Annotated in this window: 47 protein-coding genes and 1 pseudogene; 25 read left to right on the top strand and 23 right to left on the bottom strand. The window is 64.5% G+C overall.

Going from position 1 to position 47210, the window contains the following annotated elements:
* Nucleotides 1-109 precede the first annotated feature (109 nt).
* Entirely contained in the window at nucleotides 110-370 is a 261-nt protein-coding gene (locus LB526_RS28495) for a hypothetical protein (protein WP_224547113.1), read from the bottom strand.
* 130 nt (nucleotides 371-500) lie between these two features.
* On the opposite strand from LB526_RS28495, the gene gcvA reads away from it, so the two are divergent.
* Nucleotides 501-1421, top strand: coding sequence for a transcriptional regulator GcvA (gene gcvA / locus LB526_RS28490; protein ID WP_095769576.1), 921 nt, complete (start codon nucleotides 501-503; stop codon nucleotides 1419-1421).
* A gap of 105 nt (nucleotides 1422-1526) precedes the next feature.
* On the opposite strand, the gene LB526_RS28485 is transcribed toward gcvA, so the two are convergent.
* From LB526_RS28485 to tsaD, 6 genes are all read right to left on the bottom strand, one after another.
* Nucleotides 1527-1952, bottom strand: coding sequence for a DUF1761 domain-containing protein (locus LB526_RS28485; protein WP_224547115.1), 426 nt, complete (start codon nucleotides 1950-1952; stop codon nucleotides 1527-1529).
* Between the two features lie 51 nt (nucleotides 1953-2003).
* On the bottom strand, nucleotides 2004-2702 hold the full coding sequence (locus LB526_RS28480) for a class I SAM-dependent methyltransferase (protein WP_224547117.1): 699 nt from the start codon (nucleotides 2700-2702) through the stop codon (nucleotides 2004-2006).
* Entirely contained in the window at nucleotides 2657-3082 is a 426-nt protein-coding gene (locus LB526_RS28475; RefSeq protein WP_095769579.1) for an EVE domain-containing protein, read from the bottom strand. Before LB526_RS28475 ends, LB526_RS28480 begins: the two co-directional genes overlap by 46 nt.
* 90 nt (nucleotides 3083-3172) lie before the next feature.
* Nucleotides 3173-3469 carry a YciI-like protein gene (locus LB526_RS28470; protein ID WP_040996441.1) on the bottom strand — a complete coding sequence of 99 codons (297 nt, stop codon included), beginning with the start codon at nucleotides 3467-3469 and terminating at the stop codon, nucleotides 3173-3175.
* A 15-nt stretch (nucleotides 3470-3484) separates the two neighbouring features.
* Nucleotides 3485-4486: an NAD(P)H-dependent glycerol-3-phosphate dehydrogenase gene (locus tag LB526_RS28465; protein WP_224630532.1), complete on the bottom strand. Its 1002-nt coding sequence runs from the start codon at nucleotides 4484-4486 to the stop codon at nucleotides 3485-3487.
* Nucleotides 4483-5568 carry a tRNA (adenosine(37)-N6)-threonylcarbamoyltransferase complex transferase subunit TsaD gene (gene tsaD / locus LB526_RS28460; RefSeq protein ID WP_224630534.1) on the bottom strand — a complete coding sequence of 362 codons (1086 nt, stop codon included), beginning with the start codon at nucleotides 5566-5568 and terminating at the stop codon, nucleotides 4483-4485. Before tsaD ends, LB526_RS28465 begins: the two co-directional genes overlap by 4 nt.
* A 103-nt stretch (nucleotides 5569-5671) precedes the next feature.
* Here tsaD and hemC point away from each other — a divergent pair, with 103 nt between their 5' ends.
* The 11 genes and pseudogenes from hemC (at nucleotide 5672) to LB526_RS28405 (ending at nucleotide 15570) form a co-directional block, all read left to right on the top strand.
* The gene (gene hemC / locus LB526_RS28455) at nucleotides 5672-6595 is read left to right on the top strand and encodes a hydroxymethylbilane synthase (RefSeq protein ID WP_224630531.1); all 924 of its coding nucleotides are present in this window, start codon (nucleotides 5672-5674) and stop codon (nucleotides 6593-6595) included.
* A gap of 1 nt (nucleotide 6596) precedes the next feature.
* Nucleotides 6597-7310, top strand: a complete 714-nt coding sequence (locus tag LB526_RS28450; RefSeq protein ID WP_224630530.1) for a uroporphyrinogen-III synthase — start codon at nucleotides 6597-6599, stop codon at nucleotides 7308-7310.
* Between the two features lie 100 nt (nucleotides 7311-7410).
* Nucleotides 7411-8889 (top strand): COG4223 family protein, encoded by a 1479-nt coding sequence (locus LB526_RS28445; protein ID WP_224630529.1) that lies wholly within the window; start codon nucleotides 7411-7413, stop codon nucleotides 8887-8889.
* Nucleotides 8890-8898: 9 nt separating this feature from the next.
* Nucleotides 8899-10476: a heme biosynthesis protein HemY gene (locus tag LB526_RS28440; RefSeq protein WP_224630528.1), complete on the top strand. Its 1578-nt coding sequence runs from the start codon at nucleotides 8899-8901 to the stop codon at nucleotides 10474-10476.
* A gap of 45 nt (nucleotides 10477-10521) precedes the next feature.
* On the top strand, nucleotides 10522-11001 hold the full coding sequence (locus tag LB526_RS28435) for a TerB family tellurite resistance protein (protein ID WP_224630527.1): 480 nt from the start codon (nucleotides 10522-10524) through the stop codon (nucleotides 10999-11001).
* 18 nt (nucleotides 11002-11019) lie between these two features.
* Entirely contained in the window at nucleotides 11020-11736 is a 717-nt protein-coding gene (locus LB526_RS28430) for a glutamine amidotransferase (protein ID WP_224630526.1), read from the top strand.
* Between the two features lie 139 nt (nucleotides 11737-11875).
* The gene (locus LB526_RS28425) at nucleotides 11876-12106 is read left to right on the top strand and encodes a hypothetical protein (protein WP_224630525.1); all 231 of its coding nucleotides are present in this window, start codon (nucleotides 11876-11878) and stop codon (nucleotides 12104-12106) included.
* Nucleotides 12107-12140: 34 nt separating this feature from the next.
* Nucleotides 12141-12297 (top strand): annotated as a pseudogene (locus LB526_RS28420) (GMP synthase); the annotation flags it as partial.
* A gap of 293 nt (nucleotides 12298-12590) precedes the next feature.
* Entirely contained in the window at nucleotides 12591-13535 is a 945-nt protein-coding gene (locus LB526_RS28415; protein WP_224630524.1) for an ABC-three component system protein, read from the top strand.
* The gene (locus tag LB526_RS28410) at nucleotides 13532-13780 is read left to right on the top strand and encodes an ABC-three component system middle component 6 (protein ID WP_224630523.1); all 249 of its coding nucleotides are present in this window, start codon (nucleotides 13532-13534) and stop codon (nucleotides 13778-13780) included. The genes LB526_RS28415 and LB526_RS28410 overlap by 4 nt, the downstream gene beginning before the upstream one ends.
* Nucleotides 13777-15570 (top strand): ABC-three component system protein, encoded by a 1794-nt coding sequence (locus LB526_RS28405; protein WP_224630522.1) that lies wholly within the window; start codon nucleotides 13777-13779, stop codon nucleotides 15568-15570. Before LB526_RS28410 ends, LB526_RS28405 begins: the two co-directional genes overlap by 4 nt.
* Nucleotides 15571-15756: 186 nt before the next feature.
* Here the strand turns inward: LB526_RS28405 and LB526_RS28400 are convergent, their stop codons facing one another.
* The 7 genes from LB526_RS28400 to LB526_RS28370 form a co-directional block, all read right to left on the bottom strand.
* Nucleotides 15757-16995 (bottom strand): MFS transporter, encoded by a 1239-nt coding sequence (locus LB526_RS28400; RefSeq protein WP_224630521.1) that lies wholly within the window; start codon nucleotides 16993-16995, stop codon nucleotides 15757-15759.
* Between the two features lie 156 nt (nucleotides 16996-17151).
* Nucleotides 17152-18252 carry an aminotransferase class I/II-fold pyridoxal phosphate-dependent enzyme gene (locus tag LB526_RS28395; RefSeq protein ID WP_224630520.1) on the bottom strand — a complete coding sequence of 367 codons (1101 nt, stop codon included), beginning with the start codon at nucleotides 18250-18252 and terminating at the stop codon, nucleotides 17152-17154.
* Between the two features lie 178 nt (nucleotides 18253-18430).
* A complete protein-coding gene (locus LB526_RS28390) occupies nucleotides 18431-18892 on the bottom strand; it encodes a MucR family transcriptional regulator (protein ID WP_224630519.1) in 462 nt (153 codons plus the stop codon).
* Nucleotides 18893-19097: 205 nt separating this feature from the next.
* Nucleotides 19098-19802: an ROK family protein gene (locus LB526_RS28385; RefSeq protein WP_224630518.1), complete on the bottom strand. Its 705-nt coding sequence runs from the start codon at nucleotides 19800-19802 to the stop codon at nucleotides 19098-19100.
* A 17-nt stretch (nucleotides 19803-19819) separates the two neighbouring features.
* Complete coding sequence (gene zwf / locus LB526_RS28380) at nucleotides 19820-21196, bottom strand: glucose-6-phosphate dehydrogenase (protein WP_140846440.1); 1377 nt, start codon at nucleotides 21194-21196, stop codon at nucleotides 19820-19822.
* A 13-nt stretch (nucleotides 21197-21209) separates the two neighbouring features.
* On the bottom strand, nucleotides 21210-22223 hold the full coding sequence (gene gnd / locus LB526_RS28375; protein ID WP_224630517.1) for a phosphogluconate dehydrogenase (NAD(+)-dependent, decarboxylating): 1014 nt from the start codon (nucleotides 22221-22223) through the stop codon (nucleotides 21210-21212).
* Between the two features lie 50 nt (nucleotides 22224-22273).
* Nucleotides 22274-24685 (bottom strand): glucan 1,4-alpha-glucosidase, encoded by a 2412-nt coding sequence (locus LB526_RS28370; RefSeq protein WP_224630516.1) that lies wholly within the window; start codon nucleotides 24683-24685, stop codon nucleotides 22274-22276.
* Nucleotides 24686-24868: 183 nt separating this feature from the next.
* Between LB526_RS28370 and LB526_RS28365 the strand changes: the two genes are divergently transcribed.
* From LB526_RS28365 to LB526_RS28350, 4 genes are read left to right on the top strand one after another with little or no spacing between them, the layout of a single operon-like run.
* The gene (locus LB526_RS28365; RefSeq protein ID WP_224630515.1) at nucleotides 24869-25885 is read left to right on the top strand and encodes an ABC transporter substrate-binding protein; all 1017 of its coding nucleotides are present in this window, start codon (nucleotides 24869-24871) and stop codon (nucleotides 25883-25885) included.
* A gap of 46 nt (nucleotides 25886-25931) precedes the next feature.
* The gene (locus tag LB526_RS28360; RefSeq protein ID WP_224547163.1) at nucleotides 25932-27395 is read left to right on the top strand and encodes a sugar ABC transporter ATP-binding protein; all 1464 of its coding nucleotides are present in this window, start codon (nucleotides 25932-25934) and stop codon (nucleotides 27393-27395) included.
* A 1-nt stretch (nucleotide 27396) separates the two neighbouring features.
* Nucleotides 27397-28374 (top strand): ABC transporter permease, encoded by a 978-nt coding sequence (locus LB526_RS28355; protein WP_224630514.1) that lies wholly within the window; start codon nucleotides 27397-27399, stop codon nucleotides 28372-28374.
* Between the two features lie 3 nt (nucleotides 28375-28377).
* Nucleotides 28378-29325 (top strand): ABC transporter permease, encoded by a 948-nt coding sequence (locus LB526_RS28350; protein ID WP_224630513.1) that lies wholly within the window; start codon nucleotides 28378-28380, stop codon nucleotides 29323-29325.
* Between the two features lie 2 nt (nucleotides 29326-29327).
* Here LB526_RS28350 and ppa read toward each other — a convergent pair whose 3' ends face one another.
* The 5 genes from ppa to LB526_RS28325 all read right to left on the bottom strand — a co-directional run bounded on the left by ppa (nucleotide 29328) and on the right by LB526_RS28325 (nucleotide 33231).
* Nucleotides 29328-29861: an inorganic diphosphatase gene (gene ppa, locus LB526_RS28345; RefSeq protein ID WP_095769600.1), complete on the bottom strand. Its 534-nt coding sequence runs from the start codon at nucleotides 29859-29861 to the stop codon at nucleotides 29328-29330.
* A 122-nt stretch (nucleotides 29862-29983) separates the two neighbouring features.
* Complete coding sequence (locus LB526_RS28340) at nucleotides 29984-30493, bottom strand: GNAT family N-acetyltransferase (protein WP_040991512.1); 510 nt, start codon at nucleotides 30491-30493, stop codon at nucleotides 29984-29986.
* Between the two features lie 425 nt (nucleotides 30494-30918).
* Nucleotides 30919-31557: a TPM domain-containing protein gene (locus LB526_RS28335; protein WP_224630512.1), complete on the bottom strand. Its 639-nt coding sequence runs from the start codon at nucleotides 31555-31557 to the stop codon at nucleotides 30919-30921.
* A 6-nt stretch (nucleotides 31558-31563) separates the two neighbouring features.
* Nucleotides 31564-32424, bottom strand: a complete 861-nt coding sequence (locus LB526_RS28330) for a TPM domain-containing protein (protein WP_263483499.1) — start codon at nucleotides 32422-32424, stop codon at nucleotides 31564-31566.
* Nucleotides 32425-32586: 162 nt separating this feature from the next.
* Nucleotides 32587-33231 carry a LemA family protein gene (locus LB526_RS28325; protein WP_224630511.1) on the bottom strand — a complete coding sequence of 215 codons (645 nt, stop codon included), beginning with the start codon at nucleotides 33229-33231 and terminating at the stop codon, nucleotides 32587-32589.
* A 242-nt stretch (nucleotides 33232-33473) separates the two neighbouring features.
* On the opposite strand from LB526_RS28325, the gene LB526_RS28320 reads away from it, so the two are divergent.
* From LB526_RS28320 to LB526_RS28295, 6 genes are all read left to right on the top strand, one after another.
* Nucleotides 33474-33725, top strand: coding sequence for a hypothetical protein (locus tag LB526_RS28320; RefSeq protein ID WP_224531933.1), 252 nt, complete (start codon nucleotides 33474-33476; stop codon nucleotides 33723-33725).
* 12 nt (nucleotides 33726-33737) lie between these two features.
* A complete protein-coding gene (gene pdxY / locus LB526_RS28315; protein ID WP_224601967.1) occupies nucleotides 33738-34622 on the top strand; it encodes a pyridoxal kinase PdxY in 885 nt (294 codons plus the stop codon).
* Entirely contained in the window at nucleotides 34619-35371 is a 753-nt protein-coding gene (locus tag LB526_RS28310; protein WP_224630510.1) for a DUF429 domain-containing protein, read from the top strand. Before pdxY ends, LB526_RS28310 begins: the two co-directional genes overlap by 4 nt.
* A gap of 164 nt (nucleotides 35372-35535) precedes the next feature.
* Complete coding sequence (locus LB526_RS28305) at nucleotides 35536-36177, top strand: carbonic anhydrase (protein ID WP_224547199.1); 642 nt, start codon at nucleotides 35536-35538, stop codon at nucleotides 36175-36177.
* Nucleotides 36178-36232: 55 nt separating this feature from the next.
* Nucleotides 36233-36604 carry a nuclear transport factor 2 family protein gene (locus tag LB526_RS28300; protein WP_224630509.1) on the top strand — a complete coding sequence of 124 codons (372 nt, stop codon included), beginning with the start codon at nucleotides 36233-36235 and terminating at the stop codon, nucleotides 36602-36604.
* A gap of 421 nt (nucleotides 36605-37025) precedes the next feature.
* Nucleotides 37026-39080, top strand: a complete 2055-nt coding sequence (locus LB526_RS28295) for a M3 family metallopeptidase (protein ID WP_224630508.1) — start codon at nucleotides 37026-37028, stop codon at nucleotides 39078-39080.
* 108 nt (nucleotides 39081-39188) lie between these two features.
* On the opposite strand, the gene LB526_RS28290 is transcribed toward LB526_RS28295, so the two are convergent.
* The 4 genes from LB526_RS28290 to LB526_RS28275 form a co-directional block, all read right to left on the bottom strand.
* Nucleotides 39189-40709, bottom strand: coding sequence for a M81 family metallopeptidase (locus tag LB526_RS28290; RefSeq protein ID WP_224630507.1), 1521 nt, complete (start codon nucleotides 40707-40709; stop codon nucleotides 39189-39191).
* Between the two features lie 81 nt (nucleotides 40710-40790).
* Nucleotides 40791-41615, bottom strand: a complete 825-nt coding sequence (locus LB526_RS28285; protein ID WP_224630506.1) for a carbohydrate ABC transporter permease — start codon at nucleotides 41613-41615, stop codon at nucleotides 40791-40793.
* Nucleotides 41612-42481, bottom strand: coding sequence for a carbohydrate ABC transporter permease (locus tag LB526_RS28280; protein WP_095770041.1), 870 nt, complete (start codon nucleotides 42479-42481; stop codon nucleotides 41612-41614). The genes LB526_RS28285 and LB526_RS28280 overlap by 4 nt, the downstream gene beginning before the upstream one ends.
* 423 nt (nucleotides 42482-42904) lie before the next feature.
* On the bottom strand, nucleotides 42905-44137 hold the full coding sequence (locus LB526_RS28275) for an ABC transporter substrate-binding protein (RefSeq protein ID WP_224630505.1): 1233 nt from the start codon (nucleotides 44135-44137) through the stop codon (nucleotides 42905-42907).
* A gap of 171 nt (nucleotides 44138-44308) precedes the next feature.
* Here LB526_RS28275 and LB526_RS28270 point away from each other — a divergent pair, with 171 nt between their 5' ends.
* The 3 genes from LB526_RS28270 to LB526_RS28260 are packed head-to-tail and all read left to right on the top strand — an operon-like array spanning nucleotide 44309 to nucleotide 47040.
* On the top strand, nucleotides 44309-45079 hold the full coding sequence (locus tag LB526_RS28270; protein WP_224630504.1) for an SDR family NAD(P)-dependent oxidoreductase: 771 nt from the start codon (nucleotides 44309-44311) through the stop codon (nucleotides 45077-45079).
* A 2-nt stretch (nucleotides 45080-45081) separates the two neighbouring features.
* Nucleotides 45082-46149, top strand: coding sequence for an ABC transporter ATP-binding protein (locus LB526_RS28265; protein WP_224630503.1), 1068 nt, complete (start codon nucleotides 45082-45084; stop codon nucleotides 46147-46149).
* Nucleotides 46150-46158: 9 nt separating this feature from the next.
* The gene (locus LB526_RS28260; protein WP_224630502.1) at nucleotides 46159-47040 is read left to right on the top strand and encodes a MurR/RpiR family transcriptional regulator; all 882 of its coding nucleotides are present in this window, start codon (nucleotides 46159-46161) and stop codon (nucleotides 47038-47040) included.
* Nucleotides 47041-47210 lie beyond the last annotated feature (170 nt).

Raw genomic sequence — 47210 nt, 5'->3', positions numbered from 1 at the left:
AGTAGGCAGTAGGCAGTAGGCAGTAGGCAGTAGGCAGTAGGCAGTAGGCAGTAGGCAGTAGGCAGTAGGCAGTAGGTGTCTCCTTCCCTATTGCCTATTTGCCTAATCTTTACTGCCTCTTTCCCGGTTTCTGCCAGCCCGTGCCGAGCAGCCCGATCTCACGAAGCTCCCTGTCCATCGTCTTCGCGATGTCGCGGCATCCGGCGCCGATGTCGCGCAACTGGCTATCGGAGAGGTCTTCGATCGGATCATGGGACATCCGGGCGGCGACGCGAGCCTGGCGCAGCCAATCGCGTGCCGAACGCAGCCAAAGGGCGAAGCCGGAAGGGGATTCCAGGGTGGTGCAGGGCTTCAGGGCGATCTCAGACATGGCTCTATCCGTGTTCTCCGGATATCAAATCCGGTTTTATGGTGTTGCGATGAAGCCATGATGCCGGATTGAAAAACAAACGGGAAACGAGTAGTTCTTTTCCGATCGTCAAGTTTTATTTGGAGATCGCATGTCCAAGCTGCTGCCGGGAACGCGTGCGCTGCGGACGTTCGAAGCGGCAGCCAGGCATCTCAACTTCACCCGCGCGGCCGACGAGCTCGGCCTGACGCCAGCGGCGGTCAGCCACCAGATCAAGGAAATCGAGGATCAGCTCGGGCTAGTGCTGTTCACGCGCACCAGCCGCACCATCCGGCTGACGGAGGAAGGCAATGTGCTGCTGGAGGCCTCGGTCGATGCGCTTGACCTGCTGAACCGCGCCGTCAGCCGCGCCCGCAAGATGACTCGCGGCACGGCGCTGCTGAAGGTAACGCTCGACGCGCAGTTCGCGACGAAATGGCTGATGCGCCGCGTCGACGACTTCCGCAAGCAAAAGCCGGGCATCGAGCTGCGCTTCGACATCACCTACGATGTCCGGGATTTCGACCTCGACGACGTCGATGTCGGCATCCGCTTCGGCGCCGGCAAATATCCGGGGCTCTGCGCGCATCGGCTGTTCGAGAACATCATCATCCCGGTGTGCAGCCCGGCGCTGCTGGCGTCAGGTCCGCCGCTGAAGGAGCCGCGCGACCTGTTCAACCACACGCTCGCGCATATCGAATGGTCGCGGCAGGGCGTGACCTGGCCGAACTGGAGCATGTGGATGCACGCGGCCGGCGTCGACGATTTCGACGACAGCCGCACGCTGGTCTTCGGGTCGTCGACCGACGCCACCCAGGCGGCGCTCGACGGCAACGCGGTGGCGCTCGCCGACTTCGCCATGGTCGCCAACGATCTTTCGCAAGGACGTCTGGTGCGGCCTTTCGAGCTCGGCATCAAGGTCGCGCCGGAATTCGCCTATTTCCTGGTCTATCCGGAGGCGGCGAAGGACGACGCGCGCGTCGTCGCCTTTCGCGAATGGCTTACCGAGGAGGCGGCGAAGACGCCGACATGACGGCTGGCTTAGAGCGGTTCAGCGTTTCTCTGAATCGTCGAACCGCTCTAAATACTTGTTTCCGCGCAATTCCGGACGGAAAACCGCTACTTTCCTGGAATTGCTTTAGCCAGCCGCGGCGGCCGGCGCGCCGAACCAGCCGATGATGGCGCCGATGATCAGCATCACGCCCAGCCAGTGGCCGGCATCGATCAGCGTCAGGGCCCAGCCGAAGCCTTCATAGCGGTGGTTGACGGCAAGCGTGGTGGCAATGAAGCCCAGCCAAAGCACGAAGCCGAACAGCAATCCCGCGATCGGGTTCGGCTCGCCGCCGGTTATGGCGCCCACCACCAGCGTCAGCACGAGCGCCATGATCAGCTCGGCGATGAAGCTGACGATGAACGGAGCGACCGAGCGCTGCATGGTGGCCGAGTCGAGCTTGGCGGCCTTCAGCCAAGGCTTGCTCAGGCTCATATACCAGGCGGCGCCGAACAGCCACGCGACGACGGCGGCGGCGATCACCGCCAGCCAGTTCACGACCGAAAAATCCATGCTTTTCCCCTCCAAGTTGAAAGGCGATGGAACGCTTGTTCGGCGATCGCGTCAAGCAAGGCGCCAGACGGTGGTGCGCTTGACCTCGGCATCTTCCAGCACGCGCGTCACCGGAACCTGGTAGACGGCAAGCGATCGCAGCCCTGTCTTGGGGAGGTAGGCGCGGCCGGGATCGCCGACGAGGATCTCGGCGCCGCGCTCCCTCAGAGATCCGAACCAAGGCAGCAGCCGGTCGGAGAAAGCCTTGTCATAGAAGACGTCACCGGCGAGCACGACGTCCCAGCCGTCGTCGGTGCCGACGCAATCCGTGCCGCGGAATTGCGCTTCAACGCCGTTGGCGTCGAGGTTGATGGCGATCGCCGTCTCGCAGAACGGGTCGATGTCGGCGGCGATCACTTGGCTAGCGCCGGCTTTCATCGCTGCGATCGCGACGAGGCCGGAACCGGAGGCGAAATCGAGCACCCGTTTGCCGCGTACGGTCCCCGGATTATCGAGCACATAGCGGGCGAGGCCTTGGCCGCCGGCCCAGGCGAAGGCCCAGAAGGGCGGCGGCAGGCCGATCTCGGCCAGCTCCTCCTCGGTGCGCAGCCATAGATCATGCGCCTCGTCGGCGAGGTGCAGCAGCACTTCCGGCACATGCGGCGGCGCCATCAGCGCCGTATTGTCGAGGATGAACTTTTTCGCGCTCTTTGGCGTAAGCCGGGTCACGGCGCCGGGTTGAGCTCGGCCATGCGGCAGACCTCTTTCCATTCAGCCGGCGTCACCGGCTGCACGGAAAGCCGGCCGAGCCGGACCAGCGCCATCTCGGCGAGCTTCGGGTTGGCCTTGACCTCTTCAAGCGTCACCGGCTTCGGCACGTCCTTATAGGCGCGGATGTCGACGCATTCCCAGCGCGGATCGTCGGTCGTGGTGTCGGGATGGGCCAGCGCGCAGACCTCGGCGATGCCGACGATGTCGAGGCCCTCATTGGAATGGTAGAAGAAACCGAGATCGCCGATCTGCATCGCCTTCATGTTGTTGCGGGCGGCGTAGTTGCGCACGCCATCCCATTGCGTGCCGGCCTTGCCTTTGGCCTTCAGCGCCTCGAAGGAAAAGACCGAGGGTTCGGACTTGAACAGCCAGTAGTTCATATCGTTTGTCCCATCGCTTTGTCGCACCGCCACGCATGGCGTTCCCGTCTATGCTTACTCTCTCGCCGTCGATGCGGCGAGAGCAGCCAATCATGCGCCGGCGGGCTTCTGGAAGACCCAGTTCCACGGACGGATCTGGACGCTTTCGAACAGGCCGGCCTTGGCGTAGGGATCGGCCGCGGCCAAAGCTTGGGCAGCAGCCATGTCCGGCGCTTCGATCATCACCAGGCTGCCGTCCGGCTTGCCGTCGGCGTCGAGGAAGGGACCTGCAAAGGCAAGCTTGCCCTCGGCGATCAGACCTTCCAGGAACGCAGCATGCGCCGGCCGCGTGTCGACGCGCAGCTGCAGGCTGCCGGGCTTGTCCTTGCAAATCAACGCAAACAGCATTTTCAACTCCGATGGTCAAATGTCGGTTTCGGTTTTGAGCGGCCTCGTCATCAGCGCGGTCACGGCCTGGCCGATCGTCACCTTGCCGTCGAGGATGGCGGCGACGGCCGAGATGATAGGCGCCTCGATGCCGCGCTCGGCGGCGATGCGGGCGGCAATCCCCGCCGTCGGCACGCCTTCGGCCAGCGGCAGGCCGTCAAGCGGCTTGCCCTGGCCGAGCGCCAAGCCATAGGCGAAATTGCGCGACTGGGCCGAGGAACAGGTGAGCAAGAGGTCGCCGAGGCCGGAAAGCCCCATCAGCGTTTCCGGCCGGGCGTCGAAGGCGGCGCCGATGCGGCGCAATTCGACGAAGCCGCGCGTCACCATGGCGGCCTGGGCGCTGGCGCCAAGCCCTGCGCCGGTGACGGCGCCGGCGGCAATGGCAAAGACGTTCTTCAGCGCGCCGCCGATCTCGACGCCAATCAGGTCGTCGCTCGAATAGCAGCGCAGGTTCTCCGCTGAGAAGCGCGCGGCAAGCTCGGCCGCCAATTCCGCATCGCGGGCGGCAACCACCACGGCGGTCGGCAGGCCGCGCGCGACGTCGCTGGCGAAGCTCGGGCCGGAAAGCGCCGCGACCGGATTGCCCGGCAGGCTTTCCTCGACGATCGCCGAGAGCAGCGCGCCGGTATCGCGCTCGATGCCCTTGGCGCAGAGCACCAGCGGCGCTCCCTGGGGCACATGGTTGCGGGCGTTGGCCAGGATGGCGCGCAGCGACTGCGCCGGCGTCACGGCGAGCACGCAGTCGGCGCCGTCAAGCGACGCGGCAATGTCGCTGGAGGCCATGATGCCGGGCTCGATCCTGATGCCGGGCAGGTAGCGCGGGTTCTCGCCGCGGGCGATGGCGGCGACGGTTTCGGCGTCGCGGGCATAGAGCCGGACATCATGGCCGGCGCGCAACATGGCCAGCGCCAGCGCCGTGCCCCAGGCGCCGCCTCCCAGCACCGCAACGCGCCAGCCGCTGGTGCTTTTCTTGGTCATGCCTTGGCACCACGCCGGCCCGAGCCGACCAGGGGCGCGGAAACACTGTCGAGCGGCCAGCGCGAGCGCGGCACGAAATCGGCGGCATTTTCGTCGGCGATGCCGGCGCGCAGCCGCTCTATGCCGGCCCAGGCGATCATCGCCGCATTGTCGGTGCAAAGCTTCTGCGGCGGCGCGACGAACGCGAAGCCGGCCTCGGAACACAGTGCTTCGAGCGTCGCCTTGATCGTGCGGTTGGCGGCGACGCCGCCGGCCACGACCAGCGCCGGCTTCGCTTGGCCAGGAAATTCCTGGCGGAAGCGGGCAAGGGCGCGGCCGACGCGATCGCCCAGCGCGTCGGCCACCGCGGCCTGGAAAGAGGCGCAGATATCGGCGACGTCCTGGTCGCTCAGCGGCGCGATCGCCGTCGCCGCCTGGCGCACCGCCGTCTTCAGGCCGGAGAAGGAGAAATCGGGCTGTGCCGAGCCCTTCATCGGGCGCGGGAAGGCAAAGCGGCCTGCATCGCCGCTGACGGCCGCCTTCTCGACATTCGGGCCGCCGGGATAGGGCAGGCCAAGCATCTTGGCGGTCTTGTCGAAGGCTTCGCCCAGCGCATCATCTATGGTGGTCGCCCAGCGCTGGTAATCGCCGACGCCGCGCACCGCGACGATCTGGGTGTGGCCGCCGGAAACGAGCAGGAGAAGGTAAGGAAAATCGAGACCATCGGTCAGCCGCGCCGTCAGCGCGTGGCCTTCGAGGTGGTTGATGGCGATCAGCGGCTTGTTGGCGGCGGCGGCGATTGCCTTGGCGGTCATCAAGCCGACGATCAATCCGCCGACCAGGCCGGGACCGGCAGTGGCGGCGATGGCGTCGATCTCATCGAGCGATACCGCCGAATCGGCGAGCGCCGCCTCGACGATGCCGTCCAGCGCCTCGACATGGGCGCGCGCGGCGATCTCGGGCACGACGCCGCCAAAGGCCGCGTGCTCCTCGATCTGGCTGAGCACCACGTTGGACAGGATTTCGGGCGCGGCGACGCCGTCCAGCGCCACAACGCTGGCCGCCGTCTCGTCGCAGCTCGTCTCAATGCCCAGAACGCGGATCAATTGGTCGCTGGCCTCTATGATTGTATCACCGGCCAATCCCAATTAGGAAAAGGCCCGGCAGACCTCAAGCTGCCCCGGGGGTTATCACGGACCGCGCGCCATGCAAACTTTGAAAATCGGAACACGCGGCAGCCCGCTGGCATTGGCCCAGGCGCATGAGACGCGGGCGCGGCTGATGCAGGCGCATGGCCTGCCCGAAGAGGCGTTCGAAGTGGTGCCGATCTCGACCAGCGGCGACCGCATCCAGGACCGGCCGCTGTCGGAAGCCGGCGGCAAGGGGCTGTTCACCAAGGAAATCGAGGAGGCGCTGCTCGAGCGCCGCATCGATATCGCCGTGCATTCGTCGAAGGACATGCCGACGGTGCTGCCCGTCGGGCTGGAGCTTGTCACTTTCCTGCCGCGCGAGGACGCGCGCGACGCCTTCATCGGCAAGACGGCGAAGCGGATCGCCGACCTGCCGCATGGCGCCGCGGTCGGATCGTCATCGCTGCGCCGTCAAGCGCTGATCCGCCGCATGCGGCCGGATCTCGACGTGGTGATCTTCCGCGGCAATGTGCAGACCAGGCTGCGCAAGCTGGACGAAGGCGTCGCCGAGGGCACCATCCTGGCCTATGCCGGATTGAAGCGCCTCGGACTTGAGCATGTCGTCACCGACCTGATACCGCTGGAAGCTTTTCCGCCGGCGCCGGGACAAGGCGCGATCGGCATCGAAACCCGCATCGGCGACCACGACGCCGAAAAGATGCTGGCGGCGATCCATCACGTGCCGACCGGCCAGGCGCTTACCTGCGAGCGCGCCTTCCTCGCCGCGCTCGACGGCTCCTGCCGCACGCCGATCGCCGGCCATGCGACGGTGTCGGGCGAAAAACTGTCCTTCGCCGGGCTGATCATCTCGCCCGACGGCACGGAATCGCATGAAGTCCGGCTGGAAGGCGAAGCTGCCGACGCGGCGGAGATCGGCCTGGACGCGGCGCGCACGGTTCGCGCCAGGGCTGGTGCGACATTCTTCGACGGCTGGGCCTGACATGGTCCGCGTCTTGGTGACGAGGCCGGAGCCTGGCGCGTCGCGCACGGCACGACGCCTCGAAGCCCTGGGATTCCAACCTGTCTTGCTGCCGCTGACCGAGACGAGCGCATTGCCGGTCGAGGCGAGCATCGGCACCGATGGCGTCGCGGTCGTCGTCACCAGCGCCAATGCGGTGCGGCATGCGCCGAAGGCGCTGATCGCGGCATTTGCGCGCCTACCTTGCCACGCAGTTGGCAAACGGACGGCGGAAGCCTGCCGCGCGGCGGGATTCCTCTCCGTCACGGAAGGTCCGGGCGGCGCCGAGGCGCTGACCGATGCCATCGCCGGCGGCCTTGCCGGCAAGGCAATCGTCTATCTGTGCGGCCGCGTCCGCTTGCCTGCGTTCGAGCAGCGGTTGGCGGCGGCTGGCGTGCATGTCCAGGCGATCGAGACCTACGACACGACAAGCATCGACTATGGCGATGCCGATGTAGTCGCCCGCCTGTCGGGCCGGCCGACCGACGCGGCGCTGCTTTATTCGGCCAAGGCCAGCGCCGCGCTGGCCAGCCTGATTGCGCGGCCGGCCTTGCGGCATCTCTTTGAAAGAACGGAATTCCTGGCGCTCTCGGCCCGTGTCGCCGAGCCGCTGGACGGGGTTGCCGGTGACAGGGTCCGCATCGCGTCCAAGCCCGAGGAAGAGCAGCTGCTGGCGCTTTTGTCGCTGCCCGGCTGAGCCGCGTCATCACACCGCCCCTTTTCACCGCTTGGTGATGTGCTAGAGCATCCCCTGGACCCTTTGAACCATCCTCAAGCCAGTTCGCGGAGCCCAAAGCATGGTCAAGACGCCGAAGATGCGACATTCGAAGACCCGGCGCGAGCCGGTGACCATCGAACTCGAGCCCGGCGCCGTCTCGCGAATCACTGACGAGGATGCCGCCAAGGCCTCGGCCAGTGCCGCGCAGACCGACGAGGCGAAGGCAGAAGAGGCCGCCGCTGCTTCGCAGCCGGAGCCGCCGGAAGAGCCGATCCATGCCGAGCAGGCCGATATCGAGCCGTGGGAGCATAGCGACGCCGCGCAGGCAACTGCCGATAAATCAGAGGCCGGCAAGGGCGAGCCGGAGGCGCCGTATCCCGGCGCGTCCGATGCGCCGAAGAGCCAGCCCAAGGGCTTCGATTACAATTTCGAGGACGCATCCGCGCCTGGCGCCCGCGCCTCGGCATCGAAGGCAAGCGAGACACGAAGTGAGACATGGGGCGAGGATGGCGTGCCGCAGCCCCCGCGCAGAACCGGCGTCAACGCCATCGCTGCGGGCGTCGTCGGCGGCGTGATCGCGCTTGCCGGCGCCGGCCTGCTGCAGGCGGTCGGGCTGATTGGCGCGCCGGGATCGAACGGAGGATCGCTCGATGGCGTCAATGGCGAGATCGCTTCGCTGAAAACCGAGATCGCGGCGCTGAAGGAAAGCGGCGGCACCGGGGCGGCCTCGGCCAAGGTCGAGGGCCTGTCCTCGGCGCTCGATCAGGTCAAGGCCGATGTGGCGGCGCTGAAATCGTCGGCCGGCCAGGGCGGCGACGGCGCTACGCTCAAGGCGCTCGGCGACAAGGTCGGCCAGATCGAGACAACCGTCGCCGAGCTGCAGAAGAACGGCAATGCGGCACCCGCCGATCTCGGTCCGCTCAACGAGAAGATCGCCGGGCTCGACGCGCTGGTGAAATCGGCGGGCGATGCGGCCAAGGCCGAGGACGACCGGGTCGCGGCGCTGGAGCAGTCCGTATCGCAGCTTTCCGGCAAGGTCGAGGCGCAGGCCTCGCAACCCAAGATCGCGCTGGCGATCGCCGCCTCGGCGCTGAAGTCGGCGCTCGATCGCGGCGCGCCGTTCGCGACCGAGCTCGACACCTTCGCGGCGATCGCGCCGGACGCGCCCGAGCTCGCGGCGCTGCGCTCCTATGCCGAAAAGGGCGTGCCGACCCGCGCCACCATCGCTGCGGAGGCCGATGCCGCCGCCAACGCCATGGTCAATGCGGCAAAGCCGGTCGACCAGAATGCCGGCTTCTTCCAGAGCCTGGTGTCGAGCGCTGAATCGCTGGTCAAGGTGCGGCCGGTCGGCGCGGTCGAGGGCAAGGGCGTGCCGGAAACCGTCGCGCGCATGGAAGTGGCGGTCAACCAGGGCGATTACGCTAAGGCGCTCAGCGAATATGACGCGCTGCCGGACGCGGCAAAGGCGGCCGGCGCCGATTTTGCCGGCAAACTGAAGGCACGGCTGGAGGTCGAAAAGCAGCTCGAAGCGCTGATTGCCGGCGCGACGAAGGCTTAAGGAGACAAGATGATCCGCATCCTCGTCTTCCTCGCCGTCGTCTTCGCGCTCGGGCTCGGCTTTGCCTGGCTGGCAGACCGCCCGGGCGAGATGCTCGTCACCTTCAACGGCTACCAGTACCAGGTCACGCTGATGGTGGCGGCGGTGGCGATCGTCGCTGTTGTGGCGGCGGTGATGATCGTCTGGTGGCTGATCAAGTCGCTGTGGAACAGCCCCTACACGATCTCGCGCTATTTTAGGGTGCGCCGCCGCGACCGCGGATACCAGGCATTGTCGACGGGCATGATCGCCGCCGGCGCCGGCGACGGCGCGCTGGCGCGCAAGAAGACCAAGGAGGCGGCCAAGCTGATCAGCTCCGACCAGGAGCCGCTGATCAACCTGCTCGACGCGCAGGCCTCGCTGCTCGAAGGCGACCATAAAGGCGCGCGGGAGAAATTCGAGCGCATGCTCGACGATCCCGAGATGCGGCTGCTCGGCCTGCGCGGGCTTTATCTGGAGGCCGAGCGCCTCGGCGACCGCAATGCCGCGCGCCACTATGCCGGCCGCGCGGCGGCGGTGGCGCCGCAGCTTGCCTGGGCGGCGGAATCGACGCTGGAAGAACTTACCGAACGCGGCGATTGGGACGGCGCGCTGAAGCTGGTCGAGGCGCAGAAATCGACCAGGCAGATCGAGCGCGACGCCGCCAATCGCCGCCGCGCCGTGCTGCTCACCGCCAAGGCGCAGGCGCTGGTCGACAGCGATCCGAACGCGGCCCGCACCGCGGCGCTCGAAGCCAACAAGCTGGCGCCGGATTTCGCGCCGGCCGCGGTGATCGCCGCCGATCTGGTTATCCGGCAAAACGACGTGCGCAAGGGCTCCAAGATCCTGGAGGCCGCCTGGAAGGCCGAGCCGCATCCCGACATCGCCGAGCTATATACCCATGCCAGGCCGGGAGACGCCGTGCTCGACCGCCTCAACCGGGCGAAGAAGCTGCAGGAATTGAAGAAGAACCATGCCGAGTCGGCGATGGCTGTGGCGCGCGCGGCGCTCGACGCGCAGGATTTCGCCACCGCGCGGCGCGAGGCGGAGGCCGCGATCCGCATGGATCGCCGCGAGGGCGCCTATCTTCTGCTCGCCGATATCGAGGAGGCAGAGACCGGCGACCAGGGCAAGGTGCGGCAGCTGCTGTCCAAGGCGGTGCGCGCGCCGCGCGATCCGGCCTGGGTGGCGGACGGTGTCATCTCCGAGCGCTGGGCGCCGGTGTCGCCGGTCACCGGCAAGCTCGACGCCTTCACCTGGCGTGCGCCGATGGAGCGGCTTGGGCAGCTGATCGACAGCGACGCGGATGTCGGCGTACCGGCGATCACGGCTGCGCCGCCTGTCCAGCCTGTCGCCGAGAAGGCGATCGACATCGTCGCCGATGCTCTGGCCGAGAAGCCGGCGCCGGTGCCGTCAAACGGCGGCGAGAAGGACGCGGCCGTTGCGGAAGCCGACAGTGAGGCTGAAACCAGCGGCCTGGGTTCGGAGCTGCCGCCTCTGCCGGATGACCCTGGCGTCACGCCGGAAGAAGAAGCGGAAAAATCGCAGCGCCGCTTTCGTTTGTTCTGAGGCTGTGTTCTGGGACCGGGTTTGGTGGGCAGGGAAAAAACATCGATGTTCGAGCGCGTATTGTCCTTCCTGAGGGATCTGCCGGCTGCTGGCGAGGCCAAGCCGAGCGCCGACGATCCGCGCGTCGCGGCTTCGGCGCTGCTCTATCATGTGATGAACGCCGACGGCGTGCGCCAGGACGTCGAGTGGGAACGGTTCAAGCAGATCCTGGCCGAGACCTATTCGGTGAGCGGCAAGGAACTCGATGCGCTGGCGGCGGCCGGCGAGCGCGCCGACAACGAGGCGATCGACCTCTACGCCTTCACCAGCGTCTTGAAGCGCCACCTCGACCCCGAGGCGCGCAAGGCCTTCATCGGCCTGATGTGGGAAATCGTCTATGCCGATGGCGAGCTTGACGAACTCGAGGACAACACAGTCTGGCGGGTCGCCGAGCTGATCGGCGTCGAGCGTCGCGACCGCATCGAGGCGCGCCGCAAGGCGGCAGCCGAGGTGCCCGGCGCGCGGGGCGAATCGAGCGACGAATAGCAGGATCCTTCGCCTTCCATGCCACCCAGATCGAGGCCGAGACCAAAAATCCTGATCGTGCTGCATCAGGAGACTTCGAGCCCCGGCCGCGTCGGCCACATGCTCCTGGAAGAAGGCTTCGACCTCGACATCCGCCGGCCGCCCTTGGGTGACGAATTGCCCTGCACGCTGGACGGTCACGCCGGCGCGGTGATCTTCGGCGGGCCGATGAGCGCCAATGATGAGGACGAGTTCGTCCGCCGCGAAACCGACTGGCTGGAAATCCCACTCAAGGAGAACCGACCGTTCCTCGGCATCTGCCTCGGGGCGCAGATGCTCGCCAACCACCTTGGCGGCAAGGTCGAGGGCCACGGCGAGGGCCTGGTCGAGATCGGCTGGTATCCGCTGAAAGCGACCGAGGCCGGCAAGAAACTGCTGCACTGGCCGGAAATGGTCTACCAGTTCCACCGCGAAGGCTTTTCGCTGCCGAAGGAAGCGACGCTGCTGGCGACGGCGGAAACCTATCCCAACCAGGCGTTCCGCTATGGCGAGAATGCCTGGGGCATCCAGTTCCATGGCGAGTTGACAAGGATGATGATGCAGCGCTGGGTGGTGCGCGGCGCGCATCGCTTCGAACTGCCCGGCGCCCAGCCCGGCCGCGACCATCTCGGCGGCCGGCTGATCTGGGACATGCACCTCAAGCGCTGGCTGAGCGAGTTTTTGGGGCTGATTTTTGGCAGGCCGGCTGTGGGGTAGAGCGAAAGGCCATTGCTCGAGACGGAGCTTAAGCCAAAAACGACTTCGTAGTCGGCGCTGTGCACCGGCAGTCTCGGCGGTATCGGCGGAGCCGCGAATCTGTGCTAAGGCGCCGCGCAATCAATCAAAGGAAGACACCGTGAGCGAACTGACCTTGGCCGAGGCGACCGAAAATATCTATGCCTCACTCCGCGCCGACAATGCCGAACTCGATGCGCATATCGCGGCACTCAAGGCAGCGCTGGCGCGGGAGGGGAAGAAACAGGCGGTGTTCGATCCGGCCAAGCTGGTGCAGAACAACCGCGCCGGCCGCAAGTTGATGCAGGCCTATTTTCGGCAGCGCGGCGTCAGCGTGAGCTTTGCGGAGTAGCGGAACAGCGAGCGGAGCGATCTCAACCGGGCCGTTGGCTGGGGACGTCGAAACCTATCGCAACCAGGCCTTCCGCTACGGCGACAATGCCTGGGCATCCAGTTCCATGCCGATTTGTCGTGCGCGGTGCGCATCGTTTCGAATTGCCCGGCGCCCAGCCCGGCCGCGGCCATCTCAACGGCCGGCTGACCTGACACATGCGTCTCAAGCGCTGGCTAGCCGAATTCTTGGGATGATTTTGGTAGGCGGTGGTGAGGTAGGTTAAACCGATAGTTCTGAAAGACGCGCTTGACCCAAAGATGACTTACGTCTGACGAGGCGTAGACGTATCGTTAGCCTTATTTTGATGCCATCCTCGAGTCTTCTCCAATACAAAGGCCGCATCGATCCATGCCTAAGACCGGTCACTTGATCGAGCTGAGCTTAGTATTGATGATGGTTGCGGTTCGCGTTCGGTCATGCTCAAGCCTGGGGTTTCAATTTGATGCACTCGCCATCCCGAAAAAAAGCCATCCGGGCAGCGCTGGAGCTGAAGTTGCGGAGATCGAAAGGAACACGACTCCAGGACTTTTTTGCCGAACTGATGACGGCGATTCACGGCGATAAGTTTCTGCCGATCGGAAGCGACTATTCCCGCGGTGACCTCAAATGCGACGGGCTTCTACTGGATCCGTTGACCATTTTTGCCTGCTATGGCCCGGTCAATGCAGGAGCCAACGCAACCGAAGCGGCGATGAAGACAGCGATTTCTAAGGTCGATACCGACTTCGCCGGCGCCCTTAGGCACTGGCCCAAGCTCAAGGTGTGGAAATTCGTTCATAACTATGTAGAGCAACTGCCCGCACAGATCGTCCAGAAGATCCTGGAACTCTGCGAACAACATAGCGCGATTAAAATCGAACTTTTCGGTAAAGAGCAGTTCGAGAATGCGCTTTTCTCGCTGGACGCCAAGGCGATCGAGGCGCTCGTCGGCGATGCGGCCACCGACGAGGACTTTCGAGCTCTCCAGCCGACAGTCGTGTTGTCCGTTGTTGAGAGCATCATGGCTGCAGTCGATCATCGCCTTGTCCCAGACGATACGCCCGTGGAGGTCCCACGGCAGAAGCTGCATTTCAACGGCCTGTCCGCGCACTCGCAGGACCGGATCGTCAAGGGTATGCAAAACGCAGTTCGAGTGGCCAAACTAGTGCAGGATCATCAGGATCCGATGCTTGAGGGCAATCTTGCTGGCGCCTTCAAAGCCAAATATCTGGACTTCAAGGCGCAGAGTCTCGATCCTGACGACATCCTATTCCATCTCTACGAATTCGCCGCGGGCGGGGGAAGGACGTCCGCCGCGCTCGACGTATCGGTGTGGAGCCTCCTCGCTTATCTGTTCGAGAAATGCATGATTTTCGAGGATAAGCCGGTAGCGACGAGAGTCGCATGATCCTTCCCGGCAAGAACCTCCAGTCCGACAGGGCGCTTTTGACGATCGGCGGCGAAATCCTCGCCGTCCTCGATCAGCAAAGCTCGGTGTCTGCGGTATGGGAAGGCGTGCAGGCGCGCAGGTCGAAACGCGAGAGCGCCTCGCCGTTGCCGTTCGACTGGTTCGTCTTGGCCTTGTCACTTCTGTACGCCATCCAGGCGATCGAACTGCACGGCGATCTGCTCAGCAAAAGGTCGGTCGCATGATCCGCTCGGTCAGCAGCACGCTGCCATCGTTCAAGACGCTGGTGTTCAACTCCGGCCTCAACATCATCCTTGCCGACGTCGCCGAAACTTCGACCGATCGGCACACGCGAAATTCCGCGGGGAAGACCAGCTTCGTGGAGATCCTTCATTTCCTGCTCGGCAGCGACGCCGGCAAGACGTCGCTGTTCAAACATGACGAACTTATCGACCACAGCTTCACGGTTGAGTTTCTTATTGGGGATCGCTGGGTGCGCGCCACCCGCTCCGGCGCCAGCGATGAAAAGATCATCCTGTCGTCGGCAGATGCCGAAGCGCTCGGCTTTGCACCGCGGCGGGATCTATTCGAAACCGGCGACGAACCGACCAGCATCTCGCTCGATACCTGGAAGGGAGTCTTGGGCACCCGGTGGTTCGCCCTGCCACACGACCGATCCGGGACCGCCTTTGACGCCAAGGGCGCGCCGAGTTTTCGGCAACTGATCGGCTATTTCGCGCGTCGGCGAAAAGTCGGTGGGCTAAACAGCATCGAGAAGAACAGCAGCGACCAGCAACCCAGCAGTTGGCAAGTGTCCCTATCCTATCTGTTGGGGCTCGACTGGCGTGTCGCTCGCAAGTTTCAGGACATGCGGGACCGCAAGAAGGTGATCAGCGCGCTAAGCAAAGCGATCAAGGACGGAGATCTCGGACAGATTTTTGGCACGACCGCGGAAATCCGGCCCCAACTGGCGCGGGCAGAGGAGCAGATCGAAAAGCTCCGCACGCAGCTTGAGAACTTTCAACTCCATGACAGCTATCGCGAACTCGCCACCAAGGCTTCGACGCTAAAGGACCTCGCGACCGAGCTGACCTTCGCACTCGCCGAAGCGGATTCGGCGGTCGATTATATGACCAAGGCGCTCGAACAGGAGACGCCCCCTGCCTATGCCGATGTTGAGCGGCTCTATGCCGCCGCAGGTGTCGAACTTCCGGATGTCGCTCTGCGCCGTTTCGACGAGGTTAAGGCATTTCAAGCATCGGTGGCCACCAATAGGCGCCTCTACCTACAGGAGCAGATCGATGAAATCGTCGCCCAGCGCGACGGTCTGAACCAGGAGCTTGAGGATGCGACCAACAAACGGACAGACATCCTGCAGACGCTCGAGGGCAAGGGCGCCTTCGAGGATCTCATGCGTCTTCGCGAGCAGTTCGGCGAACTCGTCAGTCGCGCCGAGACCTTGCGCAGTAAGCTCCAGCACGCCGCGACCCTCGAAAATAACAAGGCTCAGCTCAAGGCCGAGGCTGCGGATCTGGAGCTGATGCTTCAGCGGAGCTACGAGGAGGCGGAGGACAGCATCAAGAGGGCAACTGTCCTGGTCGATCATGCGATCACCAAGCTCTACGACGATCGCACGGGCAACCTAATCGTCGAGGCGTCTCGGTCCGGCCCGAAGTTCCGTATCGAGATTCAGGGCGGCGGCAACAAGGGTGGCATCGACATGATGAAGCTCTTCTGTTTCGACACCGCGCTGCTGCGTATTGCGTTCGACCGCTTCGCGCCGGGGCCGCGGATGCTTGTGCATGACAGCCATCTATTTGATGGGGTGGATTCCCGGCAGGTCGCGCAGGCGCTGGTCTACGGTATGGGCATAGCCCGCGAAGTGAGCGGGCAGTACATTGTGGCGCTAAATAGCGATGAGCTCGACAAGGCCGAACTCGCCAGCGACGTTTCGTTCAAGCCATTCATCAATCCGGTCAAACTCGCCGACGACGAGACTGGGGGACTTTTCGGTTTCCGCTTCGATTTAGAATAGCGCTCAACCACGGGCCGATAGCTATGTCGCGGCGCAAGCGGTACACCGGGCTACTTGGCGGGAAGTGCTGCTAAAGCTACGTTATCCAGAACTGTCCGACAGCCAATGACCCACATCAGCCGTCATCGACGCAAGCTGATTGGTCCGAGCGTCGGCTTCCGAGGCTTAGATCCACCGCCCAATTCATCAGTTCCGGCTGTTCAGATGCTGCACCTGCCGCAGCGCCGGGAACAGATAGGCCCATAGGCCGGCGACGGCGATGGCGCCGATGCCGCCGATCACCACTGCGGGGACCGTGCCGATCAGCGCCGCCATGGTGCCGGCGCGGAATTCGCCGAGCTCGTTGGAGGCGCCGACGAAGACCTGGTTGACGGCGTTGACGCGGCCGCGCACCTCGTCGGGCGTCCAGAGCTGGATCAGCGTCTCGCGGATGTAGACGCTGAACATGTCGGTCGCTCCAAGCAAGGCGAGCGCGACGATGGACAGCCAGGTGATGGTCGACAGGCCGAACAGCACTATCGAGGCGCCGTACAAGGCGACGAAGCCGAGCATGATCTTGCCGGCATGGTCGCGGATCGGATGGCCGGCCAGCCAGACGGCGACGCAGATGGCGCCGATGCCCGGCGCCGAGCGCAGCAGTCCGAGCCCCCAGGGACCAAGCTGCAAAATGTCGCGCGCATAGACCGGCAGCAACGCAAAGGCGCCCGACAGGAGCACGGCGAACAGGTCGAGCGAGATCGCGCCGAGCACGATCTTCTCGCCCCAGATGTAGCTGAAGCCGGCAAACAGCGTCTGCATCGTCGGCTTGTCGGTGGCCGTCTGCTGGGCAGGCTTGGGAATGGTGAACACAAGCATGCCCGCAACCAGCATCAGCACAGCGGCGGTGGCGTAGGCGACTTCCGCCGACACGCCGTAGAGCAGGCCGCCGGCGACCGGGCCGACGATGGTCGCCGTCTGCCAGGCGGAAGAGTTCCAGGCGATGGCGTTGGCGAAATCTTCCTGCGGCACGAGATTGGCGAACAAGGAGGACGAGGCCGGGCCGTAGAAAGCGCGGGCAATGCCGAACATGACCAGCACGAGGAAGATCGGCAGCGGGCTGGTCAGGCCGCGCAGCGTCAGAAGCAGCAGGGCCAAGGCGCAGCCGGCCTCGACCAGGGTCGCCAGCGTCATGATCAGCCGGCGGCCGAAGCGGTCGGCGACGACGCCGGTGACAAGGACCAGGAGCAGCGAAGGCAGGAACTGGACGATGCCGACAATGCCGAGGTCGAACGGATTGCGGGTCAGGTCATAGACCTGCCAGCCGACGGCGACCGAGACGATCATGGTGGCGAAGGTGGTGAGGAAGCGCGCCGTCCAGTAGCTGAGGAACGGGCGGTGCCGGAACGCGGCGTAGCGCTGGTCTGGTGACGTTGTTTCGGCTGTCATGATTCGAGGGCCCCGTTGCGACAAAGGCCGGCGGGGCACTTCTACGGTGGGCGCTGGTCCGGCCGCAACCCTTTAGCCCAGTTCGTCTTGCCATGCGCGCAAAAAATCCGCGCTGGCGCGAAGAAAATCGGAATTGCCCGCTCTGGTGAGGTGCGTTCAGCCTCTCAAAGCAGCCGAGATGGCTTCCAGCCCGCCGCGCAACTCCGCCTCTTTCGGCCAGCTGAAACCGAGGCGGAAGAAACGCTTCGGCATCTCGAACCAGTGGCCGGGGCCGACATAGGTGCCGTATTCCTCCAGCAGCCTGGTATAGAATCTGTCGAGGTCGAAGCCGGCATCGACGTTGAGCCGCGGAAAGCCGACGACGCCGCCTTGCGGCCGCACCCAGTCGACCAGTGGCTCGCTGTCGATCCAGTCCTGCACGACGTCGCGGCGCCTGGCCATTTCGGGGAGCAGCGAGGCGAGGAAGGTATCACGGCGTTCGAGCGTGGCGCGGGCGATCGCCTCGTCGATGACGCTGCCGCAGATGCCGATCTGCTCCTTGGCGGCGAGGAACGTTTCCTGCAATTGCGGATCGCGTGTCACCAGCCAGCCGATGCGGATGCCGGGAATGCCGAAGGCCTTGGACAGCGAGCAGACGCTGATGGCGGCGGGGCTGAGCGAGGCCGCCGCGGGCAGGCTCTGTCCATAAGAGAGGTCGCGATAGGTCTCGTCGACCAGCAGGCGGCATTTGCGGCCTTCGGCAAGCGTAATCAGCGCGTCGAGATCGGCGCGTGTCATCATCGTGCCGGTCGGGTTGTGCGGGCAGGTGACGCTGATCAGTCTGGTGTTCGGCCGCAGCTCTGCCTTCACACGGTCGATGTCGATGGCAAAGCCCTCGTCGAAATCGAGATCGATATAGGAGATGGCGCAGCCGATCGCCTTCGGTGTCTCGATGTTGGTGGCGTAGTTCGGCCGCACGACCACGAGATGGTCGCCGGCCGACAGAAGCGACGTGGCGATGATGAACAGCGCGCCGGCCGCGCCAGCGGTCACCAGCACATCATCGGGGGAAAGACCGCTGTCCTGCCCGGCGATAAGCGCCCGCAAGTCCTTGTCGCCGCGATGCTCGCCATAAAACAGCGTGAGGTCGGGCAGCGCGAGACCGATATCGGAGAGTTTCTGGTCGGCGATCGAGCTTTCGGAAAGGTTGTAGCGGATGCGGTCGTAGCCGTATTCCTCCGGCGCTTCCTTCTCGATCACCATCCTGGCGTAGTTCATGACCGTGTCCCCCAGCGGTTCACCCTTTTAAACAGACCGCGCGTCCTGTTTTGACGCAATTCCGTACGGCTTTTCTGGAATTGCCTGGTGGAACGGTATCCAAGCCATAAAAGCAGGAAGCCTGCCAAGGCTGATTCCTCGGCAGGCTTCCCTAAACCATTGGTGCAGGCGCGTTATTTCAGGCCGGGGCTTTGGCCTTCCTGCCCCTGGCAGGCTTCGCCGGCTCCGGTTCCGCCTTGCGGCCGAGGCCGATCGACTTGGCAAGCTGCGAGCGCGACGCCGCGTAGTTGGGTGCGACCATCGGGTAATCCACCGGCAGGCCCCATTTGGTGCGGTAGGCTTCCGGCGTCAGGCCGAAATGCACGCCGATATGGCGCTTCAGCGATTTGAACTTCTTCCCGTCCTCGAGGCAGATGATGTAGTCCGGCGTCACCGAGCGCCTGGGATTGACGGCGGGAACCGGCGGGGGTGCCGCGGGCTCCGCCGGCTGGCTGATCCCGCCGATCGAAGAGGCGACGCTGGCGATCAGTCCGCCCAGGTCGGAAGCAGGCAGGCGGTTTTTGGCGACATAGGCCGATACGATATGAGCGGTGAGCTCGAGCAGGTCGATTTCCCTGGCTGTGCTGGTGTCCTCGTCCACGTAGTCCCTCCATTTCTGCCGCAAGGTCGCGAAAACGATCCGGTTTTCGCGGTGTAATGTCGAAGCGCTGCGAGCGTTGTTTGCGAATTCGGGAAGCCGCAGGGGCCGCAGGCCGGCGAATTCCTAGTCGGCAAATCTGCGCGGCGCAACATTTTGTCGCGTCAATACACGCTGTTTTGAACAATTATACTGAAATGTAACTATATCAGACGACCAGCGCCTTGTCGCGCCACAGACGAAATCCACCCTCGAAAGCGCGAGTGTTGTCGCCGCGCCGGGATTTTTCCGGCAATTGATCGAGCTTGTCGACATTGCCGCCGCCGATCACGACATAGTCCGGCTGCAAGGCGGCGCGGAGCCTGTCGACAACGTCGAGAACGTATTTGCGCCACTTCTTCTTCCCGTGCTTCACCAAGCCGCGTTCGCCGACATAATCCTCGAAAGTCGCTCCCTTCTTGTAGGGCAGATGGGCGAGCTCCATGGGCTGGCCGACATTCTTGATGATCATGGCGGCGCCCAGGCCGGTTCCGAGGCCGAGGAACAGCATGCGGCCGCCGTCATAGCTGCCGATGGCCTGCATCAGCGCGTCGTTGACGAGTTTCACCGGCTTGCCGAAAGCGGCGGTGAAATCATAGCCGTTCCAGCCCTTGCCGAGATTGAAGGGATCGAGCGAGGGCTTGTTGTCGCGCACGGGGCCGGGATAACCCATCGAGATGACGTCGTAGTCCAGACCCTCGGCCAGTTTCTTGACCGACGAGACGACCTGGTCCGGGGTCAGGCTCGGTCCGGACGCGGCGCGGCGCATCTCGCCGCCTGCGCTGGTGAGGATCTTCACATGCGAGCCGCCGACATCGACGGTGAGCACGATCGGATCACCGGTTGCCGCGGCTTTCTTTGCTGCCTTCGCCATCCCGTCCTCCCCGAAAGTTATTTGCTCGGATTGATCCAGCCATCGGGTGGGCCGAAGCCGTTCATGGCATCGACTGGCCCCCAGGTCCCGGGCGTATAGATCGCCGGCGCCGCGGTGTCGCCGAGCACCGGACCGACGATGCGCCAGGCAAGCTCGGCCGCGTCCTGGCGCGTGAAGAGCTGGCCATTGCCGTTCATGGCGTCGCCGATCAGCCGCTCATAGGGCGGCATGTCGCCCTTGGTGTCGTCGAGCGCGGTCAGCTCCACCTGCTCGCCGATCATGTCGTCGCCGGCGACCTTGCGCTGGGCGCCGATCGAGATCGCCACCTGCGGGTCGATGCGGAAGCGCACATAATTGGCGTCGCCCGGCTTGATCGGATCGAAGACGTCGAGCGGCGGCCGCTTCATACGCACGATCACCTCGGTGGCGTGCACCGGCATGTTCTTGCCGGCGCGGATGAAGAAAGGCACGTCCCGCCAGCGCCAGGTGTCGACGAAGAAGCGCACCGCGGCGAAGGTCTCGACCGGCGAGTTGGGCCTGACGCCCGGCTCGGCCAGATAGCCGTCGAATTGGCCGCGCACGACATCGTCCTTGGTCAGCGTGCGGATCGCGCGCAGCACCTGCACCTTCTCGTCGATCAGGTCGTCGGCCGAGCGGCCGACCGGCGGCTCCATGGCCAAAAGCAACAGGATGTTGAGCAGGTGGTTTTCGATCACGTCGCGGATGCAGCCGACATCGTCATAGAATTTGCCGCGGCCCTCGACGCCGAAATCCTCGGCCATGGTGATCTGCACGCTCTCGACGAAATTGCGGTTCCAGATCGGCTCGAGGAAGGAGTTGGCGAAGCGGAAATAGAGCAGGTTCTGGATCGCTTCCTTGCCGAGATAATGGTCAATGCGGAAGATCGACTGCTCGTCGAACACCAGATGCAGCACCCGGTTCAGCCAGCGCGCCGACTGCAGGTCGTGGCCGAACGGCTTTTCCACCATCAGCCGCGCGCCGCGTGCGGTGCCGGACTGCTCCAGCCCTTGCACGACCGTCTCGAACATTGCCGGGGGAACGGCCATGTAGTGCAGCGGCCGCTGCGCGGAACCCAGCGCCGTCTTCAGCTTCTCGAAGGTCGCACCGTCGCGGTAGTCGCCGCTGACATAGCGCAGCAACGAGGCGAGCTTGGAAAAGACCTTGTCGTCGACACGGCCAAGCGCGGTGACGATGCCGTCGCGCGCACGGTCCACCAATTTGGGGAGCTCCCAAGGCTCGAAGGCGACGCCGATCACCGGCTCGCTCAGCGTGCCCTTGGCGACCATCTGGTAGAGCGCCGGGAAAATCTTCTTGTGCGCAAGATCACCGGTCGCTCCGAAAAGCACCAGCGTGTCGGACCTCTCCTGGCTCATGCAGTCTCTCCCCTCACGCGCCGGTCTTCGGCTTCTCGACATGACCGCCGAAGGCATAGCGCATGGCGGACAGAAGCTTGTCGGCGAATTGCGATTCGCCCTGGGAAGAGAAGCGGTCGAACAGCGCAGAGGACAGCACCGGCGCCGGGACGCCGGTGTCGATCGCCGCCTTCAGCGTCCAGCGGCCTTCGCCGGAATCGGAGACACGGCCGCCGAACTGGGCGAGCGCCGGATCGCTCTTCAACGCGCCGGCGGTGAGATCGAGCAGCCAGGAGCCGATGACGCTGCCATGCCGCCAGACCTCGGCGACCTGCGGCAGGTCGATGTCGAACTGGTAGTATTGCGGGTTTTCGAGCGGACTGGTCTCGGCGTCCGCTATCCTGGACCGCTTGCCGGCATTGGCCGACTTCAGGATGTTCATGCCCTCGGCATAGGCGGCCATGACGCCATATTCGATGCCGTTATGCACCATCTTGACGAAGTGACCGGCGCCGCTCGGTCCGCAATGAAGATAGCCGAAGGGCGCCGTGCCGGCATCCTTGGACGGGTTGACGCCCGCATCGGCGCCAGGCGCCAGCGTGGCAAAGACCGAATCGAGATGCTTCACAGCGTCATCAGGGCCGCCGATCATCAGGCAGTAGCCGCGCTCCAGCCCCCACACGCCGCCGCTGGTGCCGACATCGACGAAGTTGATGCCCTTAACCGCCAGCTTGGCCGCCTGGTCGACGGCATCGTGATAATAGGAATTGCCGCCGTCGATGATGATGTCGCCCGGCTCCATCAGCGCCGCCACCTGGTCGACGATCCTGCCGGTGATCGCGGCCGGCAGCATCAGCCAGGCGCAGCGCGGCTTGGCGAGCTTGGCGACGAACTCCTCCAGCGAGGCGGCACCGACCGCGCCGTCCTTGACCATGCCGGCGACGCTTGCCGAATTGATGTCGTAGACGACGCATTCATGGCCGTCGCGCATCAGGCGCCGCACCATGTTGGCGCCCATCCTGCCCAGTCCCATCATACCGATCTGCATGGTTTCATCCCGATTGCTTGAGGAAAGGAGAGTCCAACGGCCCTGCCGGATCACGATTGAGCGTCAATGCCGACGCTGAAGTCGACATTCTCCCAACGCATCGCCCCGGGCCAGAAAAAAGTGAAGACGATGGTGGTTCCCGGCTGCAGGCGGTTAACGGGCAAATCCACCAGGTGAATGCCGAACGCATTCTCGGTTGTCTTGCTGTCCTGCACGGTCAGCCATTTGTCGCTGCTCCAATGGACGACGCCAGGCGCCGACAATTCGACGCGCAGCGCCTTGCCGGCCGGAATGGAGCGGATCTTGTGGTTGAAGCGCCAGATCCTAAGCGGCGAGACCGTCTGGCCCTTGATATAACGTTCGACGCCCTGGGGCGGCAGGTCGAAGACGGCGCCGTCGCGCAGCGAGCGCAACAGCCTGATATGCTCGGCATGCGCCCAGACCAACGGCATAGCGCTGCCGGACGGTTTGCCCAGCCAGAGCTCGCGGTCCGGCATGTCGGGGCGATCCCAGACCTGCTCCGGCAGGAGGCCGCCGACGCCGGCCGAACGTTCGAAAGTCTCAAGCAGTTGCGCCGCCCTGTCCCCGCGGCCGGCGGACAGCTCGTAATGGGCACGCTCGCCGGCGAGCAGCGGCCACGGCCGCCCTCGGCCGGTGCCGTCGAAAGGCGAGCCGTCCTCGTGCTCGCCATAGCCGTCGCCGGTATAGCGGTACCAGAGCGGGCCTTGGGGCAGGTCGCAGCGCAGCTCGGTGTCGATGGCCTTGACGGTGTTAAGGATGCGCGGGTCGTCCGCGGCCCTCAGGCCGAAGCGGACCAGCGCCAGCGCATCCGGGCTGATGATCGCCTCGGCGGGCTTGTCGGTGTCGCCCGGTGGCCGGTTCTTGATCGGCACGAAGCCGTCCTTCGGCGAGGTAGCGCTGCCATCGTCGGGCGGGGCGATGCGGACATAATATCCGTCGATTCCCGCCCTGGCGCTCGCCTGTGTGCCGGTTACATAGGTCCAGCGCTCGACCTGGTCGTTCCAGCAATCGGCGATCTCGCGCAGATAGTTTGCCGGCTCATTGTTGCCGCAAGCGTCGAGCATATCGGCCGCCGCAAGCAGGCCCGCTATTTCCACGGCCAGTGTGAAAGGGCTGTAGCCGGCATCCTCTTCCCAGCGATCCTGGCCGGTGACCGGGCCGTTGCGCACGACATAGGCGGCGGCGTTCTCGATCATGCCCATGAAGTCGGCGAGCTTCGCCTTCGGCAGATGGCCGGCACGGCGCAAGGCATCGGCGAGCAGCAGCGGAAAGGCGCATTCATCCATCTGGATGCCGGGCCAATAGGCGGTGCCGTCGGACCAGCAATTTTGCGGCCAGTGGCCGTCCGGTTGCTGGATCGAGCGCAGATAGGCGAGGATCTGCAGCGCCTGCCTGCCGTCGCCGGCCGCCAGGAAGCCGCCAGCCGTCTCGACCAGGTCGCGCGGCCAGATGAGGTGATAGCCGCCGAGGTCATCGTCGCCCTTGTTGAAACCCCAGGGGATCGACAGGCTGGCGACCGCGGCGCCGGGCCTGGCTACCGACAGATGCGTCGCCAGCACTGCGCTGCTGGCGCGGTAGGTGTTCAGACCAGAGGCGGCGTGGCGGTCGAGCTTTTCCAGTCCTGCCTGAAATATCCGCCAGTTCTCGACATAAGTCTTCGCGGCCGGCTCGAAACCCTGTTGCAGGCTTGCAAGCGCAAGGTCGGCGGCTTCCTCCGGCGAAGCGCCGAAGCCGAGCGCCAGCAAGGCAACCGTCCTGCCGGCCGAAAAGCCGATCTCGCCGGTCAGCGCGACATTGCCGTTTTCCGCCGCCAAGCAGGATGGATCGAGCGCGCCGTTGTCGTGCAGTTGCTGCCAGCCGTCGGAAAAGCCGACATAGCCGGCCGCGCAGGCGCCCCAGGGCAAAGAGGAGGCGAGCGCCAGCGACACGCCGCGCCCTGTGGCGAAGAGAAGGCGCTGTCCCTTGTGCTCGCCGATCCAGGCCGTATTGCCCATGCCGGCATTGACGAGGTGCGGCGCAAGCAGCGCGTAGACGCGATAATCAGCCAGCGAGCCCTTGATCGCGCTGAAATGCACTTCCTGCAGCAGCACAGGTCGTTTCGAGTCCGTAACGATGCGTTTTTCGATGCGGTAGGCGCCATCGGAAGCGGTGTTGCTGAACCTGTAGCCGGGCACCCCGTCCTCGAAAGGGTCGACGGTGTGGGCCGCGTCGCGCTTCTCCTCGGAAAAATAACCGCCGGGGCCGGTGACGATCAGCCCCAGGTCGCGCGTGCAGGCGCTGTCGAGGTGCGGGTAATAGATTTCATTCAGGATGCCGTGACTGGTGGTGAACCAGAGCGGGCTTTTTGCCGAAAGCGCGGTTCCGACGCCACTCTTGGCACTTGACGTCCAGCGCGCCGGAATTCCGGGCGCGCCTTTAGCAACGGTCGGCGTCACTGCCATGCACTGGCCTCCTGCCGCGTTCCTAGACCAGGAGTCGCCGTCTTTTCAATCGTCGCACCGCAAGTTGATCGAGCAGCGCCGATGGTTTGGAGTTGACAGCTTGCGGTTCCTCTGCATTTGTCTGACAATAGATAAAAAACAGAGAATTCGCGTTTAGTAGCAGCAACCTCGGGAGGAACCGACATGAAAAAACTGCTCGTATTGAGTGCATTCGCGGCGATGCTCGCCTCGGGCACCGCGCTTGCCGACACCAGCGGCAAGAAGATCGCCTTCTCCAATAATTATGCCGGCAATTCGTGGCGCCAGGCGATGCTCGACAGCTATGCGATCGTCACCAAGAAAGCGGTCGACGACAAGATCGTCGCCGCGGCCGATGTCTTCACCACCGCCGACAAGGAAGTGCCGACTCAGGCCGCCCAGGTGCAGAACCTGATCCTGCAGGGCTATGACGCCATCGTCATCAACGCTGCCTCGCCCGATGCGCTGAACGGCGCCATCAAGCAGGCCTGCGATGCCGGTATCGTCGTCGTCTCCTTCGACGGCATCGTGACCGAGCCTTGCGCCTACCGCGTCGTCGTCGACTTCAAGGACATGGGCAAGCAGGAAGTCGAGCAGATGGCCAAATTCCAGCCCAAGGGCGGCAATCTGCTGGAAATCCGCGGTCTCGCCGGCACCTCAATCGACGATGCCATCCATGCCGGCATCCTCGAAGGCGTCGCCGCCCATCCCGAGTTCAAGATCGTCGGTTCGGTAACGGGCGACTGGGACCAGACGACGGCGCAGAAGGCGGTGGCGACCATCCTGCCGTCGTTGCCGGATGTCGTCGGCATCGTCGACCAGGGCGGCGACGGCTATGGCGCCGCGCAGGCCTTCGCCGCGGCCGGCAAGCCGCGCCCGACCATCATCATGGGCAACCGGCAGGACGAGCTGAAGTGGTGGAAGGAGCAGAAGGAGAAGGACGGCTACAAGACCTGGTCGGCCTCGATCGCGCCCGGCGTGTCGACGCTGGCCTTCTGGGTGGCGCAGCAGGTCCTCGATGGCCGCAAGGACATCCCGCATGACCTCCTGGTGCCCTATCTCGCCTTCACCCAGGACGATTTCGAGGCCGCGCTGCCGAAGATCAAGGAAGGCGGCGTCGCCACGCACGAATACACGCAGGAAGAAGCTATCGCGGCGATCAAGGCCAACATCAAGCAATAGCGGTGGGCACATTGCGGTCCGCATCGCCAACCGGATAACGTTGAGGATGCTTCAGGCTATTGCGGATATCGTCAGGCTCAACGGCGCCGAAAAGCATTTCGGCGCCGTTCGGGCGCTTAACGGCGTCGACTTCCATGTCGGCGCGGGCGAATGCGTCGGGCTGGTCGGGCATAACGGCGCCGGCAAGTCGACGCTCATGCACATGGTGGCCGGCACGCTGCGGCCGGATGGCGGGCAGATCGCCGTGCGCGGCAATCAGGAAGCGAGCTATTCGGTGGCGCGCGCGCTCGAGCTTGGCATACGCTGCGTCTTCCAGGAGCTGTCGCTCTGCCCCAATCTCAGCGTCGCCGAGAATACCCGTATCAATCACCCCGCGCTCACCGGTTTCGGCTGGCGGCGCCGGGCCGCCGACCTCATCCGCGCCAAGCTGGACGAGATCTTCCCGGACCACGGCATTTCGGCGGACGACATCGCCGGCGACCTTTCGATCGGGCGGCGCCAGATGGTCGAGGTGGCGCGCGCCTTCACGCTGACCCGCGAGCCGCTGCATCTGGTCATCCTCGACGAGCCGACCTCGTCGCTCGACGCGCATACGGCGGGCCAATTGCTTTCATTCGTGCGCCGCTTCGTGGCGGCCGGAGGCAGCTGCATCCTGATCTCGCATGTGCTGGGCGAGGTGCTGCAGAACGCCGACCGCATCGTGGTGATGCGCGACGGCAAGGTGGTCGCGGCCGACGCCGCGAGCGCGTTCGACCGCGACAGGCTGGTCGCGGCCATGGGCGGTGCCGAGGGACATCACAAAGCCGCCGCCGAGGCCCGAAAGACCGAGCCAGGAGCGCTCAGGGTGCGGGCACGTCCGGCCAGACAGCAGGACGGCAAGGAGCTTGTCGCGCGCGCAGGCGAGATCATCGGTCTTGCGGGACTTGCCGGCCACGGCCAGACGGATCTTCTGCTGGCGATCTTCTCGGCCGCCTCGCGCGCCAGGACCGGCATCGAGGTCACCGCACCGGTGGCGCTGGTCGCCGGCGACCGCCAGTCGGACGGCATCTTTTCGCAATGGTCGATCGCGCAGAATATCGGCATCCGCTCGCTGGCGCGGCTGCGCAACGGGCTGCTGATCTCGCCGCAGCGCGAGGCCGAGCTTGCCGAATTCTGGAAAAAGAAGATCGGCATCCGCACGCCGGACATGAACAACAACATCTATTCGCTGTCGGGCGGCAACCAGCAGAAGGCGCTGTTTGCCCGCGCGCTCGGCTCCGACGCAGAGATCGTGCTGATGGACGACCCGATGCGCGGCGTCGATATCGGCACCAAGCTTGAAGTCTACGACCTGGTGCGCGAGGAGGCCGCCAAGGGCCGCACCTTCCTCTGGTACACGACCGAGACCGAGGAGCTCGACAATTGCGACCACGTCTATGTCTTCAAGAACGGCCGCATCGTCGCCAATCTTGGGCGCGACGAGCTGACGGAGGAAAAGATCATCCAGTCCTCATTCGGCGATGCGGCCTGAGATGACGGCGATCGCTCCCGGCACCGTTCCGAAAGCCTCGCCGCGCGGCAGCGCCGCCCGGGCGCGCATGCTGCGCGGCCTTTTGCCGGCTTTGTCGCTGGCGCTGGTGCTGATTGCGATTGCCTGGCTCAACCCGCGCGCCATCAGCTATTTCGGCTTCAACCTGATGCTCAACCTGGCGATCCCGATCGCGCTGGCGACGATCGCACAGATGTTCGTCATCGCCGGCAACGAGCTCGATCTGTCGATAGGGACGTTCGTCGGCTTCGTCGGCTGCGTCACCGCGACATGGCTGCGGGACGCGCCGCTCCTCGGCATTCTCGTGCTCATGGGCTCGATTGGCGTCTATGCCCTGCTCGGCGCGCTGATCCACCTGCGCAATTTGCCTTCGATCGTGGTGACGCTCGGCATGAGCTTCGTCTGGCAGGGGCTTGCGATCCTCATCCTGCCCAAGCCCGGCGGCAAGGCGCCCGACTGGCTGCTGTCGATCCTGTCGTTCAAGCCGCCCTACATCCCGTTCCCGATCCTTGCCGCGCTGCTGATCGCCGCGGTCGTACATTTCGGCCTGATGCGTACGTCCTATGGCGTCATCCTGCGCGGCTCGGGCGGCAACGCCGCGGCACTGCGGCGCGCCGGCTGGTCGCTGCTCAAGACCAAGATCGTGCTGTTCGCGCTGACCGGGCTGTTCGGCGTGCTCTCCGGTATGGCGCTGATCGGCATCACCACCTCGGCTGACGCCAATATCGGCAATGGCTATACGCTGCTCTCGATCGCCGGCGTCATTCTCGGCGGCGGCGAGTTCGTCGGCGGCCGGGTGTCGCCGATCGGCGCGGTCATCGGCGCGCTGACGCTGGCTTTGGCCGCCTCGCCGCTTTTGACCTTCATGCACATCCCGCCCGACTGGCAGGTGGCCGCCAACGGAGCGATCCTGATCATCGTGCTGGCGGCGCGGGTGCTGATCAGCCGCAGGGAGAGGTAGGCGATGACCTCAGTGCGGACGCTGCTTGAGAAACCCTGGATCTGGTCCTTCGTCGGTGCGGTCGTCGTCTGGCTGGCAACGATTGCCTTCACCGGCGGCTACGGCGCCGGCGGCATGGTCACGGCGGCGCTGTCGCTCGCCGTCTTCACCGTCATCGTCGGCGTCGGCCAGATGTTCGTCATCACGCTGGGACCCGGCAATGTCGACCTGTCGCTGCCGGCCAATATCGGGCTGGCCAGCGCGGTCGCCATGAAGGTGATGGGCGGCAGCGATGCCATGATCGTGGTCGGGCTGCTTGCGGCACTCGCCTGCGGCGCCGCGATCGGCGCGATCAACTATCTCTTAATCTGGGCGCTGCGCATCCCGCCGATCATCGCCACGCTATCGGCGAGCTTCGTCATCCAGTCGGTCGACATCAGCTATGGCCGCGGCCTGCAGATCAAGCCGCCGCCGGGCTTTGCCGACTTCACCAACTGGCAGGTGCTGGGCATTCCGGTGCTGGCGATGCTGACGGTGGTCTTCACCATCGGCGCCGCGCTTGCGCTGCAGCGCATGATCTACGGCCGCTCGGTGCTGGCGATCGGCCAGAACATCCGCGCCGCATGGCTCGCCGGCGTCCATGTCGGCCGCATCCGCTTCCTCACCTACACGCTGTGCGGCGCGCTGGGCGGCATCGACGGGGCGCTGCTTGCCGGCTATTTCCGCGGCGCCAATGTCGATATCGGCAACGAATACCTGCTCGCCTCGATCGCGGTCGTGGTCATCGGCGGCACCTCGGTCGCGGGCGGCAAGGCCAATGTGCCGGGCGTCTGGGGCGCCGGCCTGTTCCTGGTGCTCCTGCTCACCATGCTCAACACGTTCGGCGTCAGCGCCGGCGTGCGGCTGGTGCTGACCGGGCTGATCATCGTCGGGGTGATCACGGCGGCCGGCGGCGAGAAGGCCGTTCGGTAGCCTTATTTGGCTGTCTTGGCGCGCGCGATCGCGTCGACGATCATCTTCTTGGCATATTTGGAATCGTGCCAGCCCTCGATCTTGACCCATTTGCCGGGCTCGAGATCCTTGTAGTGCTCGAAGAAGTGCTGCACCTGCTGGCGCGTGATCTCGGGCAGATGCGTGTATTCGGTGACGTTCTCGTAGCGCAGCGTCAGCTTGGGCGAGGGAACGGCGATCACCTTCTCGTCCTGGCCGGCATTGTCTTCCATGATCAAGACGCCGATCGGCCGCACATTGATGACGCAGCCCGGCACCAGCGCCCGGGTGTTGCAGACCAGAACGTCGATCGGGTCGCCGTCGCCCGACAGCGTGTGCGGCACGAAGCCGTAATTGCCGGGATAGCGCATCGAGGTGTGCAGGAAGCGGTCGACGAACAGGGTGCCGGCCTCCTTGTCCATTTCGTATTTGATCGGCTCGCCGCCGATCGGCACCTCGATGATGACGTTGACGTCCTCAGGCGGGTTCTTTCCTGTGGGCACGGCTTCGATACGCATGGCTAAATCCCTCTCTCGATTGCAAGACCGATAGCGGGCGAAACGTGATGGTGCAATGCGGCGAATGGCACTGAACGCCAATGGAAGCGCACAGTTTGTGATGGCGTGTAACCTAGGCGCCGTCAGTCATTCCAGACGAAAGCCACTTTCTTGAGCGCCTTCTGCTCGAAGACCTCGACCCCTTCGGCGATATCGCGGCCGCCATTGCCGGCGTAGAAGGCCAAGGCGTTGTGATTGTCCTCCAGCGCCCAGACCACCAGGCCGCGCAGGCCGTGGTCGGCGAGCCGGGCCTTGGCCGCCTTGAACAGCCGGCTGCCGAGCCCGATGCCCTGATATTCCGGACGAAGATAGAGCTCGTAGATCTCGCCCTGCTGGCGGAGCTCGCGGGCGCGGTTCTTGCCGATCGTGGCATAGCCGGCGACCGTTCCGCCGATCTCGACGACCAGCACGGTGGCGGCGCGGCGAATCGCGTTGGCCCACCAGTCGACGCCGCGACGGTTGATCATCGAAGTCAGCGTGCGGTGCGGGATGATACCGGAATAGGCGCCGCGCCAGGCTTGCTGGTGCACCTCGGCGATGGCGCTCGCGTCGCGCGGCTCTGCCTTCCGGATGTCGATCGTCAGCGTGTTCATGATTGGTTAACCATAAACCCGCATCGGGCGATTGCAAAGAGTCCGCCAACACGCCTCCGCGCTTTCGCACAGGCGAAAGGTGCATTCGCCGACGAGGCGTTCATTTCCGTAAAATCAGCGCAAACGCCGGAGATTGGCTGAAGCCGCCCAACCTAGTCATTCTATGGCGGAGCAAGGAGCGAAGCGACGCGGCGCAGACCCTAGAATCCATGCCGTGACCTTAAGGCGTTGCCACGGCGCAGAATTCTGCTCCGTTGCACGCTGTGGCGAAGGTAACGGCATGGATTCTAGGGTCTTCGCGACGGAGCTCCGCTCCTGCTCCGCCCTAGAATGACGATCGCGATGGGCGTTTCGGCCAATCTCCAAGGCGTGTCGCCTGCCGACGCAACAGAGCCGACCGGTCAAGATCCCAATACGGGAACTAGTCAGATTTCGACGAGATGATCATCGAGCTCGTTGGTGTCGCCTTCGGTGACCGGGAAATGCTCGGCGAGCACCGCGCCGACCGTACCGATAGCCTTGACGAAGCCGTCGGCCAGCCGGTCGTCATAGGCATGTCTGGTCAGATCGCCCACCACGCCGTCCCAGACATGCTGGCCGACCTTGGCGTCGATACCGGAATCGGCGACGACCTCGGCATAGCGCTCGGCAACGGAGACGAAGATGAGCACGCCGGTGCGCGCGCTCGTGCGGTGGACGTTGCGGGCCAGGAACTGCTTCATCGCATTGGCGTGCGCCGCCTGATAGCGCAGCCTTCTCGGCACGAAATGAATGCGCAAAGTGGGCAGGAACCAGAGCAAAACGAGCGCCGAGGTCAGCGCCAGCGCTTGCGCCAGCACGAAATGCGGCAGCCGTATGGACAGCCACCATGCCTCCAACCCATAGGCGACGGCGAGGCTGGCGACGAACACGCCGATCGTCGTCGTGAACGCGGCCGGAAAGAAGTAGCCGTCGCTGGCCCGAGCGACGACGCAGTAGATCTCGCCGTCGGTCTTCAACTCGGCGGCGCGGATCGCCTCGGCGATGCGGTCATGGTCCTCGGCGCTGATCGGTCGCGTTGCCATGGTGCCTCACCAGCTTCCCGAAGAGCCGCCGCCGCCGGACGAGCCGCCGCCGCCGGAAAACCCGCCGCCGCCGCCTCCCGAGGACCAGCCCCCGCCGCCGGACGACCAACCGCCACCACCCGACGACCAGCCGCCCGAGGAAGAGCGCCGGTTCTGATCGAAAGTCATGCCCAGCCAGCGATAGCGGCCCGGTCCGATCTTCTGGCCGAAGATCGGCGGCAGCACCGTCATCGCGATGCCGCCAAAGAAGATCAGCGCCCAGATGGTGATGAAGATGGCGAAGAACAGGTCGTCTGAATTGAACGGCGCCTGCTCGTTGCGCTTGCCGCGCGCTTCCAGCTCCTCCGGATTGCCCTCCAGGACCATGATCATGTCGTCGACGGCCTTGGTGATGCCGCCGGAGAAATCGCCGGCGCGGAAGGCCGGCACCATGTCGTTCTCGATGATCAGCTTGGTGTGCAGGTCGGTCAGCGTGCCTTCCAGCCCGTAGCCGACCTCGATGCGCATCTTGCGGTCGTTGGGCGCCACCAGCAGCAGCACGCCGTTGTTTTCCTTGGCCTGGCCGAGTTTCCAGAAACGGAACAGCCGGTTGGCGTAAGGCTCGATCTCCTCGCCGCCGAGGCTGGGTATGGTGGCGACGACGATCTGGTCGGAGCCTTTTGTCTCGAAGTCGGCGAGCTTCTGCGTCAGCGCCGCGCGCGTGCCGGCATCGATGATGCCGGCATTGTCGACGACGCGGCCGGTGAGAGCGGGAAGGTCGGCGGCGAAGGCGGCGAGGGGGAGGAGGAGACAAAAAAGCAAGCCAAGAAAGGCGATGCCGGCGTTCTGTCGCGCCCCCCTCTGTCCTGCCGGACATCTCCCCCTCAAGGGGGGAGATTGGCAGTTTCGACAACCTCGCCCTTTCTTCGACGCTGAAGATTGGCGAAGGCCGGCGTGATGTCCAATCTCCCCCCAAGAGGGGGAGATGTCCGGCAGGACAGAGGGGGGCGCGAAGGAACGCAAAGCTGACAGGCTCGATTAAATCGCCGCTCACCCGCCCTGCTTCGTGCTCGTGCCGAAATCGACCTTCGGCACCTGCATCTTGTCTTCCTCGACGGTGAAGTTGGCGAACGGCTCGTTGCCGCGGAACCAGAAGGTCGCCCAAAGCACGGACGGGAAGGTCTTCAGCGTCAGATTATAGTCCCTGACCGCCTGGATGTAATCGCGCCGCGCCACGGCGATGCGGTTCTCGGTGCCTTCGAGCTGCGCCTGCAGCGCGAGAAAATTCTGGTTCGCCTTGAGGTCGGGATAGGCTTCCGACACCGCGATCAGCCGCGACAGTGCGCTGGTCAGCCCGGCCTGGGCATCCTGGAACTTCTTCAGCGCCTCGGGATCCTTCAGCGTGTCGGGCGTCACCGTGATCTGCGTTGCCTTGGCGCGCGCCTGGACGACCGCGTCGAGCGTATCCTTTTCATGCGAGGCATAGCCCTTCACCGTCTCGACCAGATTCGGGATCAGGTCGGAACGACGCTGATACTGGTTGAGCACCTCGCTCCAGGCCGCATGGGCGTTCTCTTCCGCCGTCGGGATGGTGTTGTAGCCGCAGCCGGCAAGCAGCGGCAGCACGAAAGCCATCATCAGGAAGGCGGCAAGGCTGCGGAAGGGGGAAGGTGGTGAGAGGCGCTCGGCAATCATGATTGGTCCCTCGACAGAAGTTGCGCGCGAAGCATTACCACAATCCACGCGTAAGAAAATGTCCGGCCGATGACGCCTGCTCCGGCTCGGGCGCGAGCCCCTGTGAATAGTCGAGCGAACAGGATTTCATCGTCTTGTTTGACGCCATTCCGGCCGGAAGGCTGCGGCGAAGGCGCCGATCCTAAACGCTTCGCACTTTTCCTGGAATTGCTCTAAGGTCCGGGCAGGAAAGGGCAATTGCCATGGCCGAGCGCCGGGACGACGAGACCGAATCGCGCCGCATCCTCGAACGCGTGGCGCGCGAGACGGCGCCGGGCGGCGCGTCGTTCATCGTCCGCACGGCGAAGGACGCGCGCGACCGCGTGACCGCCGCCGACACCGACCGCACCGATCCCATCGAATATTGGGGTACCCGCATTGGCCGAACGCTCGGCTTCCTCATTGCCATTGGGCTATTGGCCTGGCTGGTGTATGCCGCAACGCGTGGCGGCTAGGAACAGATTTCCATGAGTGCAGAAAAAATCGACGCGCCGCGCGCGGTCATCGTCATCTCCAGCCATGTCGCCCGCGGCTCGGTCGGCAACCGCGCCGCCGTCTTCGCGCTGGAGACGCTGGGCTTCCCGGTCTGGGCGGTGCCGACCGTCATCCTGCCCTGGCATCCGGGCCACAGCCGGGCCACGCGCATCGTGCCGCCGCTCGATCAGTTCAAGGCGCTGATGGCCGATCTCGAGCGCGCGCCCTGGTTGGGCGAGGTTAGGGCCGTGCTGTCGGGCTATCTCGGCGAGGCCGGCCAGGCTGACGCGGTCGCCTCGCTGGTCGCCGCCGTCAAGGAAAAGACGCCGAACGCGCTTTACATCTGCGACCCGGTGATGGGCGATTCGGGCGGGCTCTACGTGCCCGAGCCGACGGCGGCCGCCATGCGCGACAAATTGATGCCGATCGCGGATATCGCCACGCCCAACCGCTATGAGCTGGAATGGATGGCGGGCGCGCCGCTGCCCGACATCAAGGCGGTGACGGCGGCGGCACTTCACGCCGGCCCTTCGACCATGCTGGTGACCTCGGCGCCCGCGATGATGGCGGGCGGCACCGGCAATTTCCTGCTCGACGGCAGCCAGGCGCTGCTTGCCGAGCACCGCGTGATCGAGAAGCCGCCAAACGGGCTGGGCGACCTGACGGCCGCCGTCTATCTGGCGCGCGTTCTCTCTGGCCAGCCGCCGGTCAAGGCGCTGCAATCGACCACCGCCGCCGTCTACGAGATCCTCGCTCGCACCGCGAAACGCGGCGGCGACGAGCTGCAGCTCGAAACCGACGCGCAGAGCCTGTCGCACCCCATGGCCATGGTGCAGCTACGCCATCTCCTGCATCCCGGGCGGGACAAGCGGGCGTGAAGCTCGCAGGCATCGACGGCTGCAAGGCCGGCTGGATCGCCGTCCACCGCGAAGCGGACGCCGCGCCGTCGGTCTCGGTCTTCCCGAGCTTCCAGGCGCTGCTCGACGCGCTGCCGGATGCAACGATCGCCGTCGACATGCCGATCGGCCTGCCGGATTTTTCGCGCAAGGGAGGTCGCGGGCCGGAAGCGCTGGTGCGGCCGCTGCTCGGGGCGCGGCAATCCAGCGTGTTCGCCATCCCCTCGCGGGCGGCGCTCTATGCCGATACCAGCGGCTTCACCACGATCGAGGCCTGGTATGCGGCGCATCGGCTGGCAAGCGCGGCGGCATTGGAGACCTCCGACCCGCCGCGCGGCGTTTCCATCCAGGCTTTCGGTATCTTTTCGAAGATCCGCGAGATCGATCAGCTGTTGATCTCGCGGCCCGATTTGCGTGGCCGCATCTTCGAATCGCATCCGGAAGTGGCGTTCTGCCGGCTGAACAGCGGCACGGCGATGGCCTTGCCGAAGAAGATCAAGGGAGCGGTCAACCCGGCCGGCATGGAGGAGCGCAAGGCGCTGCTTTGCCGGCATGGCTACAGGAAAGCCTTTCTCGACCAGGCGCCGCCACGCGGCGCGGCGAGCGACGACTTCCTCGACGCGGCGGCGATGATGCTGATTGCCGGGCGTATCGCCGGCGGCGAGGCAAAACCTTCTCCAGATCCGCCATTGACCGATCGTTTCGGGATTCCCGTTGCCATCTGGGTGTGACGAAGCCATGAATGCCGCATCGCGATTGCGACGGGCTCATCCGCAATTCGGCATTGCTCGCGACCGACTTTTGCCGCTAGAGGCTTTCCCAGACTTCAGGCAGACATCGCTCGAACACCGACATTCGTGCCGCATCCAACCCGGAAAAGGCCCAGACGCCGCCCATGCCTCACCTCCCTGAGCACCTCCTCGCCGGCTATCGCAACTTCATGGCCGGCCGCTATCCCTCGGAAAGCGACCGCTATCGCTCTCTGGCGCGCGAAGGCCAGGCGCCCGAGACGATGATCGTCGCGTGCTGCGATTCGCGCTCGGCGCCGGAAGCGATCTTCGATGCCGGCCCCGGCGAGCTCTTCGTGCTGCGCAATGTCGCCAATCTGGTGCCGCCCTATGAGCCGGACGGCGAATATCACTCGACATCGGCCGCGTTGGAATTCGCCGTGCAGAGCCTGAAGGTGAAGAACATCGTGGTGATGGGCCATGGCCGCTGCGGCGGCATCCGTGCCGCGCTCGACACGAACTTTGCGCCGCTGTCGCCCGGCGATTTCATCGGCAAATGGATGAGCCTGATCGCGCCTGCCGCCGAGACTGTCTCGTCCAGCACCTTCATGACGGCGACCGAGCGGCAAACGGCGCTGGAGCGTATTTCCATCCGCTACTCCATCGCCAATCTCAGGACTTTTCCCTGCGTCTCGATCCTTGAGGGCAAGGGCAAGCTCACGCTCTACGGCGCATGGTTCGACATCTCGACCGGGGAGCTGTGGGTGATGAACAAGGAAACCGGCGATTTCCAGCGGCCCGAGTTGTAAGGGAGGCGTGATGCACCGGACCTGGCGGAGGTTCCTTCTCGCGGCGGCGCTGCTCATGTCCTCGCTCATCCGTGCCGCCGCCGATGACGGCGCCATCATCGACCGCTGGTATTCGGCACTGCTGATCGCCGACCGCACAGAATTGTCCGACCTGCTTTCCGACGACGTGCGCATGAAGCTGGACGACATGGGCGTCGTGCAGACCAAGCAGGATTTCATCGCCTCGATTGACGAATGGCAGAGCGCGGTGGCGGGCGCCGCGATCCGTCATCGCGTCGAAAAGAGCGAGAATGGCGAGACCACGGTGCTCGCCTGCTACGACTTCCCCAGCAACGACACGCTGATGCGCGAGACTTTTACCATCGCTGGCGGGCGGATCGTCGTCAGCACGCAGACGGCGGTGGCGCAGGATTGCAGCGCCTATTAGTGTTTGCGTTGGTAGGCGGCATTCTTGAAGATTGGCTGACGCGCTTGTCAGGTCGTCATTCTAGGGCTGAGCAAGGAGCGAAGCGACGCGCGCAGACCCTAGAATCCATTCCGTGACTTCCGAGCGTTGCCACGGTGCAGAATTCTGCTCCGCTGCATTCCTCGGCCAAGGTCACGGAATGGATCCTCGGGTCTGCGCTCCGCTTCGCGTCGCTCCGCCCGTGGATGACGAGGTTGAGAGGCTTCAGCCAATCTCCAGCGTTTGCGATGGACCAGCGCATTTCACCGTTTCAGGGAAAACGGCGAACCGCCTTTCCCTTGAATGCTCTATGGCGAATCGTGGAGCGACCCTTGTTGCACGCTGCGCGGCATCGCTCTACATCCGGGGCAGCCCGCCTCCAAATCAGCTCACCGGAATGCACATGTCATCTTCAAAAACCGTCGATCTCGCCGCCCATCCGCTGACCGTCTGGCAAGGGCCGCTAGGCCTGCCGGATTTCTCGCGAATCGGCGACAATGATTTCGGGCCGGTCTTCGACGCGGCGCTGGCGGCGCATCAGGCCGAGATCGACGCGATCGCCGGTAACAGCGAGATGCCGACCGTCGAGAACACGCTTGCCGCGCTCGAGCTTGCCGGCGAGGCGCTCGACCGTGTCTCGTCGATCTTCTGGTGCCGCGCCGGCGCTCATACCAACGACACGATCCAGGCGATGGAGCGCGAGGTTTCGCCAAAGATGTCGCGGCATTTCTCGGCGATCTCGATGAACGAAAAACTGTTTGCCCGCATCGACGATCTCTACCAGCGGCGCGACAGCCTCAAGCTTGATGCCGAAACGCTGCGTGTCCTGGAAAAGACCTGGAAGGGCTTTGTCCGTTCGGGCGCCAAGCTCGATGCCGACGGCAAGAAGCGGCTCGCGGCCATCAACGAGGAACTCTCCTCGCTCGGCACCAAATTCGGCCAGAACGTGCTCGCCGACGAGCGCGACTGGGCGCTGTTCCTCGACGAGGCCGACCTTGCCGGCCTGCCGGACTTCTTGAAGAGCGCGATGGCGGAAGCGGCCGAGATGCGCGGCCAGAAGGGCCGCTACGCGGTGACGCTGTCGCGCTCGATCTACGAGCCGTTCTCGACCTTCTCGGAGCGCCGCGACCTGCGCGAGATCGCGTTCAAAGCCTTCATCATGCGCGGCCAGAATGGCGGCGCCTCCGACAACACCGATGTCGTGCGCGACATGCTGAAGCTGCGCGCCGAGAAGGCGAAGCTGCTGGGCTACGGTTCTTTCGCGGCGCTGAAGCTCGACGATACGATGGCGAAGACGCCGAAAGCCGTCCACGAGCTGCTCGATCCCGTGTGGGAGAAAGCCCTGGAAAAAGCGGCCGCCGACCAGAAGGAGCTGGAGCGGCTGGCGGCGGAAGCCGGCAGCAACGAGAAATTCGCGGCCTGGGACTGGCGCTTCTACCAGGAGAAGCTGCGTGCCGAGAAATTCGCCTTCGACGAAGCGGAGCTGAAGCCTTACCTGCAGCTCGAACGTGTCATCGAAGCCTGCTTCGATGTCGCGACACGCCTGTTCGGCATTACCTTCGAAGAGAAGAAGGGCATAACAGCCTGGCATCCCGATGCGCGTGTTTTCGTGGTGAAGAATGCCGACGGCAGCGAACGCGGCCTGTTCCTCGCCGATTATTTCGCGCGGCCCTCAAAACGCTCCGGCGCCTGGATGAGCGCGCTGCGGTCGGGCTATAAGCTTGGCCCGGGCGCCAAGCCGGTGATCTACAACATCATGAACTTCGCCAAGCCGCCGGCCGGCGAGGCGGCGCTTCTGTCGGTCGATGAGGCCAAGACGCTGTTTCACGAGTTCGGCCATGCGCTGCACGGCATGCTGACCGACGTGACCTGGCCGTCGGTCTCCGGCACTTCGGTCAGCCGCGACTTCGTCGAACTGCCCTCGCAGCTCTATGAGCACTGGCTGACCGTGCCGGCGGTGCTGGAAAAGCATGCGCTGCACGTCAAGACCGGCAAGCCGATGCCGAAGGCGTTGCTCGACAAGATGCTCGCCGCCCGCACCTTCGGCGCCGGTTTCGCCACGGTCGAGTTCACCGCTTCGGCGCTGATCGACATGGCCTATCATGCGCGACCTGACGCGCCCGCCGAGCCGCTTCGATACGAGGCTGAAACGCTGGAAAAGCTGCACATGCCCGACACGATCGCGATGCGTCACCGCACTCCGCATTTCGGCCATGTCTTCGCCGGCGACGGTTATTCAGCCGGCTATTATTCTTACATGTGGTCGGAAGTGCTCGACGCCGACGCCTTCTCGGCTTTCGAGGAGACGGGCGATGCCTTCAATCCGGAACTCGCCGAGCGGCTTCGGAAGAACATCTATGCCGCCGGCGGCTCAAAGGACCCGGAAGAGCTTTATACGGCGTTCCGTGGCAAGATGCCTTCGCCTGAGGCGATGATGGTGAAGCGGGGATTGGTGTAGCGCATCTTCCCTTCTCCCCTTGTGGGAGAAGGTGGATCGGCGCGCAGCGCCGAGACGGATGAGGGGTGCTCCAGGGAACGCCAGCGCCTCACTCCGCTGGAACACCCCTCATCCGGCCGCTTCGCGGCCACCTTCTCCCACAAGGGGAGAAGGGGAAGCGCGCCACGGATCAGCCACTCTCGGCCAGATCGGCCGCGTCAGTTTCTTGTAATCCGTCACCGCCGGATTGCTCGGATAAGAACTCGGCGCAGCCACATAGATGATCTCGGCAGCGATCGGCGCGAAGCCGGCGTAGAAATGGTTCGTCGACTTGATCAGGAGGACATCCTTCGACAGCGGATCGATGCCGATGTTGGAAAAGATATCCGGCTCGAAAGTCTGGGTGCGGTTGGTGTTCAAGATGACGTCGACCTCGGTACCTTCGATGCGAACCACCGCCGACGGCCCCAGCGTCACCCGGCTTGGTCCGAAACTCTGCCAACCTTCGTTGGTTGTCTTCAGCACCCTGACGCGGGCATCGATCGGCTCGCCGGCCTGAGGGCCGGCCTTGCCGCCGAAGCGCAGGTCGATGACCGCGCCCTCGCCGGCCGCGTGGCAGAAGGTGACCGCGACCGGATCCCAGATCGTTGCCACGCCGACCTTGCCCACGCCGCGCGAAAGCAGCTCGCGCAGCACAATGGTGCCGTCGCCCGGCACGCCGCCGCCCGGATTATCCCAGATGTCGGCGATCACGACGGGTTTGTCCTTGCGCTCGGCGCGCACGGCTAGCGCCTGCTGGATGCCTGCGGATGCAGACAGCATTGTCATGGCCGTCTTCTCACGCAAGGCGTAGAGCTCGCGCCCGAGCGTTTCGGCGAGCTTGTCGCCCTTTTCCTTGTCATTGTCGGTCACGACCAGGATGCGCGTGCCCATTTCGGGCACGTCGGCCGCCATGAAGCCGTGGATGACCGAGACCGACAGCACGCCGTCCTTGCCATGCAGCGCCTTGATCTTGTCAACGAATGAGCGCATCGGCTCGCGGCTGGTCGGCAGCACCTGGATCATGCGGCAGTCGAAGGTCGAGATCACCGGCTTGATCTCGCCGCGCGCCGCGGCAAGGCCGAGCTCGACCACGTGCTCGCCGCGCTCGTAGAAATCGGTGTGCGGGAATTCGAGGAAGTAGGCCATGATGTCGCAAGCTGCGACGCGTTTCGGCGTCAAATGACTGTGCGGATCGAACTCCGAGGCAATCACCACTTTCGGGCCGACGATGGCGCGCACGCGCTCCAACAGATCGCCTTCGCAATCGTCATAGCCTTGCGCCACCATGGCGCCATGCAATCCCAGGATCACCGCATCGACCGGCAAGGCGGCCTTGAGCTGATCGAGGATCTCGTCGCGCAGCGCTTCATGGGTCTGCCGCTGCACCAGACCGCCGGGCTCCGCCCAGGTGGCGGTGCCTTCGATGACGGTCAGCCCTTCCTTCGCCGCGCGCTTGCGCAGCGCCACGATCGGCGAGGAGCAGAGCGTCGGCGTCTCCGGATGTTTTCCGGGGCCGGCATAGAAGGCCATCTCGAAGGAAGCCCGGTCGGTCGGCACCGGCGAGAAGGTGTTGGTTTCCGTCGCCAGCGAGGCGGTGAAGATGCGCATGAATGCTCCGTGAGGACCTTTTGTTTTTCGCAATTCTGGACGGAAAACCGCTGCGCACTTTTCCTGGAATTGCGGGGATAGCTATTTGACCGCGCCGAGCGCCAATCCGCGGACGAGGTAGCGCTGCAGCCAGATGAAGAGGATCGCCACCGGCAGTGTCGCCAGCAGGGTGGCGGCCATGACATGGTGCCATTCGATCGTATAGCGGCCGGCGACCAGCGAGAAAACCTGGATCGGCAGCGTGTAGCTTTCCTGGCTGCGCAGCATGGTGAGCGCCACGACGAACTCGTTCCAGGCGTTGATGAAGGTGAAGATCGCCGTCACCGCGATCGCCGGCAGGCAGAGCGGCAGGAACACTTTGCGCAAGGTCAGCCAGCGACCGGCGCCCTCCATCCAGGCGGCCTCCTCGAGGTCGCGCGGGATGGTATCGAAATAGCTCTGCAGCATCCAGACCGTGAAGGCGACGTTGAAGGCCATGTAGATGAAGCCGAGCGCGGTGGTGCTCTCGACCAAGCCCCAGGCCGCCATCAGCCGGAACAGGCCAAGCACCAGCACGATCGGCGATATCATCTGCGAGATCAAAAGGAACTGGCGAAAGGCGCCATAGCCGGCAAAGCGGAAGCGCGACATGGCGTAGGCCGCCGGCACCGAGATCAGGATCGCGCCGATGGTCGCCAGCGCCGAGACATAGAGCGAGTTGACGAGCGCCTGGCCAAAACCGGTCGCCACCCACATGTCGGCGAAATTCGACCAGCGGAATTCGCTTGGCCACCAGGTGGGCGTCAGTACTTCGGTGCGCGGCTTGACGGCGGTGAGGAACATCACCGCGAAGGGAAAGATCGTCACCGCGATCAATGGAGCCAGCAGCAGCCAGGCGATGATGGTGCGTTTCATCTTAGGGGTCATGCGCGCTGCTCCCGCATGGCAAGGCGCACATAGATCATGGTGAAGACGAGCAGGATCGCGAACATCACCAGCGAGACGGCGGAAGCCTCGCCCAGCTTGCCGATCCGGAAGGCGAGCTTGTAGAGATGCGTGACCAATATGTCGGTCGAGTTCGCTGGCCCCCCTTGAGTCATCACCCAGATGATCGGGAAGGAGTTGAAGACATAGATGGTGTTGAGCACGATCGCGATGTTGATGAAGGGTTTCAGCAGCGGAAAGGTGATCTCGCGGAACTGCTGCAAGGGCGTCGCGCCCTCGAGTGCCGCCGCCTCGTAGAGATCGTCGGGGATCGATGACAGGCCGCCGAGGAAGATCGTTGTGGTGAACGGCACCGTCACCAATATGCCGATCAGCACCTGCATCGGGAAGGCGGTCTCGGCGCTCGCCAGCCACTGGATGTTCTGGCTGATCAGGCCGAGCTTCATCAGCGCCGAATTCAGCATGCCGCTTTCGCCGTTGAGCGCCCAGCGCCAGACCACCGCGGTCATGGTCAGCGACACCGCCCAGGGCAGCATGATGATGACGCGGGCGAGGCCGCGGCCGTAGAAGTCGGTGTTGAGGATGATCGCCACCGGGATCGACAAAAGCAGCGCGCCGCCGACGACCAGCACCGTCCACAGCGCGGTGCGCCAGAGCGCGGCGACAAAATCGGGATCGGCGGCGAGCGCCGCGAAATTGGCGAGACCGCTGAACTCGCGCAACTGACCGAAGCGGTTGACGTCATGGGTCGAGATCTGGATCAGGTCCCAGACCGGCCAGAAGATCACCACCGCCGCCAGGAACAGGCTGGGCAGCGTCAGCAGATAGGGCAGGAAACGATTCTGCATCGGCTGGTTTGTATCGCGTTGCGCGGCTTCGAGGGGGTGCCAATTCTCATCTGTCTTGCCAGGCGCTCAGTTTCGAATTCCTTCCAGGCGCCGCCCCTCACCTGTCTGCCTGTCCTCCGCGGCAGTTGCGGAAGAGCCCCTTCCTCTCCCCCGTCGATCGGGGGAGAGGTGTCGAGCGCAGCTCGACGGAGTGGGGGTCGACCCTTGGCGCAAGGCAGGCGATGCTTGCGCCGAGTGCCCTTCGTATGTCCGTTCGCGGCGGTTGCCAGGTGGTTCCCCCACTCCGTCTCGGCTTCGCCGAGCCACCTCTCCCCCCTCCGGAGGGAGAGGAAGGAGGCTGGCTGGGGCGGCGCCGACGTAGGTTCCCAAAGGTGTGGCGCGCTCCGACGGGTGGAGCGCGCCACGGGCGCAGGGAGATACGCCCTATTTCTTCGTCAGGACGGCGTTGGCCTTGTCGGCGGCCTCCTTCAAGGCCGCTTCCGGCGTGGCGCTGCCGAGATAGATCTTCTGCATGGCGTCCGACGTGATCTGGGCGATCTCTTCCCAGCCCGGGATGACCGGCGCGAAGCGGGCGTCGGGCAGAAGCGCGGTGAAGGCGGCGAGGTCGGCGTTGTTGACGTAATATTCCATCTTCGCCTCTTCCTTGTTCACCGGCAGGAAGCCCTCGCCTTGCGTGAACTTGGCGCGCTGCTCCTTGGTGAACAGGAAGTCGAGCAGCTTCCAGGCCTCGTCCTTGTTCTTGGAGTTCTTGAACATGATGATGGAGTCTGTGACGCCATAGGTGCCGCGCGCACCGGTCGGGCCGGCGGGGATGGCGGCGACGCCGTATTTCAGCTTCGGCGCCTCTTCCTTGATCTGGTTGGACAGGAACGGCGCGGTGATCATCATGCCGACCTTGCCCTGCTTGAACAGGTTCTGCACGTCCTCGCGGTTGTTGGAGGTCACACCCGGTTCGGTCAGGCCCTCGTCGATCATCGACTTGTAAAGCTTGGCGGCCTCGAGCGCGCCGGGCGTGCTCAAGCCGGAGGTGCCGTCCTTGTTGAGGATTTCGGTGCCGAAGGACCACATCGCGTAGTAGTAATAGACGTCGGTCTCGATCTCCTTGCCTTGCAGGCCGTAGCCGAAGGCGCCCTGAGCCTTGATCTTGCGCGCGTCCTCCTGCAGTTCGGCCCAGGTGGCCGGCGGCTTGGCGATGCCTGCCTTCTCGAACAGTTCCTTGTTGTAATACATGGCGCGGGCCGAAGCCGCGATCGGCAGGCCGTAGGTGTGGCCGTCCATGATCGAGGGCTGCAGGAAGGTGTCGATGAAGCGGTCCTTGAACTCCGGCTTGATGTAGCTGTCGAGCGGCTCGGCGACACCCTGCTGCACGAAATCGATCAGCCAGCGCGTGCCGATGATCGAAAGATCGGCATTGGTGCCGGCGGTGATGTCGGTGGTGAGTTTCTGCAAAAGCACGTCCCACGGCACCACTTCATACTTGATGGTGATGCCGGGATTGGCCGCCTCGAACTCCTTCTTCACCGCTTCGAAATAGGGACCGGTCTTGGCGCTGTATTCGGCGACGGTGACGCGCACCTCGCCGGCACCGGCAGGTGCCGCAAAAGCCAGCATGCTCATTCCGGCCAACAGGCCGACAGTCCACTTCGCAAGGCTCATCTGATCTCTCCCATTGATGCGCATTCGCGCCTGGCCTAGAGGCACAGGATTTATGTTACTTTCCTACATTATCGAGGGTTATGCCCAATGCAAGCAGTTTATCATGTTGCTAAATTACATTTTGTTGGATAGCGTTCCGTCGCTGTCTGGCACGGCGGAGGAGCGCGCATCGTGGTATCAAAGGCCGATTTCGAGGGCAGAACCGTTGTCGTCACCGGCGCCGGCGGCGGCCTCGGTTCGGCGATCGTCGAGCTCATAGCCGAGCGCGGCGCGCGCGTCGTCGGCTGCGACCAATCGGTGGAAGCTCTGGCCAGCCCGCATATCGCGTCGCGCCATGTCTTCAACCTGCTCGACCGGGCCTCGATCGAAGCGGCGATACCCGCGCTGCTCGACAAGGACGGCGTTCCCGATATCCTGATCAACAATGCCGGCTGGACGCGCGCCGAAACGTTGAAGGCGCTGACGGCGGACAAGATCGAAGAGGAGCTCGACCTCAATTTGACCGGCGTGATGACCTTCGCCGATCCGCTGATCAAGGCGATGTCCAAGCGCGGCTCGGGCAGCGTCGTCTTCATCTCCTCGGTCAACGCCATCGCGCATTTCGGCAATCCGGCCTATGCCGCCGCCAAGGCCGGCATCAACGCCTATGCCAAGTCGATCGCCGTCGAGCTTGGCCGCAGCGGCGTGCGCGCCAATGTCGTGTGCCCAGGCTCGATCCGCACCGCCGCCTGGGACCATCGCCTCGCCAAGGATCCCAAGATTCTTGGCAGATTGAAGCGGCTCTATCCGCTCGGCCGCATCGTCAACGCGTCGGAAGTGGCGGAGGCCGTCGCCTTCCTTGCCTCCGAGCGCGCTTCCGGCATAACAGGTGCCGTGGTCCCCGTGGACGCGGGACTGACAGCCGGCTACCTGCCTTTCATCGACGACATTTTGGGAGCGTGACAATGACCGACGTCCAGTTCCGCAACCTGTCGAAATCCTATGGCCAGCACAAAATACTCGAGGACATCAATCTCGACATCCGGACCGGCGAGTTCGTCGTGCTGGTCGGCCCGTCCGGCTGCGGCAAGTCCACTTTGCTGCGCATGCTGGCAGGTCTGGAGACGATCACCTCAGGCGATCTCCTCATCGGCGGCACGCGTGCCAACGAGCTGCCGCCGCAGAAACGCAACATCGCCATGGTGTTCCAGTCCTACGCGCTGTTCCCGCATTTGAAGGCTTCGGAGAATATCGGCTTCGGCCCGAAAATCCGCGGCGAGACGCGCGCCGCGATCGAGGACAAGGTCAAGAAGGCGTCGGGCGTGCTCAACCTCTTCTCCTATCTCGACCGCTATCCACGGCAATTGTCGGGCGGCCAGCGCCAGCGCGTCGCCATGGGCCGCGCCATCGTGCGCGAGCCTTCGGTCTTCCTATTCGACGAGCCGCTTTCAAATCTCGACGCGCAGCTGCGCGTGCAGATGCGCACCGAGATCAAGGCGCTGCACCAGCGGCTGAAATCGACCATCGTCTACGTCACCCACGACCAGATCGAGGCCATGACCATGGCCGACCGCATCGTGGTGATGGATCGCGGCCGCATCCAGCAGGTCGGGCAGCCGCTGGAGCTCTACGACCGGCCGGCCAACAAATTCGTCGCCGCCTTCATCGGCTCGCCTTCGATGAGCTTCGTCTCCGGCGCGCTGAAGACCGCCGGAGCCAAGTCCTGGTTTGAAACGACAGGCGGCGGCCGTCTGGCGCTCCCGGACAAGGCTACGTCCGGCAGCGACGCGGTCGAGGCCGGCATCCGGCCCGAGCATTTCGTGGTCGGCGCCGCGGACGATGCCCTCGCCATCAAGGTCGATGTCGTCGAGCCGACCGGCTCGGAAACGCATGTCTATGGCTTCGTCGGCGACGACACGGTGCGCGCGGTGTTCCGCGACCGGCTGCAGGTGAAGCCCGGCGACCGGCTGCCGGTGAGCGTCGATCCGCGCAACATCCACCTCTTCGACAAGGCGACGGGCCTGCCGCTCTGAGATGATGACATGAAGACCCCGGCCGACATCATCACCCGCCTGCAATTGATATCGCAGGACGGCACCAAGTCGGACCGCCGGTTGGCGGGCTTGGTGCTTTCCGATCTTGATTTCGCCTCGAAGGCCGCGATCTCGGAGATCGCCGCGCGCGTCGGCGTCAGCGAGCCGACCGTCACCCGCTTCTGCCGCAATCTAGGCTGCGAGGGTCTTCGCGATTTCAAGTTCTACCTGGCGCAGGCGATCGCCATCGGCGGCCAGTATCTGTCGCCGGAGCCGCTCAGCCGCGACGCGCGCGAGCAGCGCATCGCCTCGGCGATCACCGAGGCGGCGATCGCTGCCATCCAGCGCGCCAGCGAAAACCTCGACATGACGACGCTGATGGATGTCGCCGCCCGCATCGCGGCTTCCGGCAATGTGCTGTGCATCGGCTCAGGCGGCATCTCCTCGATGATGGCGACCGAGATGCAGAACCGGCTGTTCCGGCTAGGCCTCTCGGCGCTCGCCCAGACCGACGGCCAGCTGCAGCGCATGTATGCCGCCGTCGCGACGCCCGAGACGACGCTGCTTGCCTTCTCCGTCTCGGGCTATGCGCGCTCGGTGATCGAGGCGGTCGAGGTTGCGCAGCAATATGGCGCGGCGACCGTCGCCATCACCGCGCCGGATTCGGCCCTGGCCAAGGTCGCCGACACGGTGATCCTTTTGCAGTCGGTCGAGGACGGCAACATCTATAAGCCGACCTCGTCGCGCTACGCGCTTTTGGCCATCCTAGACATGATCGCCACCACGGTGGCGGAATCGCGCGGGCCGAAAGTGCTGGAGAATCTGCGCCGCATCAAGCAGAGCGTGAACACGCTGAAGGTCGACGATCCGAAGCTGCCGCTTGGGGATTGAGCGGTTGCAGCGGCTTGCGCCGTCAGCGCTGGCGATCCCTCGCGCCCCCCTCTGCCCTGCCGGGCATCTTCCCGATTGGCAGCTTCCGCGCCCCTCATGTAGCGCTGGTCGACCCCCACTCCGTCTCGGCTTCGCCGAGCCACCTCTCCCCCGATCGACGGGGTAGAGGA

Origin of the sequence: Mesorhizobium sp. CA6 (assembly GCF_020165035.1) — a bacterium.
In the GTDB taxonomy this organism is placed as follows: domain Bacteria; phylum Pseudomonadota; class Alphaproteobacteria; order Rhizobiales; family Rhizobiaceae; genus Mesorhizobium.
This window is presented reverse-complemented; position numbering and strand designations above follow the sequence as displayed.

Bases quoted from the DNA above. Each gene is read 5' to 3' on its own strand.
- LB526_RS28335 (WP_224630512.1), bottom strand. From the start codon at position 31,557: ATGGCAACGCGACCGATCAGCGCCGAGGACCATGACCGCATCGCCGAG.
- LB526_RS28355 (WP_224630514.1), top strand. From the start codon at position 27,397: ATGACGGCGATCGCTCCCGGCACCGTTCCGAAAGCCTCGCCGCGCGGC.
- LB526_RS28325 (WP_224630511.1), bottom strand. From the start codon at position 33,231: ATGATTGCCGAGCGCCTCTCACCACCTTCCCCCTTCCGCAGCCTTGCC.
- hemC (WP_224630531.1), top strand. From the start codon at position 5,672: ATGCAAACTTTGAAAATCGGAACACGCGGCAGCCCGCTGGCATTGGCC.
- LB526_RS28470 (WP_040996441.1), bottom strand. From the start codon at position 3,469: ATGCTGTTTGCGTTGATTTGCAAGGACAAGCCCGGCAGCCTGCAGCTG.
- LB526_RS28450 (WP_224630530.1), top strand. From the start codon at position 6,597: ATGGTCCGCGTCTTGGTGACGAGGCCGGAGCCTGGCGCGTCGCGCACG.
- LB526_RS28275 (WP_224630505.1), bottom strand. From the start codon at position 44,137: ATGAGCCTTGCGAAGTGGACTGTCGGCCTGTTGGCCGGAATGAGCATG.
- LB526_RS28400 (WP_224630521.1), bottom strand. From the start codon at position 16,995: ATGACAGCCGAAACAACGTCACCAGACCAGCGCTACGCCGCGTTCCGG.
- gcvA (WP_095769576.1), top strand. From the start codon at position 501: ATGTCCAAGCTGCTGCCGGGAACGCGTGCGCTGCGGACGTTCGAAGCG.
- LB526_RS28320 (WP_224531933.1), top strand. From the start codon at position 33,474: ATGGCCGAGCGCCGGGACGACGAGACCGAATCGCGCCGCATCCTCGAA.
- LB526_RS28435 (WP_224630527.1), top strand. From the start codon at position 10,522: ATGTTCGAGCGCGTATTGTCCTTCCTGAGGGATCTGCCGGCTGCTGGC.
- LB526_RS28300 (WP_224630509.1), top strand. From the start codon at position 36,233: ATGTCCTCGCTCATCCGTGCCGCCGCCGATGACGGCGCCATCATCGAC.
- LB526_RS28265 (WP_224630503.1), top strand. From the start codon at position 45,082: ATGACCGACGTCCAGTTCCGCAACCTGTCGAAATCCTATGGCCAGCAC.
- LB526_RS28280 (WP_095770041.1), bottom strand. From the start codon at position 42,481: ATGCAGAATCGTTTCCTGCCCTATCTGCTGACGCTGCCCAGCCTGTTC.
- ppa (WP_095769600.1), bottom strand. From the start codon at position 29,861: ATGCGTATCGAAGCCGTGCCCACAGGAAAGAACCCGCCTGAGGACGTC.
- LB526_RS28360 (WP_224547163.1), top strand. From the start codon at position 25,932: ATGCTTCAGGCTATTGCGGATATCGTCAGGCTCAACGGCGCCGAAAAG.
- LB526_RS28395 (WP_224630520.1), bottom strand. From the start codon at position 18,252: ATGAACTACGCCAGGATGGTGATCGAGAAGGAAGCGCCGGAGGAATAC.
- LB526_RS28485 (WP_224547115.1), bottom strand. From the start codon at position 1,952: ATGGATTTTTCGGTCGTGAACTGGCTGGCGGTGATCGCCGCCGCCGTC.
- LB526_RS28465 (WP_224630532.1), bottom strand. From the start codon at position 4,486: ATGACCAAGAAAAGCACCAGCGGCTGGCGCGTTGCGGTGCTGGGAGGC.
- pdxY (WP_224601967.1), top strand. From the start codon at position 33,738: ATGAGTGCAGAAAAAATCGACGCGCCGCGCGCGGTCATCGTCATCTCC.
- LB526_RS28430 (WP_224630526.1), top strand. From the start codon at position 11,020: ATGCCACCCAGATCGAGGCCGAGACCAAAAATCCTGATCGTGCTGCAT.
- LB526_RS28495 (WP_224547113.1), bottom strand. From the start codon at position 370: ATGTCTGAGATCGCCCTGAAGCCCTGCACCACCCTGGAATCCCCTTCC.
- LB526_RS28305 (WP_224547199.1), top strand. From the start codon at position 35,536: ATGCCTCACCTCCCTGAGCACCTCCTCGCCGGCTATCGCAACTTCATG.
- LB526_RS28475 (WP_095769579.1), bottom strand. From the start codon at position 3,082: ATGAACTACTGGCTGTTCAAGTCCGAACCCTCGGTCTTTTCCTTCGAG.
- LB526_RS28445 (WP_224630529.1), top strand. From the start codon at position 7,411: ATGGTCAAGACGCCGAAGATGCGACATTCGAAGACCCGGCGCGAGCCG.
- LB526_RS28365 (WP_224630515.1), top strand. From the start codon at position 24,869: ATGAAAAAACTGCTCGTATTGAGTGCATTCGCGGCGATGCTCGCCTCG.
- LB526_RS28340 (WP_040991512.1), bottom strand. From the start codon at position 30,493: ATGAACACGCTGACGATCGACATCCGGAAGGCAGAGCCGCGCGACGCG.
- LB526_RS28260 (WP_224630502.1), top strand. From the start codon at position 46,159: ATGAAGACCCCGGCCGACATCATCACCCGCCTGCAATTGATATCGCAG.
- LB526_RS28480 (WP_224547117.1), bottom strand. From the start codon at position 2,702: ATGGAAAGAGGTCTGCCGCATGGCCGAGCTCAACCCGGCGCCGTGACC.
- LB526_RS28415 (WP_224630524.1), top strand. From the start codon at position 12,591: ATGCACTCGCCATCCCGAAAAAAAGCCATCCGGGCAGCGCTGGAGCTG.
- LB526_RS28295 (WP_224630508.1), top strand. From the start codon at position 37,026: ATGTCATCTTCAAAAACCGTCGATCTCGCCGCCCATCCGCTGACCGTC.
- LB526_RS28285 (WP_224630506.1), bottom strand. From the start codon at position 41,615: ATGACCCCTAAGATGAAACGCACCATCATCGCCTGGCTGCTGCTGGCT.
- LB526_RS28350 (WP_224630513.1), top strand. From the start codon at position 28,378: ATGACCTCAGTGCGGACGCTGCTTGAGAAACCCTGGATCTGGTCCTTC.
- gnd (WP_224630517.1), bottom strand. From the start codon at position 22,223: ATGCAGATCGGTATGATGGGACTGGGCAGGATGGGCGCCAACATGGTG.
- LB526_RS28410 (WP_224630523.1), top strand. From the start codon at position 13,532: ATGATCCTTCCCGGCAAGAACCTCCAGTCCGACAGGGCGCTTTTGACG.
- LB526_RS28370 (WP_224630516.1), bottom strand. From the start codon at position 24,685: ATGGCAGTGACGCCGACCGTTGCTAAAGGCGCGCCCGGAATTCCGGCG.
- zwf (WP_140846440.1), bottom strand. From the start codon at position 21,196: ATGAGCCAGGAGAGGTCCGACACGCTGGTGCTTTTCGGAGCGACCGGT.
- LB526_RS28405 (WP_224630522.1), top strand. From the start codon at position 13,777: ATGATCCGCTCGGTCAGCAGCACGCTGCCATCGTTCAAGACGCTGGTG.
- LB526_RS28385 (WP_224630518.1), bottom strand. From the start codon at position 19,802: ATGGCGAAGGCAGCAAAGAAAGCCGCGGCAACCGGTGATCCGATCGTG.
- LB526_RS28440 (WP_224630528.1), top strand. From the start codon at position 8,899: ATGATCCGCATCCTCGTCTTCCTCGCCGTCGTCTTCGCGCTCGGGCTC.
- LB526_RS28290 (WP_224630507.1), bottom strand. From the start codon at position 40,709: ATGCGCATCTTCACCGCCTCGCTGGCGACGGAAACCAACACCTTCTCG.